Source organism: Streptomyces sp. NBC_00224 (assembly GCF_041435195.1).
GTDB lineage: Bacteria > Actinomycetota > Actinomycetes > Streptomycetales > Streptomycetaceae > Streptomyces.
The window spans coordinates 1,094,951-1,152,621 of the sequence record NZ_CP108106.1; the positions used below are offsets into that span (position 1 = coordinate 1,094,951).

The 57,671-nt window shown below is 70.9% G+C and carries 44 protein-coding genes and 2 pseudogenes (1 of these 46 cut by a window edge); 25 read left to right on the plus strand and 21 right to left on the minus strand.

Features of this window, described 5'->3' with window-relative positions:
* The 4 genes in view from OG965_RS04775 to OG965_RS04790 are tightly spaced (at most 40 nt apart) and all read right to left on the minus strand, a layout consistent with a single transcriptional unit that may run on beyond the window.
* On the minus strand, positions 1-992 hold the 5' portion of the coding sequence (locus tag OG965_RS04775) for a hypothetical protein (RefSeq protein ID WP_371649432.1). 232 nt of this gene lie to the left of the window's left edge; the window shows 992 of its 1,224 coding nt (coding positions 1-992); it begins with the start codon at positions 990-992; its stop codon lies beyond the left edge, outside the window.
* Positions 989-1,753 carry a dTMP kinase gene (locus OG965_RS04780; RefSeq protein ID WP_371649433.1) on the minus strand — a complete coding sequence of 255 codons (765 nt, stop codon included), beginning with the start codon at positions 1,751-1,753 and terminating at the stop codon, positions 989-991. Before OG965_RS04780 ends, OG965_RS04775 begins: the two co-directional genes overlap by 4 nt.
* A 40-nt stretch (positions 1,754-1,793) precedes the next feature.
* A complete protein-coding gene (locus tag OG965_RS04785; RefSeq protein ID WP_371649435.1) occupies positions 1,794-3,707 on the minus strand; it encodes a hypothetical protein in 1,914 nt (637 codons plus the stop codon).
* Positions 3,704-4,513 carry a glucose 1-dehydrogenase gene (locus tag OG965_RS04790; protein ID WP_371649437.1) on the minus strand — a complete coding sequence of 270 codons (810 nt, stop codon included), beginning with the start codon at positions 4,511-4,513 and terminating at the stop codon, positions 3,704-3,706. The genes OG965_RS04785 and OG965_RS04790 overlap by 4 nt, the downstream gene beginning before the upstream one ends.
* A 379-nt stretch (positions 4,514-4,892) precedes the next feature.
* On the opposite strand from OG965_RS04790, the gene OG965_RS04795 reads away from it, so the two are divergent.
* From OG965_RS04795 to OG965_RS04825, 7 genes are read left to right on the plus strand one after another with little or no spacing between them, the layout of a single operon-like run.
* Complete coding sequence (locus OG965_RS04795) at positions 4,893-6,104, plus strand: M16 family metallopeptidase (RefSeq protein WP_371649439.1); 1,212 nt, start codon at positions 4,893-4,895, stop codon at positions 6,102-6,104.
* Positions 6,101-6,928 carry a hypothetical protein gene (locus tag OG965_RS04800; RefSeq protein ID WP_371649441.1) on the plus strand — a complete coding sequence of 276 codons (828 nt, stop codon included), beginning with the start codon at positions 6,101-6,103 and terminating at the stop codon, positions 6,926-6,928. Before OG965_RS04795 ends, OG965_RS04800 begins: the two co-directional genes overlap by 4 nt.
* Positions 6,925-7,986 carry a hypothetical protein gene (locus tag OG965_RS04805; RefSeq protein ID WP_371649443.1) on the plus strand — a complete coding sequence of 354 codons (1,062 nt, stop codon included), beginning with the start codon at positions 6,925-6,927 and terminating at the stop codon, positions 7,984-7,986. Before OG965_RS04800 ends, OG965_RS04805 begins: the two co-directional genes overlap by 4 nt.
* Positions 7,983-8,936, plus strand: coding sequence for an ABC transporter ATP-binding protein (locus OG965_RS04810; protein ID WP_371649445.1), 954 nt, complete (start codon positions 7,983-7,985; stop codon positions 8,934-8,936). Before OG965_RS04805 ends, OG965_RS04810 begins: the two co-directional genes overlap by 4 nt.
* A complete protein-coding gene (locus OG965_RS04815; protein ID WP_371649447.1) occupies positions 8,936-9,703 on the plus strand; it encodes an ABC transporter permease in 768 nt (255 codons plus the stop codon). Before OG965_RS04810 ends, OG965_RS04815 begins: the two co-directional genes overlap by 1 nt.
* On the plus strand, positions 9,700-10,506 hold the full coding sequence (locus OG965_RS04820) for an ABC transporter permease (protein ID WP_371649449.1): 807 nt from the start codon (positions 9,700-9,702) through the stop codon (positions 10,504-10,506). Before OG965_RS04815 ends, OG965_RS04820 begins: the two co-directional genes overlap by 4 nt.
* A 1-nt stretch (position 10,507) precedes the next feature.
* Positions 10,508-11,197, plus strand: a complete 690-nt coding sequence (locus OG965_RS04825; protein WP_371649450.1) for an HAD family hydrolase — start codon at positions 10,508-10,510, stop codon at positions 11,195-11,197.
* On the opposite strand, the pseudogene OG965_RS04830 reads toward OG965_RS04825, so the two are convergent.
* Positions 11,190-11,453 (minus strand): annotated as a pseudogene (locus OG965_RS04830) (carboxymuconolactone decarboxylase family protein); the annotation flags it as partial. The gene OG965_RS04825 and the pseudogene OG965_RS04830 sit on opposite strands and share 8 nt — an antisense overlap.
* 82 nt (positions 11,454-11,535) lie before the next feature.
* Here OG965_RS04830 and OG965_RS04835 point away from each other — a divergent pair.
* Both OG965_RS04835 and gltX read left to right on the plus strand, forming a co-directional pair.
* On the plus strand, positions 11,536-14,208 hold the full coding sequence (locus OG965_RS04835; protein ID WP_371649452.1) for a hypothetical protein: 2,673 nt from the start codon (positions 11,536-11,538) through the stop codon (positions 14,206-14,208).
* A 125-nt stretch (positions 14,209-14,333) separates the two neighbouring features.
* Positions 14,334-15,698, plus strand: a complete 1,365-nt coding sequence (gene gltX / locus OG965_RS04840) for a glutamate--tRNA ligase (protein ID WP_371656843.1) — start codon at positions 14,334-14,336, stop codon at positions 15,696-15,698.
* A 5-nt stretch (positions 15,699-15,703) separates the two neighbouring features.
* Here gltX and OG965_RS04845 read toward each other — a convergent pair whose 3' ends face one another.
* Positions 15,704-17,902 carry an MMPL family transporter gene (locus OG965_RS04845; RefSeq protein WP_371649454.1) on the minus strand — a complete coding sequence of 733 codons (2,199 nt, stop codon included), beginning with the start codon at positions 17,900-17,902 and terminating at the stop codon, positions 15,704-15,706.
* A 164-nt stretch (positions 17,903-18,066) separates the two neighbouring features.
* Between OG965_RS04845 and OG965_RS04850 the strand changes: the two genes are divergently transcribed.
* A complete protein-coding gene (locus OG965_RS04850; protein WP_371649456.1) occupies positions 18,067-18,957 on the plus strand; it encodes an acyl-CoA thioesterase in 891 nt (296 codons plus the stop codon).
* Between the two features lie 17 nt (positions 18,958-18,974).
* On the opposite strand, the gene fabG is transcribed toward OG965_RS04850, so the two are convergent.
* From fabG to OG965_RS04870, 4 genes are all read right to left on the minus strand, one after another.
* Positions 18,975-19,736: a 3-oxoacyl-ACP reductase FabG gene (fabG, locus tag OG965_RS04855; protein WP_371649458.1), complete on the minus strand. Its 762-nt coding sequence runs from the start codon at positions 19,734-19,736 to the stop codon at positions 18,975-18,977.
* Positions 19,733-21,172, minus strand: coding sequence for a coproporphyrinogen-III oxidase family protein (locus OG965_RS04860; RefSeq protein ID WP_371649460.1), 1,440 nt, complete (start codon positions 21,170-21,172; stop codon positions 19,733-19,735). The genes fabG and OG965_RS04860 overlap by 4 nt, the downstream gene beginning before the upstream one ends.
* A 57-nt stretch (positions 21,173-21,229) precedes the next feature.
* The gene (locus tag OG965_RS04865; RefSeq protein ID WP_371649462.1) at positions 21,230-25,165 is read right to left on the minus strand and encodes a type I polyketide synthase; all 3,936 of its coding nucleotides are present in this window, start codon (positions 25,163-25,165) and stop codon (positions 21,230-21,232) included.
* Between the two features lie 407 nt (positions 25,166-25,572).
* Positions 25,573-27,897: a beta-galactosidase gene (locus tag OG965_RS04870; RefSeq protein WP_371649464.1), complete on the minus strand. Its 2,325-nt coding sequence runs from the start codon at positions 27,895-27,897 to the stop codon at positions 25,573-25,575.
* Between the two features lie 313 nt (positions 27,898-28,210).
* Here OG965_RS04870 and OG965_RS04875 point away from each other — a divergent pair, with 313 nt between their 5' ends.
* Entirely contained in the window at positions 28,211-29,917 is a 1,707-nt protein-coding gene (locus OG965_RS04875) for a ricin-type beta-trefoil lectin domain protein (protein WP_371649466.1), read from the plus strand.
* An 89-nt stretch (positions 29,918-30,006) separates the two neighbouring features.
* On the opposite strand, the gene OG965_RS04880 is transcribed toward OG965_RS04875, so the two are convergent.
* A complete protein-coding gene (locus tag OG965_RS04880; protein ID WP_371649468.1) occupies positions 30,007-30,318 on the minus strand; it encodes a hypothetical protein in 312 nt (103 codons plus the stop codon).
* Between the two features lie 236 nt (positions 30,319-30,554).
* Here OG965_RS04880 and OG965_RS04885 point away from each other — a divergent pair, with 236 nt between their 5' ends.
* Together OG965_RS04885 and OG965_RS04890 are read left to right on the plus strand one after the other, a co-directional pair.
* Positions 30,555-31,544, plus strand: a complete 990-nt coding sequence (locus tag OG965_RS04885) for an aldo/keto reductase (RefSeq protein ID WP_371649470.1) — start codon at positions 30,555-30,557, stop codon at positions 31,542-31,544.
* A gap of 52 nt (positions 31,545-31,596) precedes the next feature.
* Complete coding sequence (locus OG965_RS04890; protein ID WP_371649472.1) at positions 31,597-32,400, plus strand: maleylpyruvate isomerase family mycothiol-dependent enzyme; 804 nt, start codon at positions 31,597-31,599, stop codon at positions 32,398-32,400.
* A gap of 70 nt (positions 32,401-32,470) precedes the next feature.
* Here OG965_RS04890 and OG965_RS04895 read toward each other — a convergent pair whose 3' ends face one another.
* Positions 32,471-33,085, minus strand: coding sequence for a dihydrofolate reductase family protein (locus OG965_RS04895; RefSeq protein ID WP_371649474.1), 615 nt, complete (start codon positions 33,083-33,085; stop codon positions 32,471-32,473).
* Positions 33,086-33,304: 219 nt separating this feature from the next.
* Here OG965_RS04895 and OG965_RS04900 point away from each other — a divergent pair, with 219 nt between their 5' ends.
* A complete protein-coding gene (locus OG965_RS04900; RefSeq protein WP_371649476.1) occupies positions 33,305-34,144 on the plus strand; it encodes a cyclopropane-fatty-acyl-phospholipid synthase family protein in 840 nt (279 codons plus the stop codon).
* Positions 34,145-34,147: 3 nt separating this feature from the next.
* On the opposite strand, the gene OG965_RS04905 is transcribed toward OG965_RS04900, so the two are convergent.
* The gene (locus OG965_RS04905) at positions 34,148-35,083 is read right to left on the minus strand and encodes a LysR family transcriptional regulator (protein WP_371649478.1); all 936 of its coding nucleotides are present in this window, start codon (positions 35,081-35,083) and stop codon (positions 34,148-34,150) included.
* A gap of 88 nt (positions 35,084-35,171) precedes the next feature.
* Between OG965_RS04905 and OG965_RS04910 the strand changes: the two genes are divergently transcribed.
* Both OG965_RS04910 and OG965_RS04915 read left to right on the plus strand, forming a co-directional pair.
* Positions 35,172-36,092, plus strand: a complete 921-nt coding sequence (locus OG965_RS04910) for a zinc-binding dehydrogenase (RefSeq protein WP_371649480.1) — start codon at positions 35,172-35,174, stop codon at positions 36,090-36,092.
* Entirely contained in the window at positions 36,089-37,120 is a 1,032-nt protein-coding gene (locus OG965_RS04915; RefSeq protein ID WP_371649482.1) for an alpha/beta hydrolase family protein, read from the plus strand. The genes OG965_RS04910 and OG965_RS04915 overlap by 4 nt, the downstream gene beginning before the upstream one ends.
* 31 nt (positions 37,121-37,151) lie before the next feature.
* Here the strand turns inward: OG965_RS04915 and OG965_RS04920 are convergent, their stop codons facing one another.
* From OG965_RS04920 to OG965_RS04945, 6 genes are all read right to left on the minus strand, one after another.
* A complete protein-coding gene (locus OG965_RS04920; protein WP_371649484.1) occupies positions 37,152-39,458 on the minus strand; it encodes a hypothetical protein in 2,307 nt (768 codons plus the stop codon).
* A gap of 7 nt (positions 39,459-39,465) precedes the next feature.
* A complete protein-coding gene (locus OG965_RS04925) occupies positions 39,466-42,711 on the minus strand; it encodes a hypothetical protein (protein WP_371649487.1) in 3,246 nt (1,081 codons plus the stop codon).
* Between the two features lie 129 nt (positions 42,712-42,840).
* Positions 42,841-44,034, minus strand: coding sequence for an ABC transporter permease (locus tag OG965_RS04930; RefSeq protein WP_371649491.1), 1,194 nt, complete (start codon positions 44,032-44,034; stop codon positions 42,841-42,843).
* On the minus strand, positions 44,034-44,792 hold the full coding sequence (locus OG965_RS04935) for an ABC transporter ATP-binding protein (RefSeq protein ID WP_371649493.1): 759 nt from the start codon (positions 44,790-44,792) through the stop codon (positions 44,034-44,036). Before OG965_RS04935 ends, OG965_RS04930 begins: the two co-directional genes overlap by 1 nt.
* Positions 44,789-45,877 (minus strand): peptidoglycan-binding protein, encoded by a 1,089-nt coding sequence (locus tag OG965_RS04940; protein ID WP_371649495.1) that lies wholly within the window; start codon positions 45,875-45,877, stop codon positions 44,789-44,791. Before OG965_RS04940 ends, OG965_RS04935 begins: the two co-directional genes overlap by 4 nt.
* The gene (locus OG965_RS04945) at positions 45,874-46,482 is read right to left on the minus strand and encodes a hypothetical protein (RefSeq protein WP_371649497.1); all 609 of its coding nucleotides are present in this window, start codon (positions 46,480-46,482) and stop codon (positions 45,874-45,876) included. Before OG965_RS04945 ends, OG965_RS04940 begins: the two co-directional genes overlap by 4 nt.
* Positions 46,483-46,689: 207 nt before the next feature.
* On the opposite strand from OG965_RS04945, the gene OG965_RS04950 reads away from it, so the two are divergent.
* From OG965_RS04950 to OG965_RS04970, 5 genes are all read left to right on the plus strand, one after another.
* Positions 46,690-47,385, plus strand: a complete 696-nt coding sequence (locus tag OG965_RS04950) for a response regulator (protein WP_371649498.1) — start codon at positions 46,690-46,692, stop codon at positions 47,383-47,385.
* 26 nt (positions 47,386-47,411) lie between these two features.
* Positions 47,412-48,920, plus strand: a complete 1,509-nt coding sequence (locus OG965_RS04955) for an ATP-binding protein (RefSeq protein WP_371656844.1) — start codon at positions 47,412-47,414, stop codon at positions 48,918-48,920.
* The gene (locus OG965_RS04960) at positions 48,917-49,420 is read left to right on the plus strand and encodes a hypothetical protein (RefSeq protein WP_371649500.1); all 504 of its coding nucleotides are present in this window, start codon (positions 48,917-48,919) and stop codon (positions 49,418-49,420) included. The genes OG965_RS04955 and OG965_RS04960 overlap by 4 nt, the downstream gene beginning before the upstream one ends.
* Positions 49,421-49,555: 135 nt before the next feature.
* The gene (locus OG965_RS04965; RefSeq protein ID WP_371649502.1) at positions 49,556-50,803 is read left to right on the plus strand and encodes a serine hydrolase domain-containing protein; all 1,248 of its coding nucleotides are present in this window, start codon (positions 49,556-49,558) and stop codon (positions 50,801-50,803) included.
* Between the two features lie 107 nt (positions 50,804-50,910).
* Entirely contained in the window at positions 50,911-51,381 is a 471-nt protein-coding gene (locus OG965_RS04970) for a DUF3592 domain-containing protein (RefSeq protein WP_371649504.1), read from the plus strand.
* Between the two features lie 56 nt (positions 51,382-51,437).
* Here the strand turns inward: OG965_RS04970 and OG965_RS04975 are convergent.
* Positions 51,438-51,827, minus strand: a pseudogene (locus OG965_RS04975) (restriction endonuclease); the annotation flags it as partial.
* Between the two features lie 16 nt (positions 51,828-51,843).
* Entirely contained in the window at positions 51,844-52,437 is a 594-nt protein-coding gene (locus OG965_RS04980) for a TetR/AcrR family transcriptional regulator (protein ID WP_371649506.1), read from the minus strand.
* 219 nt (positions 52,438-52,656) lie between these two features.
* Here OG965_RS04980 and OG965_RS04985 point away from each other — a divergent pair, with 219 nt between their 5' ends.
* The 4 genes from OG965_RS04985 to OG965_RS05000 are packed head-to-tail and all read left to right on the plus strand — an operon-like array spanning position 52,657 to position 57,319.
* Positions 52,657-53,697 (plus strand): fumarylacetoacetate hydrolase family protein, encoded by a 1,041-nt coding sequence (locus tag OG965_RS04985; RefSeq protein ID WP_371649508.1) that lies wholly within the window; start codon positions 52,657-52,659, stop codon positions 53,695-53,697.
* Positions 53,694-54,938: a thiolase family protein gene (locus OG965_RS04990; protein ID WP_371649510.1), complete on the plus strand. Its 1,245-nt coding sequence runs from the start codon at positions 53,694-53,696 to the stop codon at positions 54,936-54,938. The genes OG965_RS04985 and OG965_RS04990 overlap by 4 nt, the downstream gene beginning before the upstream one ends.
* Positions 54,935-56,512: an AMP-binding protein gene (locus OG965_RS04995; protein ID WP_371649512.1), complete on the plus strand. Its 1,578-nt coding sequence runs from the start codon at positions 54,935-54,937 to the stop codon at positions 56,510-56,512. Before OG965_RS04990 ends, OG965_RS04995 begins: the two co-directional genes overlap by 4 nt.
* 6 nt (positions 56,513-56,518) lie before the next feature.
* Positions 56,519-57,319: a cyclase family protein gene (locus tag OG965_RS05000; RefSeq protein ID WP_371649513.1), complete on the plus strand. Its 801-nt coding sequence runs from the start codon at positions 56,519-56,521 to the stop codon at positions 57,317-57,319.
* Positions 57,320-57,671: the final 352 nt, after the last annotated feature.

Sequence of the window (57,671 nt, forward strand, 5' to 3'; positions counted from 1 at the left end):
GCCCGGGCGGGCGAGAGCCGGTGTGCGAGGTCGATGTGCAGCGTCGCGGTGCGGGAGTCCAGGCGCGCCCGGCAGAGCGGGGCCGCGTCGGCGTGGGGGGCCTCCCGCCACCGGTAGGCGGCCGGATGGTACTTGGGGAACAGGTATCCACCGCCGAGGAAGAGCGACCAGAAGGCGGTCGCCAACTCCCCGCGCACGTCGTTGTACCCGGCGTTGCTCAGGTCGACGAAGACCGCTCCCCTGCCCACGTTGGTCTCGCTGAAGTCCCCCTGGGACAGCATGCACTCGCGTGCGCCGAGGCCCTCGAAGAAGGCCGCGGTGCCTTCCATGGCGTCTCGCATCGTCACGGGCTGCGGCACCGAGTTGACCACCACGTGCTGGTCCAGCCACGGCCGGTGGCGCTCGAAGTACCACGGGACGAGCCGTTCGGTGACACGGCGGGCGAAGAAGACGTCGATGGGCGAGGCTGAACTCACCGTGCGCCGGGCACAGTTCGCGCGGATCCGGTCGAGCAGCGGCTCGACCTCCCCCGCCGGCAGCAGTGTGCCGCCCCGCTCGGCCCGGCACAGCAGGTCGAACAGGGTGCCCCGCCCCAGCCCCATCGAGGGGAGGTACTCGTACACCATGACTGTCCCGGCGTCCGTGCGCAGCAGGGACAGCAGGGCCGGCACCCGGTTGCCCGCGGCGCCGAAGTCCAGGTAGCCGGCGAGCTCGGCGACGGCGCTGCTGGCGCGTACGTATTTGAAGAAGTACGGCCGTCCGTCCCGCTGGGCGAAGCCGCAGGTCGAGTTCTTCAGCTCGCTCACGTCGGTGATCCGGTAGCCCCGGGACGCCAGCGCGTGCCGCCAGGCGGGGGCGCTCGGGCCGAGGGCCGACGGCACGGGACCGAGCACCTCGACGCCGCTGAGCGCCGCCACGCCGGCCCAGTCCTGCGCGTCGGCCCGGTCGGCCAGCAGCTGCCGCAGGGAGGGTGCGGCCGCGGGCGCGGTCACGGGGACCCGGCCAGGCCGGTGCGCACCCAGTCCGCCGCCCGGGCCGCCGTCGTCTCCCGCTCCGCTTCCGGCAGGCCCAGTGCGTCGGCGTCCTTCAGCAGGTCCTCGACGATGTCCTGGACGCGCTGCTGGTAGGCGATGAAGCTGTCGCGGTAGGCCTCCTTGGGACCGGCGAACCGCAGCGCGTCGTCGCCGTGCACGTCCACCCCGCACTCCCAGTACGAGAAGGTCGTCGAGAGGGCGGCCTTGCGGTCGAAGCACTGCGCGACGGGTGTGCGCAGATGCAGGGTGCGGTGCGGCAGGGCGGCCGGGGCGAGCAGCCCGGTCAGCCACTGCCGGTCGCAGCCACGGGCCTCCGAGCGGCCCATGACGGAGTAGAGGTAGCGGTCCATGATGACCACACCGCCCGAGGCGAGGTGCGGGAGCACCTCCCGGTTGACGAGGTCGACGAGCGAGGAGGCGTACATGAGCGCCATGGTGTACGGATCCCAGTTGTCGTACTTGCCGCGCGCCTTGGAGTGCCAGATGAGCGGGTTCCTGATGAAGGCGCAGACCCGCACGTCCCAGCCGTCGGCGGTCAGCGCCGCCTTCAGCAGCTCGATCTGTGTGGTCTTGCCCGCGCCGTCGGACCCCTCCACCGCGATGAGCCGGCCCGGCGGCACCGCCTCGGCGGCCGCGGCGCCGATGTTGCGTACCGGAGCCAGCCGGGGGTAGGGCCGGATCACCTCGCCCGGGTCGGGAACGTTGTCGTCGATCTTCACAGTGCGGTTCTCCTACGGATCATGCGGTACGCCTACGGATTCAGACTGCGGTCAGGGTGGCCACGTCGGCGGCCGTCGACGTGCGGGCGGTGGCCAGGTACTCCTCGAACCAGTGCAGGACGGACGACGCGACCGCCGCGATCTCGTCCTGTCCCAGCTCCCGGTACTCCGCCCGGTCCGGGATGCGGGCCCTGCCCCGAGCGGGGAACGTCCGCTCGAACTGGGCGGAGATGGCGGCCGGGTCGGTCTCCTCGACACCGGCGAGGCGCAACAGCATCTTGGCGGCGTTCAGCACCGACTTGTACAGGCGGTAGCGGCTCGTCTCGACGCCGAGCAGGGGACGCCGGATCTCGTGCAGGGTTCGGGCCAGGTACTGGATGGTCCGCTGATGGCGCTCCGACCCGGTGAAGTCCGGCAGTTCCAGGTCCGCACTGACGTACTGGCAGCCGATCCGGCCCTGCCCGAGCGAGTACAGGGCACTGAACGTGCGCGAGTCGCAGCGCTGCATCAGCAGTTCGTGGCGGGTCAGCACGGTGACGCCGAGCTTGACGTCCAACTCGCGCCGCAGTCTGACCAGTTCGGCCGCCAGGTCGGTGGTGCATCCGGTCTCGACGACCAGCAGGACGTCGAGGTCGCTGAGTTCGGGGTCGGCGGTGCCGAACCCGACGCTGCCGGCCACGGCGAACAGCAGCAGCCGCTCACCCAGCGCGGCCCGGATCCCGCGCAGCGCGGTGGCGGCGGCGTGTCGCAGCGCGGTCGGCGCCGCCAGCTCCAGGGGATCGGTCACCCGCAGGGACGCGGCGGCCGGGCGTGCGGTGGCGCCGTTCATCAGGCGGTCGAGGGCGCGCTCCAGATCGGGGCAGGGGCCGCTGTTGTCGATGAGCAGGTCGCAGGTCGCGGCGATCCGGTCGGCTCCCCGTGCCCGCTTCACCTCGTCGTTGTGGGCCAGGGTGGCCGGGTCGACGAGCGAGCGCCGGGCGCGCACCTGCGGGGCGGCGTCCAGATAGACGACGCTGAGACGCTCACCGAGGAGGCGCTTCAGCTCCCGGGTGATATCGGGGCGGTGCAGGCTCTCGATGGTGTAGTCGAGCAGGTAGTAGTGCGCGTGGGCGTAACGGTCCAGTTCGTCGACGACCAGCTCGGCCAGCAGTCGGGGCTCTTCGCCGTAGGGATCCGCGAGGCCGTGCCGGGCGGCCGCCAGCTCGATCAGGTAACCCTGCTTCAGCCGGGTGGTGTCGAACCGGCGGCGCAGATACTCTCCGGCACTGCTCTTGCCGCTCTCCGACAGACCACCGAGGCCGATGACCCGCCGGACGTCGCCCAGCAACGGACGTACGGGGAGGCCGACTTGGGACAGTTGGGACCGGAGCTGGTTCTGCACGGCGACGATGTCGGACCGGTTCGCGTCGATGACCGTGGCGTGCCGGCTCCGCCGGGTTTCGAGGGCGGCGTGCAACAGGTGCTGGTATCGGGCGTACCGCTCGTCCGCGCCCCGCTCCCGTCCGATGCTGAGTGCGGCCCCCTCGGCCGCCGGGCCCAGGTTCAGCAGAACGCTGTACGGCTCGGGGGCCGGGGCGCCAAGGACCTCGGCGCGCAACTCGGCGACCATGGCCTCGGCGTCCCGCGCCGAGAGATCGTCCTTGAGCATGACGGAGGCGACGCAGCTCGCCTCGACGGTGGCCAGGCCGCGGTCCAGGATCACCCGGCCGGGCTGGTCGCCGAGTGCGTCCAGGCGCCTGCGGTAGCCGTCGAGGAGCAGCGTGACGAGGTCCTCGCTGCGCGACTCGGTGAACCACCAGTGGGCCAGCTCGGCGCCGGAGAGCCGGGGCCACCGCGGCTGGTAGTGGTGGACGCTCTCGCCGATCCGTACCGCGTCTCCGGTCGCCCGCCGAAGCAGCCTCAGCTGGGTGGTCTTCCCCGAGTTGTCGGCCCCGTCGAGGGCGATGACGTTCACGCGGCCCACTCGTGCTGGAAGTCGGTGTGCAGGCTGAGGCCGCCGTCGATGAGCACCGACTGGCCGGTGATGTAGCGCGCGGCGTCGGAGAGCAGGAAGAGGGCGAGGCCGGCCACCTCGTCGGGCTGTCCGATCCGGCCCAGCGGTATGCGCGCTTCGGCCCGGGCCTTCTTGTCCTGGTCGGACACCCAGTCCTGGTTCATCTCCGTGTCGATGGCGCCCGGGGCGATGGCGTTGACCCGGATCCCGTACGTCGCGTACTCCAGGGCCAGGGTGGCGGTGAGCATCCGCAGCGCCGCCTTGCTCGCCGCGTAGCTGGCGAACCCGGGCTTGGGGACCGTCTCGTGGACGCTCGTGATGTTCAGGACCGCGCCACGGACGCCGGTGCGCACGAAGTGGTCGAGAGCCGTTCTGGCGCACAGGAACGCGCCGACCAGATTGGTGTCGAGGACACGGGAGAAATCCGCGAGGGAATGCAGATGAGCGGCGGCGGGGAGCTGTTCGCCGGCATTGTTCACCAGAAAGTCGAGGGAGTTCGTCCCGCTCAGCGCGAGCTGGTACATGTCCTTCACCGCGGCTTCCGAAGAGACATCCGCTTCGATGAGCTGGTAGTCGGCACCGAGACCGTCCAGATATTCCCGGGACTCCTTTTCCCGACGGCGGCCTTCCGTACTGCTCCAGTCGCGGTCGTTGAGCACCACACGGGCGCCGGACCGAGCCAGTCCCCAGGCTATCGATCGGCCGATTCCGGAACCCGCACCGGTTATCAGGGCGCTTTTTCCTGCCATCGGCAGCTGGTCGGTCATGGCTGGCCGAACCCCTCTCATCTGCTGGTGAGCCGCTCAGCCTGGCAAGCTCCCATATATCTCTGATCTACGTCGGAACGGTCACACATATACGGCTCATCAACGAATTATCTATACGCGAGAAAAACGAATGAGTCGTTCGATCCGGGCTTGACGCGGCGTTTCTGATGCTCATATGTTTCTGGGGCACCCCCGACCGACCGAGAGATGAAGGGAGGCAACCAAAATGCGAGCTCACAAGGTGTCGCTCCGTCCGCGTCTGGACAAGACGTCGACGAAGCAGCGGTAATTTCCGCTCATAAAAAGCAGGGCGGAGCACTTGCTCCGCCCTGCTTTGTCTCTCCGTACAGACCGTCCGAGAAACCCAGGAAAGGCCGAGATGCCGAGCTCGCCCACCGTCGTCGTACCTTCCACACTGCCGACGATCGCGCTGCTGGACGAGCGGCTGCGCACGACCAGCATCTGCCTCGCCGTGCGCTACGGCTCCCGCGACGATCCGGCGGAGCACGGCGGGCTCGCCCATCTGCTGGAGCACACGCTGATGTCGGCCCCGCTGGACGGGCGTCCCTCCTTCTGCGAGCAGGTGGAACGGCTCGGCGGCCACGCCAACGCCGAGACCGGTCTCGACATCATGCTCTTCTACGCCCAGGTGCACGCCGACGACGCCGACACGGTGGCACGACTGCTGCACCAGGCCGTACTCCGGCCCGAGTTGACCGAAGCGGTCCTCGACACCGAGCGCGACGCGGTCCTGCAGGAGCTCGCCGCGGCGCAGGCCGACCCGGGCGACGTCGTGCAGGACGCCTTCCTGGCCCGGCTGTTCCCCGGCCACCCGCTGGGCCGGCCGGTCGGCGGCGACGTCGAACAGATCCGCCGGACCACCCTCCTCGACGTACTGGTCGGACACCGCACCAGATTCCTCACCAGCGCCATGACGCTGGTCGTGACCGGGCCCCGGCTGCCGCGTCTCGACGGCCTCGGGCGCACCGTGCCGGCCGCCGCCGTCCCGCCGCCCGCCGAGGCCCTGGCCCCTCTCGCCGAGCCCGCCGACGCTGCCGTGACCTGGCCCGACGAGTACGGCTGGGTCTGCGTCGGAGCCCGCTCCACCGGGGCCGACGACCCGCGGCGCCGCCGCTTCGCGATCCTGGCCCAGTTGCTCGGCGACAGCCCCTCGTCCCCGCTCTACCGCAGACTGCGCAACGAGGCCGGACTGGCCTACACGTTCGCGTGCTGGGACCGCGGCTACCAGGAGGCGGGCGCATGGCGGGTCCTGGTCGGCATCGAACCGGGCAACGGTGAAACGGTCGTCGGCATCGTGCGCGAGATCCTGGCCGAACTGGCGTCCGCCGGACCGGACCCGGACGACCTGGCGGCCGCCCACCGACAGGCCAGGATGCGGCTGATCCTGGACAGCGAGTCGCCGCTGGACCATCTGCGCATGGTCGCCCAGCGCAGCCGCGCCGGCACCACCGCGTGGTCGTTGGCCACGGAGCTGGCGGCCCTGGACGCCGTCGACGCGGAGCAGGTCCGCGCGGCGGCGGCCGAGGTGCTGGGCGAACTGACCGTCGTCGTACGGCCGGAGGCGTCATGAGCACCCGCACCAGCGTCTCCCCCGCCTACCTCGCCTGGGCCCAGGAGCAGCGGATGCGGGCCGAGATCGACCACCACGTCTATGTGGCGGGAGCGCAGACCGACCCCATCACCCAGGAAGAGGCCTGTCTGGTGGAGTACGCCGCCCCGGAGCTGCTGGCCACTCCAGCCGCCCTGGCCGAGCTGGAACGGCAGCTCGCCGCCGCCCACCCCGAGGCCACGGAGCTGCTGCTGCGCGCGCCCGGCGACACCCGACTGCCCGCACCGTGGCGGCCGTCCCTCAGCTATGTGCGCCACACCGGCGCCGCGGCGCAGGCCCCCCGCCCACCGGCCGGCCTCGCCATCACCGCAGCCGGACCGGAGCACGACCCGCTCATCGCGGGCTGGCTGGCCCGCGCGATCGCCGACGGCTACGGATACGGGCCCGAGGACGTGCGGACCGGAGAGCTCATCGACGCCGCGGCCACCGACGTACTCGACGCCCCCGGCCGGGTCTCCTTCCTGCTGACCCGTGACGGCCGCCCGGTCGGTCACGCGACCGTACTGACCGACGCCCAGGACGAGGTCACCGGCGCCGAGTTCGTCGACCTGTTCGACCTGCTGGTCGAGGAGAGCGACGTCGTACGGCCCGGCACCACGGCACTGGTCGCCGCGTGCGCCGCCCTCGCCGCCGAACGGGAACGGCCGCTGTTCGGCAACGTCGTGCACGACAGCGCCGGCCCCGACAGCGGCGCCCGCGTCGTGGCGTCCCTGCTGGAGCGCGGATGGTGCCTCGACCACCGATTCTGGCGCCGCCCCCGCCCCGACGAGGAGACCTCCGTATGAGTACCCGCGCCCGCGCCGACTCGGTCGATCTGCCGCTGCTGTACCGGCTGTTCGACCTCTCCCCCGACGACGACCTGCGCTTCCTGGTCCGCCGGGCCAGGGCCACCCGGGAAGCCCTCGTCCAGCTGGTCTTCTCGGTCGCCGAGCGGGCCGGGCACCGGCTCGGCACCGGATCCGCCGACGAACTGCGCCGCGCCCGGACCCGGGCCGACGGCTACCACCGTCTGCACACCGCGGTCTCGGCCGCCCACCCCGTACGCGTACTCAAGGGACCGGCGATCGCCCAGCACTACCCCGAAGGCGTCCTGCGGCCGACGGGCGACCTCGATCTGGTCGTCTCCGGCGAGAGGGAACTCTGGAACGTCGTCCGGGTGGTGCTCGACCACCAGAGCGTCGACGCGATCGACTACTCGCTGATCGACGGCGAGCACCGGCACATGATGGCCACCCTCTCCTGGGCGCCGCTGGACCCCCTGCTCGACCGCGATGCCAAGATCGAGGTGGGCACCGCCGCCTACTTCGGGGACGGCGCGGTGCTGCCCGTACGCTCCCGGCCCCCGGCGGACGAGGTGCTCACCGGCCTCCTCGCGATCGCGGAGGAACGCTTCCAGCGCGCCTTCCACGCCGTCGACGCGATCGACGCGATCGTCCTCTCCCAGATCGGCCCGGACTCGGTCGCGGACGCCGAGGCGACGGTCCGCGAGTTCCGGCTGGCCCCGGAGGTGGCGGAACTGCTCGCCCACGCCGGACGGTGCGCGCCGCTCGGCCCCTTCGAGGAGCTCCGCCGAAGGCTGGAGCCGGCCGCCGAACAGGAGCGAGAGCTGCGCGGCGCGGCCACCGCCCGAGGCGCCGCGGCCCAGCGGATCCGCTACGGCATGGAGCTGCGCCGGGCCGACCGGTCCGACTGGCGGCGCGCGGTGGAGCACCACGCGGGCGGCGACACCCTGATGCTGACCCCGGTCGGCGACTACCTGCTGGTCGAGTCCGAACTGGTCGCGCCGGACCGCTACGAAGCGGCCCTCGCCGCCCTCCCCCACCTGCCCGAAGGACCACGATGAGTGCCATCGAGATACGCGCGCTGTGCCGCGACTACGGCGTGGGCCGGGCCGGCGACAAACGCACCCAGGCCCTCAGCGACGTCGACCTGACCGTCGAACTCGGCGAGGTACGCGGCCTGGTCGGCCCCAACGGCGCGGGCAAGACCACCCTGTGCAAGATCCTTTCGACCGTACTGGAGGCAACCTCCGGCAGCGCCAAGGTCCTGGGCCACGACGCCGCCACGGATGCGGCGGCCGTCCGCCGCCACATCGGGATCGTCTTCGGCGGCGACCGCGGTCTGTACGGACGGCTCAGCGCCCGGCAGAACCTGCGTTTCTGGGCCGCCATGTACGGACTGCACGGCGCCGCGCTGCGGCTGCGGGCCGACGAACTGCTGGAGCGCCTCGGCCTGGCCGACCGCGCGGGCGACCGCGTCGACACCTTCTCGCGCGGTATGAAACAGCGGCTGCACCTGGCCCGCGGGCTGGTCGGCGACCCGCGCGTGCTGCTCCTGGACGAGCCCACCGTGGGCATGGACCCGGTGGCCGCCCGCGACTTCCGCGGACTCGTCGGCGAGATGCGCGCGGAGCGCAGGACCGTGCTGATCACCACGCACGACATGGCCGAGGCCGAGGCGGTCTGCGATCTGGTGACCATGATCGACCGGGGCCGCGTGCTCCTCACCGACACCCCCTCCGCCATCGGCGAGGTGGTGCCCCGTCACGAACGCGTGGTCGCGGGCGCGGTACCGGCCCAGACACGGCAGGCGCTCACCGAGCTGCCGGGCGTCGTCTCCGTCGAGCGCGAGCCCTCCGGCCGGCTCCGGGTGGAGACCTCCGACGCCGCGGTGACCCGTACCGTACTGCGGCTGCTGGTGGAGGCAGGCGTGTCCGAACTGTCCACCCAGCGGCCGAACCTGGAGGACGCCTACCTCCACCTCATCGGCGACCGCGGGATGGCGGTCGGCTGATGCGGATCTTCCTCACCGGCTTCCGGTTCCAGCTCAGGGTCGCCTGGAGCTCCCCGGACACCTTGCAGATCTGGGTCACCGCCCCGCTGTTCACGCTGGTCTTCATGGCCATCGCGGAGCACGCGGAGCGGCCCGACCTCGCCCCGTTCGCCATCGTGTCCCCCACCCTCATGTCGCTGTGGACCCTGGCCCTGTTCATCGCCGGCGAGCTGATCGGCGACGAGCGCAGGTCGGGCACCCTGGAAGCGCTGATCGCCGTACCGGCGCGGCTCTCCACCCTGGTGATCGGGCGGATCTGCGCGGTGACCACCCTCGGTCTGCTCTCCTTCGCGGAGGCGTGGCTGGTCGCCGGGCTCGTCTTCGACCGGTGGCTGGCGGTGCGCCACCCGCTTCCGTTCGTGCTGTGCCTGGTGGTGACCGCGCTGGCGATGGCCGCCACCGCGACCATCTTCTCCCCGCTGTTCATCCTGATGCCCTCGGCCCGCACGGTCCAGAACACCCTCACCTACCCGTTCTACCTGCTCAGCGGTGTCCTCATACCCGTGGCGATGCTGCCGTTCTGGCTCCGGCCGGCGTCCCACCTGATCTTCCTCTCGTGGAGCGGCGACCTGCTGCGCGACAGCCTGGCCGCCCCGGCCCCGCACGACGTCGCCGCCCGCCTGACCGCCGTCCTGGCGCTGGGCGTCGCGAGCCATCTGATCGGAATGGCGCTGCTGCACCGCGTGCTGCGCCGAGTCCGCCGACTAGGAACGCTGTCCCATTCATGAGCCTCACGACATCGATCACCGCGCCCGCGCGCATCATCCGCTACAGCGCCGCCAACGCGCTGGCCGACATGCGCCACATGTACACCTGGAAGACCTGGACGTTCGGCTGGCTAGGCCGGATGCTGGCCCAGGTCACCTTCTTCGCCTTCTTCGGCCATGTCATCGGATCCGCCGACCAGACGCGCTATCTGCTCGTCGGCAACGCGGTCATGACCTGCGTCATCGAATCGATGATGGTCGTCGTCTCCACCACCTGGGAACGACGGGTCGGCACCCTCACCCTGCTGTCCGCGGCCCCGGCCCCGCTCTCCTGGGTGTTCATCGGCCGCAGCCTGCAGTGGCCGGTGAGCGGCACGGTCACCTCGCTGGTCGCGCTGTTCGGTCTCGGACCGGCGTTCGGGGTGAACTGGCGGGCCGGGCAGATCCTGCCCGTGGTGGCACTGGTCGTCCTCACCGCGGCGAGCACCTACTGCTTCGGCCTGTTCGTCGCCGCGGTGGCCTTCAACGCCGACGGCGCCCGCAACATCGTCTCCAACGCCACGTATCTGCTCATGATGGCGGTCTGCGGAGTCCAGGTGCCGACCTCGTACTGGCCCGACTGGGTACGGGCGGTGGCGCAGGCGATCCCCCTCACCCAGACCCTCAAGGCGATACGTTCCGTCAGCGGCGGCACCGGGCCCGCCCTGGTCCCCGCCTGCTGGGCCGTGCTGCTCGGCATCGGCTGGCTCGTCGCGGCCTCCTGGATGTTCCGCCTGATGGCCCGTCGGGGCCGCCGCTCCGGCTCGATGGGAACGGGTGCCTGACGTGACCCGGACACCCGCCACCCGCGTACCACCGACCGACGCCGTGGTCCTGGACTGCGACGGCACCCTCGTCGACACCCAGACGCACTGGGACCGGGCCTGCGCGGCCGTCTGCGCCCGGCACGGAGTGTCGCTGGGCGACGCGGACCGACTGGCCCTGATCGGACTGCACCTCACGGAGCTGGGCCGGGCACTGGGCCGACTGCTCGGCCGCCCGGCCGAGCACGAAGCGCTCGCCGGACAGGTCCGCGCACTCGTCGCCGCCAGCCTCGACGAAGGCGTCACCGCCATGCCGGGCGCGGCCGAGTTCGTCGCCCGGCTGTCCGCGACCCGCCCGCTCGCGGTGGTCTCCAACTCGCCGCGCCACGCCGTCGTCCACCACCTCGAACGCGTCGGCCTCGCCGCCGCGTTCGAGCTGATCCTCGGCAGCGACGACGTCGACCGCCCCAAACCGGCCCCCGACCTCTACCGCACCGCCTGCGAACAGCTCCAGGTCGCACCCGGCCGCGCGGTGGCGGTGGAGGACTCGGCGATCGGCATCCGCTCCGCCCGCGCCGCGGGCTTGTACGTGGTCGCCGTCCACTCCTCCCCCGGCGCGGCCCTGACCGGCGACGCCGTCTACCCCACCCTGGCCGACCCGGGGCTGCTGCGGAGCCTGGCCCCGGGCCGGATGCGGCTGCCGGTCAGCTGACCGCGGCCGCGAACATGCCGACCTCGTAGGAACCTCCCTTCTGGTGCACCATCACAGCGAGCCGGTTGGCCGCGTTGATCATGGCGATCAACGAGACCAGCGCGGCGATCCCGTCGCTCTCACCGGCGGCCGCGGCCTCCTTGATGTGCATATCGATGCACCAGCCGCAGCCGTTGATCTGGCCGGCCCGCAGCGACACCAGCTCCTGCGTCGAACCGCGAAACTCTCGCACATGCACCAGGAAACCACCCTGCGCCGCTAAGGAACGACGTAAGTCACCTCATACAAAAAGGAGTTGAGGCCTGTTCCCTCGCACCGAGCGTGGATAGCCTCGGCTCATGGCGCCTCCGGCCCCCGTATTCGTCAATGTCCGTGACTTCAACGCCATTCCCGGCCCCGCCGGCCGCTCGACGTGTTCGGACGCGTTCCAGAATGCCGTGGACGCGCTCGACGAGAACGTCGGCGGGGTCGTCTTCGTCCCCGCCGACCCCCAGCCCTATGAATTCCTGCGCTCCGTACTGGTGGACCGCAACCGGGTCCGCATCGTCGGCGAGGGCGGGCGGACGAGCGTGCTGCAGGCCGTCGGGGCCACGCCTGCGCTGACCTTCGGGCTCCGCCGGGTCACCCATGGACAGCCGCTCAGTGACGGCCATTGGGCGGACCTGAGGGGCATGCTCGACACCTCGGTCACCGACCAGCGGTGGGGCTGCCGCACCCGCGTCCCCTCCCCGGTCGCCGGAGGGCCGACGAGCGAGGCCACGGTGACCCTCCCCTGCTCGCCTTTCCAGTTCGGCCCGACGGACGGCGATTACTGGTCGGATGTCCGTCAGCTGACCGTGGATTTCGTCATCCGCAACGACGTCATGCCCTGGTCGGTACAGCCGCTGTTCGGCATGGTCGACGCGTTCCACCGGCCGTCCCCGTTCTACGCGTACGTCAACGCGAACGAGAACCCGCCCGCGGTCGTCTTCGCGCTCCTCACGAGCGACGGCCTGCACCGCGAGATCCGCATCCCCTTCGACCCCACCCAGCCCGTACTGCGCTGCTCCTTCCAACTCGACCTGGACGCCCGCACGGTGACCGCGTGGACGAACCGGCAGCAGGCGACGCGACGGGTACAGGTCCAGCCGGATCTCTCGCTGATCAACGACGGGTGGGCCCCGAAGGAGCCCGGCCGGGACCTGGCGTTCACACCCAACTGGTACGCCCCGTTCCGGCTCGCCGCCATCGGGCCGAACTCGTCCGGCCGGGCCGGAATCCCCGGCAACGAGAACGATCCGGTGGACCTCACCTTCGGCGCGCTGCGGTTCTCCGACGTCCTTCGCTACCGGGCCCTGGCGGAGGGGCAGGAACAGGAAGACGCGAACGGCAAGGTCGACGACCTGCGGTGCCTCACGGTCGAGAGCCATGTCTTCGGTGCCCTGACGATGAGGGAGCAGGTGCACAAGAACGCCGCGGGCGTGCCCGATCTGCAGATTCTGTGGGAAGGGGACCCCGGGGTGTTCGGGCGCGGATTCCTCGTCCCGAACGATCTGCGCGAATACGTCGAGGGCAACGGATGCGAGAAGCTGAACGTCAGGGGTTTCTCGTTCGCGCCGAAAGCGACACACTACGGGCAGGCCATCGGTCTCGGTCTCGTCTACAACTTCTCGATGGACAGCGTCGTGGTGGAATTCGGCGCTCAGGGGCTGAGTTCGCACCACTTCGGAGTCAACTATCCGGTGTCGCTGCGCTCCTGCCACTTCGCGCACCAGACCGACTGCGCCATCTACAGCTTCGGCCAGTACACCACCGCCACCGATCTGACACTCGGCTACTACGGACGCTCCGCGTTCAAAGCCCTCCGATCGCGCGTCGCCTACCGCGACGTCCCCTGCACCGACTCCGCCGTGTGCGAATCGGTGGTCAAGCTGTTCCAGACGGAAGCCGTGCTCGACAACTGGATGATCGACTTCGAGGGCTTCCATGCGGACCTGCCGCGTGACAGCTACATCTGGGCGAGCCTCGCGGACGACATCGGAGGGCCGACCCAGCTGGTCGTACGCGACTGCGTCGGAAGCGCCGGAGGCGAACACACCGTCGCGATCCGGCTCGTCGGCAGCGAGCGCGGGGCACTTCCGGACGTGCACAAGGGCGTCGGCTGGTGCAAGGTCGAGCGGTCGTTCAACCATCACGCGGATCCTCGTATGCCGGCTCTGATCGCGGTGGACGGCCCGCTGTGGCAAGGCCTCTACGAAGGCCTGCCACCGACGGGCAAGGCCCTGGTCATCAACACGGCCACCCCCGGCGCCTCCGCCAGGATCGGTATCGGGACGGTGCCGCCTGCGGTGTCGGCGCCGCCGCTCGCCTCCTGGCCGTACGACCCGCTGCCGAGCCTCCCCGGCTTGATCGGCTACTACCGCGCCGATGCCCTCCACGACGGTGACGGCAACCCTCTGAGGGACGGAGCTGCCGTCACCGAACTCCAGGACCTGAGTCCGGCCCACCACCACGGTGCTCCCACGGGCAGTCCGGCCGTCTTCGAGAGCGCTGCCGTCAACGGCCTCGCGGCACTGCGGTTCACCGGTGGCCAGTACGGCTTCCCCGCCATGCAGGGCACCAGCGGCGCCGCGACGTGGTTCTTCGTCGCGAAACGCCTGCCCACGTTCGACTCGGCACCCGGGCGGCCCGGCGCGCTGCGCAGCAACGGGCAGGGCTGGCAGCTCGACTACCTGCTCATGTCACGCACGGCGGAGTCGGACAACGACTGGGCGGTGTACGCCGTCCGTTGCACCGCGGGTGCGGCCCGCAGGCTCCAGACGTACACCAACGGGTACCCGTACGAGCTGCGCAGGGACGACCGCGTCCGTACCGTCGGCTGGTCCACGCCGGTCCTCGGCTACCGCGCCGACCACGGTCACGCGCTGCAGGGACTCGTGGCCACCGCGGTCGTCTGCGACGCGGCACTGAGCGACCAGCAGGTGGCCGACACCTGCCGCTACCTGGTCCATCGCTACCAGATCCCGGTGTGACGGGGCCGGACGGTCAACTCGCGCGTCAGGCCGGTATTGGCGAGCGGCGCCTCGCCGAAAATCTGTAATCTCCCCCCATGCCCACTACCCCGGTTCGTGTTCGCTTCGCTCCCTCCCCGACAGGAATGTTCCACGTCGGCGGGGCCCGGTCCGCTCTCTACAACTGGGCCGTCGCGCGACAGTCCGGCGGCACGTTCGTCCTCCGTATCGAAGACACCGACGCCGCGCGCAACAGGCCCGAGTGGACGGACGGGATCATCGGGGCGCTCGCGTCGATCGGCATCTCCCAGGCCGACCCCGCCTTCGAAGGGCCGTACTTCCAGTCGCAGAACGCCGACCGGCATCGCGAGGCCGCGCAGCGCTTGTACGCGTCCGGTCACGCCTACTACTGCGACTGCACCCGGGAACAGGTCCAGGAGCGGACCGGGTCGCAGCAGCTCGGGTACGACGGGTTCTGCCGGGAGCGCGGTCTGGAGTACGCGCAGGGGCGGGCGCTGCGGTTCCGTACGCCCGACGAGGGCGCGACCGTGGTCGTGGACCTGGTCCGGGGCGAGCCGGCCTTCCCGAACTCCGCCATCGAGGACTTCGTCATCGCGCGTGGTGACGGATCACCCGTCTTCTTGATCGCGAACGTGGTGGACGACCTGGCCGAGGGGATCACTCAGGTCATCCGGGGCGAGGAGCACCTGTCGAACACGCCGAAGCAGCAGCTGCTGTGGGAGGCGCTCGGTGCGACGCCGCCGGTGTGGGCGCATCTGCCCGTGATCGTCAACGACAAGCGGCAGAAGCTCTCCAAGCGGCGCGACAAGGTCGCGTTGGAGGACTACCTCGCCGAGGGCTATCTGCCGAAGGCCATGGTGAACTATCTGATGCTGCTGGGTTGGGGCCCCGGCGGCGACATGGAGATCCGGCCGCAGGAGGAGCTGGAACGCCTGTTCCGGGTGAAGGACGTCAACGGCTCCTCGGCGTTCTTCGACGTGAAGAAGTTGTCCGCCTTCAACGGCGCGTACGTACGCGATCTGTCGGTCGACGAGTTCATCGAGGCGTGCGGTCGGTGGCTGACCGAGCCGTACGCGACCTGGTCACCCGAGTCCTTCGACGCCGCCGCCTTCGCGACCGTGGCACCGCTGGCACAGACACGCATCACCGTGCTCAGCGAGATCACCAAGTACGTCGACTGGCTGTTCCTCGACGAGCCGGTGGACGACGAGGCGTCGTGGACGAAGGCGATGAAGCCGGGCGCCGAAGCGATCATCCAGGACACCCGGGAGCGCTACGCCGCGGCGCCGTGGGACACCGACTCCCTCAAGACAGCCCTGGAGGAGGTGGCCGAAGCCCACGGCCTCAAACTGGGCAAGGCCCAGGCCCCGGTACGCGTCGCGGTGACCGGCAGGACGGTTGGCCTGCCGCTCTTCGAGTCGCTGGAGGTCCTGGGGCGCGAGCGGACACTGGCGCGACTGGATGCCGCACTGACGAGGCTCGCCAAGTAGCTCGGTCAGGCCCCGTCGTCCACGTCCTCCCGCAGCCCCGCCCGGTCGTGGAGGCGGCGCAGCGGCCCAGGGGCCCACCAGTTGGCGCGGCCTGCCAGGCGCATGAACGAGGGGACCAGTACCGCGCGGACCAGTGTCGCGTCCAGGATCACCGCCAGGGCCAGGCCGACGCCGAGCAGCTTCAGCAGCGTCACCCCGGAGACCGCGAAGACGAACAGGACCACGGCCACCAGGACCGCCGCGGCCGTGATGATGCGGCCGGTGTGCTGGAGGCCGAAGGCCACCGACTCCGTGTTGTCGCCGGTGCGCATGTAGCGCTCGCGGATACGGGACAGCAGGAACACCTCGTAGTCCATGGAGAGGCCGAAAGCCACGCAGAAGGTCAGGATCGGAATGGTCGCGTCCAGGGTGCCGGTGTGCAGCGGGCTGCCCACCAGGAACGACAGGTGGCCCTCCTGGAAGACGAACACCATCGCCCCGAACGTGGCACTGAGGCTGAGGGTGTTGAGCACCAGCGCCTTCAGCGGCATCAGCACGCTCCCGGTGAACAGGAACAGCAGCACCAGGGAGAAGCCCACCACGATCCCGATCGCCGCCGGAGTGGCCCGGGTGATGGCCGCGGTGCTGTCCCTGACCTCGGCGGCCCGTCCGCCCACCCACACCCCCTCGGTGCCGTCGGGCGGCGCCACCTTCCGCAGACGGCCTACGAGTCGGGTGCCGGCGGACGAGTCCTGCTCCACCGAGGAGACCACGGAGAGCAGAGCCGTATCGCCGTCCACCAGCGCGGCGGCACCCGCGCCGGGCTCCTGGACCCGGCGGCCGGCCGCGTAAGAGCCGGTGGACGCGGTCACCTGGCGTACGCCCCGCACGGTGGACAGTGTGCGGGCGTAGGAATCCAGGCCGCGCCCCGCGCCCTCGACCACCACCGGGACCGTGCCCAGCACGCCCGCGTCGAAGCGGTCGCGCAGCAGCTGCGTGGCGCGGTGCACCTGGGAGTCGGCGGGCAGCGAGCGGTCGTCGAAGAGACCGGCGGAGACCCGGGTGAACGGGGAGGCCAGGACGAGCAGCAGTACGATCACGGCCCCGCCGTAGAGGGCCGGGCGGCGCATCACCGCCATCGCGAACCGGTACCAGCGCCCGTCCTGCGGAGCGGCGGGCGGCGCGGCACCGCGCCACCGGGCGAAGACGTCGTAGCGGTTGACCCGGTGGCCCACGACGGCCAGCAGCGCGGGCAGCACGAAGACCGCGCCCGCGGCGGCCGTGAGGACCACCGCGATCCCGCCGTACGCGAAGGACCGCAGGAAGAACTGGGGAAAGACCAGCAGGGCGACGAGGGACAGGGCCACGGTGAGCGCGGAGAACGCGACCGTCCGCCCGGCCCTGCGCACCGTGGGCACCAGGGCCTCGCGCACCGTGGCGCCCCCGCGCAGCTCCTCACGGAAACGGGCGAGGATGAACAGGCTGTAGTCGATGGCGAGCCCGAGGCCGAGCGCGGTGGTGGAGTTCATCGAGTACACCGAGATCGACACGGTGCCCGCCAGCGCGTTGAGCACGGCCCGGCTCACCAGGATCGACAGCAGCGCGATGACCAGCGGCAGAGCGGCGGCCACAGCGCTGCCGAAGATCAGCAGGAGGAGCACCAGGGTGATCGGCGTGGCTATCGCCTCGGCGAGCAGCAGATCGTGGGCGGTCTGCTTGCCGACCTCCGACTGCACCTGCGCGGACCCGGCCGCCATCACCGTCACCCCCCGCGCGTGCCGCCGCACGTCCGGCACCAGCCGCTCCGCGGTCTTCGCCCGGTCGTCCTCGTCGCCGCGCAGGGAGAGGGTGACGAGCCCGATGGAGCCGTCCCGGGAGCGCAGCGAGGGCGCGCGCCCGGCTGTCCAGTACGAGGTGGCCGCGCGCACGCCGGGGGTCCGTTCCGCGCGCCGGGTCAGCTCTGAGCCGAGGGAAGTCAGCTGCGCCGAGTCGACCGGACCGGCGCCGCGCAGCAGCAGAACGAGGTCGTCGTCCGCGGCGGGGAAGTGCTCGGCCACCAGGCGCTCGGCACGGGAGGACTGCGCCCCGGGATCCGCGAACCCGCCGTGGACCAGCCGGTTCTCCACCCCCAGGCCGCCGATTCCCGCCAGTACGACGACAACCGCGCTCACCCACAGCACAGCCACGCGCCGCCGGTACAGCGACGCGCTGACGCGGTCGAACATGGGGGGTCCTCCGATCGTCAACCGGGCGTTGCTCCGAGGTACCGCACGGACCGGTGTCCTGTCAGCGGCACAACTCGGCCACCTTTCCGGCCTGTTCGGTTGATGGGCCGGGCCGGCCTGGCGATACTGGCTGGCGCACGGCGACGCCGAGGTGAGTGGGGCCCATGGATCAGGAACGCGCACTCCTCGACCTGCTCGACCTGGACCCCGTGCCCGACCGGGGCGAGGGCGAGCACTTCCTCGGACCGGCTCCCCTGGAGCCCTCCTCCCCCGTGTACGGAGGACATCTGGCCGCCCAGGCGCTGGCCGCCGCCGGCCGTACGGTGTCCGACGGGCTGGACGTGCACTCGATGCACGCTCACTTCACCCGGCCCGCTGTGCCGAACACGCCCTTCGAGCACCGGGTCGAACGGGTCAAGGACAGCACTGCCTTCGCCGCCCGACGGGTGTGTACGAGCCAGCGTGGCCGGGAGGTGTTCTCCCTGACCGCCTCCTTCCACCGGCCCGAGACGGGCCTCGCCCACCAGGACCCCATGCCTCCGGTTCCGGCTCCGGAGGACCTGCCCACGTACGAGGAACGGCTGACCAAGGCGTTCGGCGCGCAGGTGTCGCCCCTGGGCAAGCCCTACGACCAGCGCTTCGTCGGGCCGTTGAGCTTCGACGTGGAGAAGGACCCGTCGCTGGCGTCCGCCCGGACCCAGGTGTGGGTGCGCACCAAGGGCAAGCTGTCCCCCGGGGCGGGCGGCGACCGCGAACGGCTGCTCCACGCCTGCCTCCTGGTCTACCTCTGCGACGTCACCATGCTGGAGACCGTGCTGGTGCGGCACGGCGTCTCGTGGTTCCACGCCAGTGGCCGCAGCATCGACTACACGGTGTGGATCCACCACCCCTTCCGTGCGGACGACTGGCTGCTCTGCGCCCACGAGACGCCAGTGGCCGCCGGAGGGCGTGGCCTCGTCCTCGGCCGGGTCTTCACCCGTGACGGGATCCTGGCCGCCACTCTCGCCCAGGAGGGACTCCTGCGCGTGAGCGGCGGCCATGGGCAGACCGTTTGAGCCACCCCGTACGGCACCTATACGACCAGGCCGCCGGAGACCTCGATGGCCTGCCCGGTGATGTAGCGGGCCCGGTCGGAGGCGAGGAAGCACACCAGGTGCGCCACGTCCTGCGGGGTGCCGAAGGCGTGGCCGGGGATGAGGGATTTGAGGAACTCGGTCTTGTCCGGCGGTATCGCGGCCGTCATATCGGTTTCGATGAGTCCCGGGGCGACCGCGTTTACGGTGACGCCCCGGGCACCGATCTCCTTGGCCAGTGCCTTGGTGAAGCCGATCACCCCGGCCTTGGCGGCGGAGTAGGCCGTCTGACTGGGGATGCCGTGCAGCCCGGAGGAGGAGGCGATGTTGATGATGGCACCGCCGCGCTGTTTCACCAGCGGCATCAGCAGCGGTTTGGTGACGGTGTACATGCTGTCGAGGTTGGTGCCGATGACCTCGCGCCACTGCTGCGGGGTCATCCGGGCGAACAGGGTGTCCCGGGTGACGCCCGCGTTGTTGACGAGGACGTCGAACCGGTCGAGGTGGCCGAGCGCCGCGACGGCGAAGCGCTCGGCCTCATCGGTGTCGGCCACCTGGGCATAGAGCGGGACGCAGCGCTGGTCGGGATACGCGGCGCCCAGCTCGTCCGCGAGGGTGCGGGCGCGGTCCTTGTCGCTGTGGTAGCCGAAGACGACATCGGCGCCCTGCGCCAGTGCGAGGCGCACCACCGCGGCGCCGATGCCCCGCGACCCGCCGGTGACGACGCAGCCGCGCCCCGCCAGGGGGAGGTCGTCCGTCACTGTCCGCTCCGGGACGCGGCCGCGGGCCTGCCGGACTCCTTCTTGCGCCGCGCCGCCTCCTCGCGCAGCTCGCGGTAGCGGTCCTCGGAGATCAGGGCGGAGATCATCGGTGCGTAGAACGGGCCGTCGCCGGTCAGAGTGATCCGCTCCGGCGTGATCCGCGCGTACCCGCGCTCGGCCAGGGCGTCCCAGACGGTGGCGAACTTGTCGTAGACGTCGAGGCCGAAGGCGGCCGCGTACTGGGTCCGGTCGATCTCCGTGCTGATGAGACTGCGGAAGAGCAGCATCATCAGCCAGTCCTCGGAGGTGTGCCGGTAGCCCCGTTCGACGGGGAACCGGCCGTTGTCGACGGCCGCCTTGTACTGGGCCAGGTTGCGTTGGTTGATGAACGACCAGGAGCGGCCCGAGGCGAGTGCGGGATTGCCGAAGAAGGTGATCGCCGCGTAGCCGAGCCCCAGGGTGTCCAGGTGGTCGAAGCGGGTGGTGTAGCCCTCGCGGAAGTCGTGGGCCGCGGGGTCGCCGGGACGGCGGAAGTTGTACGTGGACAGTTGCTCGTAGCCCCGGTCGAGCAGGAAGTCGCGCCCCGCCCGGTACAGCTCCAGGTTGGCCAGGGTGCTGGGCAGTTCGTGGAAGCGGTTGAGCGCGAAGTCGGTGGGACCGCCGACGTTCAGCTCGTAGTGGGTGATGTCGTAGACGTCCCACGAGACCAGGGTCTCCAGATCCTCCAGCATCGTGTCGACGGTCTGCTGCGGCCAGCCGAAGATCAGGTCGACGTTGGCGGACAGCCCGAGCTCGCGGGCCCACTCCAGGCTCTGGATGACGTGCTTGGTGGTCTGTTTGCGGCCGCTGAAGCTGTTGAGGCGTTCGTTGACCTGCTGCACGCCCATGCTGATGCGGTTCATCCCGGAGTCGCTGATGGCCTGCATCTTCTCCCGGGAGAACAGCTGGGGAATGCCTTCCAGGGTGAGGTCCGCCTGCTCCGAGATCTCCGGGAAGAGACGGCGCACCATGTCCATCAGCCGGTGGTAGACGGGGCCTTTGTAGAGGTTGGAGGTGCCCCCGCCGAAGTACGCTCCGGCGAGGACGGAGCCCTGCATCTGCTCCCGGTACATCTCCGCTTCCCGCTCCACGTACCCGTAGTAGGTCTCCAGGGCGGCGTTGCCCTGGAACTCCTCCACGGGGAAGAGGCAATACCCGCACTTTCCGGGGTCGGTCTGGATGCAGTACGGGACGCCGACGTACAGGAACACGGGTGATGTGCCGTGCGCTTCGCGCAGGTGGATCCGGTCCTCGGCGATCTCGTCGAGGGGCACGGACAGTTCGTTCCAGAAACGCGGCGACGGGAAGCCGTGCTGGATCTTGTTGACCTGGCGTTCACCGAGGTGGCTGTCGAGGTAGTTGTTGACGAAGTCGGGGCTCAACACGGTTGCTGGCACTTCCCCTCTGGTGGGATCTGCCGGATGTGGTCTGCCGATTGCGGCGGAGGGCCGGGCTCAGGAGTGCGCCGGAGCGCCGACGTCGGCCGGGTCCGCCAGGATCACCTGGTGGAGGAGGTACTCCGCCAGTTCGTCGATGCTCTGGTACTCCAGGGCCTCCATGGCCTTGAAACGGAAGTCGAGCTTCTCCTGGATGCGCCGCTGGAGTTCGGTGATGGTCAGCGAGTCGAGGCCGATCTCAAGGAGGGCCAGCGAGGGGTCGAGATCGCTCATGTCGATCTCCAGCTCCGTCGACATCCGGCCCAGGGTGTCGACGATCTCGACCATGAGCCAGTCGATGACCGCCTGCCGGCGCTCCCCGGCGGCGAGGGGCTCGACGCGTTCGCGCAGTTCGCGCCGCGACTGGCCGCTCTCGCGCGAACGGCTGCCGGCGGGCCCGGCCGGGGCCGCCTCCGGGTCGGTCAGTGAGGCCACCCGCCGGAACTCGATGGCGTCCAGGTCCGCGAGGAGGCGCCCGGTGTCGTCCAGGACGCGCAGGCGCGCCGTGAACGCGGTGTCGGTGGCATCGGTACGCAGCCGGACATGGCCCCAGATCTGGTCGGGCAGGGGGCCGTGCAGCACCATCCGGCCGATTCCCACCGGGAGATAGGTGCCCTTGGCGGCGCCGTCGCGTGCGGCGGCCGCGGCCAGGTGCAGACAGCCGTCGAGCATGGTCGCGAACCGGTGCGGATGCCCGGCCCGCGCCGCGCCGTCGGGAGCGGCGGTGATCCGGCCCAGCGCCTGGCCGCCCGCTTCGTCGGTCCACAGCTCGCGGACGGTGGAGAAGCTCGCGCCGTACTCCAGGCCGTCCTCGCGCAGCAGTCCGTAGAGGCGCCCGGGCGCGAGCGACGTGGACATCTGTGCGCGCAGATCCTCAAGGCGCTCGGCACAGTCGCCCGGTTGCTCGCCGACGGGGCCGACCGTCCCGTGGCAGTACCGGGGCGCGTCGGCGCCGTCGCCCCCCGCCACCGTGAACCGGAAACGGCCGTCCGCCGGAGCACCCTCGCGCGCCAGGTCCACCCGTACGCTGCTGGGCCTGGCGGGGGCCAGGACGAGCGGCCGCACGAAGCTGACGTCGGTGAGCTCGACCGGTGTGGAGCCGTAGCCGTCGGCCGAGGCGCGGGCGTCGACGGCCAGCTCCAGATAGCCGGTGGCCGGGAAGACGGTCGCACCGAGGATGCGGTGGTCCACCCACGGTGTGCCGGGCTGCACGTCCTGCCGGTGGACACTCTGCGCCGCCGGTCGCGGCTCGGGGGCTGCCTGCCGTGGTGGAGCCGCCGGTGCGGTCGCCGAGCGGTCGGCGTCCTCGGGTGTCACCCAGTACCGGTCCCTGCGGAAGGGGTACTGCGGGGCGGCGGAGGTACGGCGGTGGCGCGGGCCCCGGTACAGCGCGGGCAGGTCGACGCCGGCACCCGCCGTGAACAGGGCGCCCGCGGCGGCGAGGAGGTTGCGCACGTCCCGCCCGTCCTGCTGGAGGGTGGGGATCACCGTCACGTCGGCCGTGCCGAACGCCTCCGCCACATACGTCCGCAGCGCGGGGTGGGGGCCGATCTCGACGACCGCGGTGCAGCCACTGGCGGCCACCGCACGCAGGGCGTCGTGGAACCGGACCGGCCGACGGGCCTGCTGGCTCCAGTACTCGGGCCCCTCCTCACCGGTCAGTGCCTCGCCTGTGGCGCCGGAGAACACCGGGACGGCCGGGGCGACGGGGGCCAGCGTGGCGGCGGCCTTGCCCAGCTCGGGCAGGACCGGGTCCATCAGCGGTGAGTGGAAGGCGTGGGAGGTGCGCAGCCGGGTGGTGCGGATGCCCTGTGCCCCGGCGAGACGCGCCACTTCCTCCACGGCCTCCGCCCGGCCGGAGACGACCACGGCGCGCGGCCCGTTGACCGCGGCCAGGGAGACGTCGGCCTCCCGCCCGGACAGCCAGCCCCCGACGGTCCCGGGGTCGGCTGCGACGGCCAGCATCACCCCGTCGCGCGGCAGTTCGCCCATGAGACGGCCGCGTACCGCGCTGAAGCGGGCGGCGTCCTCCAAGGTGAGCATGCCGGCGACGCACGCGGCGACGACTTCGCCGATGCTGTGCCCCACCACCGCGTCCGGAACCACTCCCCAGGAACGCAGCAGGGATGCGAGCGCGTACTCGACGGCGAACAGCGCCGGCTGTGCGAGCCGCGTGTCGTCGAGCGCCTGCGGTGACCGCTCGTCGAAGAGGAGCTGCCGCAGGGGTACGGGCAGTTCGCCGTCCAGCACCTCGGCGCACCGGTCGATCGCGGCGGCGAACTCCGGCTCGTGGTCGTACAGTTCGCGGGCCATGCCCGGGTACTGGACGCCCTGGCCGGTGAACACGAAGGCCGTCCTGGCGGCCCTGACCGGGTGGCCGCCGGTGACCGACGGGGGTGTGCGGCGGGTCCGCCACAGCCGCAGGTCGTTGGCGATCTCGGTGCCGCCCCGTCCGGTCACCGCGAGACGGTGGCGGTGCGCGGCCCGCCCGGCGGCGGCGGTGTAGACGGCGGCCGGCAGACTGTCCCGGTCGGTGCGCGAGAGGTACTGCGCCCAGCGGTCGGCCAGCGCGTCCAGGCTCGCGGACGACTTGGCGGACAGCACAAGGAGTTCGGCGGGGCGTCGGCGCACCGCGTCGGTGTGCCGACGCGGGCGCGGGGCCTCGCGCAGCAGCACATGGGCGTTGGTGCCGCTGTAGCCGAAGGAGTTGACGGCGGCCAGGCGCGGCACGTCTCCCCGGGGCCAGGGCACCGGCTCGGTGGGGACCTCCACCGCGGCACCCCTGAGATCGATCTTGGGGTTCAGGCGGTCGAGGTGGACGCTGGGGTAGATGGTCTCGCGGTGCAGGGAGAGGGCGGCCTTGACGACGCCGAGGAGTCCCGCGGCGGCTTCGGTGTGTCCGAAGTTGCTCTTCGCCGAGCCGACGTACAGCGGCCGCCCGGCGGTGCGCGGCCGTCCGTAGGCGTTGGCGATGGCGCCCATCTCGATGGGGTCGCCGACCGGGGTCCCGGTGCCGTGTGCCTCGACGTAGTCGACCTGCGCCGGGTCGATGCCGCTGCGGGTGAGGACGGCGCGCATCACCTCCTCCTGGGTCCGCCCGTTGGGGGCGGTCAGCGCGGGGGTGCGTCCGTCGTGGTTGATGGCGGTGCCGACGATGTGGGCCAGGACGGGATCGCCCCGCTCCTCGGCGAGCGACTGGCGGCGCAGCAGCGCGGCCACACAGCCCTCGCTGCGGACGTACCCGTCCGCCTTCGCGTCGAAGGACCGGCACTGCCCGCTGGGCGAGAACAGGCCGAGTTTGCAGAACGCGATGTGGACCTGCGGGTTGAGGATCAGATTGGCCCCGGCCACGATGGCCGAATCACACTCGCCGGTGAGGATGGACTGCCTGGCCAGGTGCATGGCGACCAGCGAACCGGAACAGGCGGTGTCCACTGTGAGACACGGGCCCTTGAGGTCGAGGAAGTGGGCGACGCGGCCGGCACTGATGCTCATCGAGTCGCTCATCGAGTCGTAGGCCGTGATGCCGTTGAGGCCCAAGGCCTCGTGCTTGAGGATGAAGTAGCTGTTGCTGTTCATGAGAGCCAGGAAGACACCGGTGTTGCTGCCCCTGATCTCGTCGGCGTTCTGCCCGGCGTGCTCCAGGGCGTGCCACACGGTCTGCAGAAGCAGGCGCTGCTGCGGGTCCATGCGGGTCGCCTCGGCATCCGAGATGCCGAAGAACGTCGCGTCGAAGAGGTCGACGTCGTCGACGAATCCGCCGTGACGGGTATAGGTCTTGCCCAGGGCCAGGGGATCGGGATCGTAGAACTCGTCCACGTCCCAGCGGCTGGACGGTATTTCTTCGACGCAGTCGCGCCCTTCCCGCAGGACGGTGTGCATATCGTCCAGCCCGTGGACTTTACCGGGCAGTGTGCATCCGATCCCTACTAAGGCAATGGGCTCAGCGTCCATGCCGATCTCCTTCGGCTGGGGGTGACGGCGCTGTCGTCGTGGCGGGGCCCACACGGGGTGGCGGCCCAGGACGGCCACAAGGTGTGACGTGTCAAAGCGCGTTCACTTGCCGGCTTCCAGGGCTTCGGCGAGCCGCTGGTCCACGCACGAGTCAGCCGAAATGCCCTTTAGCGCACCTTTGCAAGGCTAGGTGCGGGGCAGCGACGGGGTCAAGCACACCTTCGGCGGGCAGGGCGGTGCGTCCGGGGGGTGTGCCACGGCGTGGCGGCGCGAAAGGGGGCGGGCGGGTACCTCACCGCGCGCTTGCGGGAGTTCAGCATGTGACGGCTGCGCCTTCGCGGGGCGGTGCGGGCCTCCACCTGCGGCAGGAAGCAGGGGGTCCGCACCGCCGTCATACCGCCAAACGGTCACAGTGAGGCGATGAGCCACTGTTGGCCGAAATCCCCTGTGTCGGTCTGTTCGACGATCTTGGCGCCGTCGGTGGTCGCGTTGCCGGACACCCCGAGCACCTTCCCGGTGCTTACGCTGACGAGTTTCACGTACCCGTCGCTGGTGGGCACCTGGCGCCACCGCTGATTGGTGCCTCCGTTGGCGGGCCACTGGATGACCGGTGTGCCGTCGGTGGACGCGTTGCCCTGGATGTCGACGAGTTGGCCCGAGTTGACGTTGGCCAACGTGCAGGTCCCGTCGGCGGCCGTGGTGCGGCGCCATCGCTGGTTGGCGCCGCCGTTGCCGCTCCACTGGTTCAGCTGCACACCATAAGCGGTTGACCAGTCCGGTACGTCGAGGAGTTTGCCGCTGCGCCGGTTGGTGAGCGTGCAGGGGGTTTCGACGAGGGTCGCCCGGAACGGGATGGGCTGCGGGCGCAGTTGGTGCAGGTCGAGGACGAGGATCTCGTTGCGTCCGACGGTGAGCCACGGGGCCGGGCAGTACAGGCGCTGCTGAGGTCCGATCGACCAGTATCGGCCGAGATTGTGTCCGTTCACCCAGACGACCCCCTTGGTCCAGCCGGACATGTCGAGGTAGGTGTCGCCGGTCTCGGTGAGCGTCACAGTGGCGCGGAAGAAGATGCCCGCGCGGCCGGGTTCGCTGATCTTCGGGCGCAGGGCCGCGACGAACGCCTCGTCGACCGGCAGGGCGTACGTCTGCCAGTCGCTGACCGTGCCGTTGAGCGGGCCCGCACCGGAGAGGGAGACCTGCTGGGTGATGCCCTTGCGGTCGACCAGGCCGTGGCCGAAATTCGTACGGCCCATGCCCTCGACGAGGATGTCCAGCGTGGGCCTCGGGCCCGCCGACCCCAGCGGCAGACGCGAGCCCGTGGTCACCCTCAGCGGCGTCGCGTACGCCGAGGGGACCGCCGGACGGGAGATACCGCCCTGGTAGACGCCGTCGAGGAAGACCGTGGCGTAGTCGTGGACGGAGGTGACGTCGAGCGCGCCTCCCGCGTACCCGGAGAGGACCTTGCGGTAGAGCATGAACCCGGAGTTCTGCCCGTAGTTCTCCATCGGTTGCGGTGCGACGGTCCGCGCGGGCGGCAGCGCGGCGGGCAGGTTGTCCCACAGCGAGGCGTAGGCGCTCGGGATCGGGGCGTCGCTTCCGGTGCGCGTGATCGTGGGGACCGGTTCCGGTACCGGCGGCAGCGAGACGCCCGGATAGCTTCCGATGAGCGAGCGGTACGCGGTGTACCTCGGCGCGGGCCGCCCCTGCTCGGTGATCGGCGCCCCGTAGTCGTAGGTGGTGATGTCGGCGGTGTAGCCGCTCCCGTCGTCGTTCGCGTTGGCACCGGCCCAGTAACCGAAGTTGGTGCCGCCGTGCACCACATAGACGTTGAACGACTGCCCGGCGTTCATCAGGTCCCGCAGCGCCCCGGAGAGGTCGGTGTCCTGCCCGGCGAAGCCGCCCTCGCCCCAGTGGGTGAGCCATCCCGGGTAGAGCTCCCCCGACATCGCCGGGACTCGCGGGTACGCCGTGCGGCAGGCTCTGATGTCCGAGGAGGTCCCGCCGCTGAGGCCGATCGCCCCGCCGGTGACGTTCGTGTGGTTCGCCACGACCTGGCCGAGCCCGTCCTGGGTGTAGAACGGCCCCTCCACACCTGCCCCGAGCCATAGTTGGCGCAGCTGCTCCAGATAGGTGCCGTCGCTGCCGTACGAGCCGTACTCGTTCTCGATCTGCACCATCAGGATCGGGCCACCGTTGGCGGCCATCAGCGGCCGCACGACCGGGGCGATCGCCTTCACGTACCGGGCCACGGCCGCCATGTAGTCCGGGTCCTGGCCCGAGTTCACCCGCAGCCGGACCGACGGCTTCTCCAGGAGGTACGACGGCAGTCCGCCCAGGTCCCATTCGCCGCAGACGTACGGGCCCGGGCGCAGCAGCACGTACATGCCCTCCTGCGCGCAGAGCCGGATGAAGGCGGCGAAGTCGCGCCGGTCGGTGGTGAGGTCGAAGACGCCGGGCCGCTCTTCGAGGTAGTTCCACATCACGTACAGCGCGATGGAGTTGAGGCCCATGGCTTTGGCCATGCGGATGCGGTGGCGCCAGTACTGCACGGGGATGCGGGCGGGGTGCATCTCACCGCTGCGGATCTGGAACGCGGCGCCGTCCAGGAGGAACTGGGACCCGTCGGGAGAGAAGCCGAAGGTGTGAGCGGCGGCGGAGGCGCGGCTGCCGGAGACGGCCAGCGCGGCCGCCGGACTCAGGGCGGCGGCGATCAGCAGGGTGCGTCGGTGCATACGTACTCCCCGGGAGCGACAGGCGGACTGCGGGCGGTCATGAGGCGTTCGGCGGCACGTGAGACGAGCGGAAGGACATGCGTCTCTCCGCTGCGCTGCGCCGCAACGTAATTAATCGATCAAGAAGCGTCAAGAGTGCACGTAATCAAACATGACGTATCAGGAAGCCGTGCCTCCGAACCTCCGCGAACACCCGGCCGTGATCAACTCAAGCTGACTGCACGGTGATTGAAGGTGCTTCAAACTCCGCGCTACGATGCACCATCAATCACGCCAGGCCGCACGTCCCCTTCTCACCACAGAGGAGCTCCCCGTGCCACGCCCCCCACGTTCACCACGCATACGCACCGCCCTGACCGCGTTCGCCGCAGCCCTGCTGTGCCTGCCGCTCGCGACGGCGACCGGCGCGCACGCGTCCCCCAGGCCCCTCCCCGCAGCCGACCAACTACCGGCCCCCACCCCGCCGATGGGCTGGAACGACTGGGCCCACTACCAGTGCGGCGTCACCGAGCAGACCGTCACCGCCAACGCCGACGCCCTCGTCTCCACCGGCCTGGCCGCCAAGGGGTACACCACGGTGACCGTGGACGACTGCTGGACGACCCGGTCCCGGGACGCCGGCGGGAACCTCGTCGCCGACCCCGTGAAATTCCCGCACGGCATGGCCTGGCTGGGCTCGTACCTCCACGCCCGAGGGCTCCGGTTCGGCATCTACGAGGACGCGGGCTCGTCGACCTGCGGCGGCTACCCCGGCAGCGGCCGACCCCAGGGCGGCGGCGCGGACCACTTCGCCCAAGATGCCGCCGCGTTCGCCTCCTGGGGCGTGGACTACCTCAAACTCGACGGCTGCAATGTGTACGTGGCCCCGGGCCAGACGCAGGAGCAGGCGTACCGGCAGGCGTACGACGCCCAGGCGGCGGCGCTGCGCGGCACCGGCCGCGAGATCGTGTTCTCCGAGTCGGCGCCTGCCTACTTCCAGAGCGGCGAATGGGGCAACCCCACCTGGTTCGACGTGCTGTCCTGGGTCGGCTCGGACGGCCAGCTCTGGCGCGAGGGCTGGGACATCGCCACCTACGATCCCGCGCGGCCCAACACGAGCCGCTGGTCCAGCGTCCTCGCCAACTACGGCTACAACCGCTGGATCGGCCGCTACGCCGCACCGGGCAACTGGAACGACCCGGACTTCCTGATCGCGGGCGCGGGCGGGCTCACCGACGACGAATCCCGCAGCCAGGTCGCCCTGTGGTCGATGATGGCCGCGCCGCTCATCCTCTCCTCGGACGTCGCCAAGCTCACCCCCGCGGTCCGGTCGGCGCTGGGCAACACCGAGCTGATCAAGGTGGACCAGGACAGCCTCGGCCGACAGGCGGGCGTGGTGTCCACTGACGGCAGCACCGACGTGCTCGCCCGGCCACTCTCCAATGGCGACCGCGCGGTCGCCGTACTCAACCGGAGTGCGACCGCCCGCACCCTCTCCACCGCGCTCGCCGACATCGGCCTGCCGGGCTGCACGGTGACCGCCAAGGATCTGTGGACCGGCGCCACCTCGACCGTCGGCGGCAGCCTGACCGCGACCGTCCCCGCCCACGGCACGGCGGTCTGGCGCCTCACCCCGCGCAGCGACTGCGGCGCCGCCGTCCCCACCGGCCAGCTCACCGGAAACGGCGCCAAGTGCGCGGACGTCACCGGCAGCGGCACCGCCGACGGCACCCAGGTGATCCTCTACACCTGCACCGGCAACCCCAACCAGCGCTGGACCACGGGCACCGACCGCACCCTGCGCTCCCTCGGCAAGTGCCTCACCGCGAGCGGCACCACCGCCGGCAGCCCCGTCACCCTCTCCACCTGCACCGGCGCCACCGCCCAGCAGTGGACCGCCCACCCCGACGGCACACTCCGCAGTGCCGCGAGCGCGCTGTGCCTGGACGTGTACGGCGGCGGCACGGCCGATGCGGCCAAGCTCGACACATGGACATGCGGCCACCTCCAGGCCAACCAGGTCTGGTCACTGCCCAACTGACGAGTTGTCAGGCCGACGACACGCCCCCGAGGCCGAAACCGCCGCAGCCCGCCGGACCGTACGCGGTCCGGCGGGCTGCGGTGCCGTTGCTATCGGCCGAACCGAACGCTGAAGAAGCGCAGCCCCTTCGCGGCCTTCTGGCCGGCGGCGATTTTCGTGGCCTTGCCCTTGCACTGCTTACCGGCGAAGACGGTGGCCGGCGAGCCCGTCCCGTTGTGGGGGCTGGACGACGCCTGGGACATCGTGAAGCACTTACCGTCCGGCAGGTCCTGCACGAAGTACGGCCGACCCGCACTCTGGAAAGTGAACGGGCCCTTCGCGGCGACCGCCGTCCCGGCGGAGACGGTCAGGGCGACGCTCAGCCCGACGAGAGAGACGACGAACGGACGGATAAGACGCATAATTGATCCCCTGTTGGGCAACGAACGACGAAGCGGAAGTGCTTCACCCACACAACGACACTCAGCCGTGGGCGACACGAGCGGCCCGCTTCATCGGATCGTCGGACGGCGGCCAGGGGCGGGGGGTTGTGGGGACCCTGTATATCGAGGTGCGGGGGCCGAAACTCGGTTGACTTGGAGTGCACTCCAGCACCTAGCGTCCTGAACAGATGGTTTCGAGTTCAGGAGGCAACAGTATGAACACTGTCCCCACCCGCTACCTGGGCAGCCTGGCGGTCTCCGCGCAGGGCCTCGGGTGCATGGGCATGAGCCATGGCTACGGCGCCACGGACGACACGCAGTCGATAGCGACACTGCGCCACGCCCTCGACCTCGGGGTGACCTTGCTGGACACCTCCGACTACTACGGTTCCGGTCACAACGAGGAGTTGATCGGGCGGGCCATTGCCGGGCGGCGCCGTGACGAAGTGGTGCTGGCCACCAAGTTCGGCTTCGCCAACAGCCTGGGCGAGCCCACCCGCATCCGCGGGGACGCCGCCTACGTACGGCAGGCGTGCGAGGCGTCGCTGCGTCGGCTCGGGGTCGACCACATCGACCTCTACTACCAGCACCGGGTCGATCCGACGGTGCCGATCGAGGAGACCGTCGGCGCCATGGCCGAGCTGGTACGGGAAGGGAAGGTACGCCACCTCGGGCTTTCCGAGGCCGGGGCCCAGACGATCCGGCGGGCGCACGCGGTGCACCCGATCGCGGCGCTCCAGAGCGAGTGGTCGCTGTGGACCCGCGACCTGGAGGCGGAGATCGCCCCGGTCTGCCGCGAACTCGGCATCGGCCTCGTCCCGTTCTCCCCGCTCGGCCGTGGCTTCCTGACCGGCCAGTACAGCTCGGTCGAAGGGCTGGACGCCGACGACATCCGACGCAGCCAGCCGCGCTTCGCCGACGGCAACCTCGACCGGAACCTGGCGATCGTGGCGAAGCTCAACGAGCTGGCCGCGGCGAAGGGCATCACCGCCGGGCAGCTCGCCCTGGCCTGGGTGCAGCACCGGGGCGAGGACGTGGTGCCGATCCCCGGCACCCGGCGTCAGCGTTACCTGGAGGAGAACCTCGCGGCCCTGACCGTCGAGCTGTCCCCGCAGGACCTCGCCGCCATCGAGGCCGCCGCCCCGCGTGAGCAGATCGCCGGCACCCGCTACGACGCCACCAGCCTCACCTTCGTCGACAACTGAACCGCCCGACGAAGTGGTTGTGCCCGTGGGGACGGGTGCAAGAGGATGAGTCATGGACTACGTCGCGCAGTTCCGCCGCGAGATCCACGCCTTCGACACCGCGATCCGCACAGCGTCACTGGATGCGGGGAGCGGCGGGGTGGCGTTGGTGCCGTCGTGCCCTGGGTGGTCGGTGGCCGACCTGGTGTTTCATCTGGGCTCGGTGCACCGCTACGTGGCCGACGTCATCAGCGAGAAGCGGCAACAGCAGCCGGAGGCAGCCGACCTCTCCTACCTGAACCTTCCCCCCGTACCGGCGAATTGGCCTCTCCCCGAAAACGCCCCGCACCGCGGGCCCGTTCCGCCGGGGCTCATCGACTGGTTCGGCGAAGGGGCTGCCGCGCTGGGGGAACTGCTGGCCACACGCGATGCGGCCGAGCCGGTGTGGACCTGGTCGCGGGAGCAGTCCGTGGGGTTCTGGCAGCGGATGCAGACCATCGAGGCGGCCGTGCATCGGTGGGACGCCGAGAACGCGATCGGCGTACCCGGGCCGGTGGAGCGGCAACTGGCCATGGACGCCGTCACCCACACGTTCGAGGTGATGGCCCCCGCCCGCCGGGCCAGGCGCCAGGCGCCGCCCGGAGCGGGCGAGCGGCTCCGCTTCAGGCAGTCGGACGGATCCCGCATCTGGATCGTGCAGACCGACCCCGACGAGGTGCTTCTCAACGCGGGCAGCGGGTGCTGCGACGTCGAGCTGACCGCCACGGCGTCGGACCTGATGCTGTTCCTGTGGCACCGCATCCCCCTGGACGGCCTGGAAGTCCGCGGCGACGCCTCGCTCCTCGACCGCTACTTCAAACTCGTCCCGCCCCTGTAGAGCCCTGCGGTCACGCGGCCGGGGTGCGTCGGCAACCCGCCCCGGCCAGCCGCGCGGGCCAAGCGTGCCGCTACTCGTCGGTCTGGGGCAGGTTCCCCTTGGCGTCGTCGTACGTGCCGTCGCCCGTCGGCCCCGCCGGGGCGTACACCAAGTGCAGCACTCCGGTCCGGAACGCCTCGGAAGAGATCAGCCTCAGCGGGACCGCGGTCTCGCCCTCGTCGAACAGCCGCATGCCCTTGCGTACGGCGAGCGGGTGCACCAGCAGATGCAGCTCGTCCAGGAGTCCGGCCGCCAGGAGCTGGCGGACGACCGAGATCGAACCGCTCAGGGCGATGTCCCCGCCCGGCTCGTTCTTCAAAGCGGTGACGGCGTCAACGAGGTCGCCCTCCAGCTGCTCGGAATTCCGCCAAATGAACTCCAGCTTCCGGCTCGACGCGACGATCTTGCGTGCGTCGCCGAGCGTCTTCGCGAAGCCCGCGTCCTCGCCGCCGGCAGCCTCGCGCTCCGGCCACGCCCCGGCGAAGCTGTCGTAGGTCTTGCGGCCGAACAGGACGGTGTCGGCCGTGCCGAGCATCGCGCCGACGGCCGCACCCATCTCGTCGTTGAAGTACGGGAAGTGCCACTGGTCGGGCGCCTCCACGACCCCGTCGAGCGAGATGAAAAGGCCAGCCGTGATCTTCCTCATGATGTTCCTTCCAGAAGGTTCGCCGTTGCGGTCTGCTCCAGTAAGACGGCGCGGGGCGCGGGAACTCATCGGTGGAGACGAGGTCACTTTCTCGGCGGCATCACGACGTCGCCGGTTGGCTTGTTCGCGCTCTGGGACCGCGGCGGCGAATACGTTGAGGTGGTGTCCGAACAGCACCGGCAGAACAGCACCGGCACCATGGCGCAAGGAGCCCCACTCATGCCGTACGACCGCGCATCGAGTTCCGAGCAGACAACCCGCAGCTATTACGAATCCGCCGACGTCGACGCCTTCTACGACGTCGTGTGGGGCGGCGAGGACATCCACACCGGGATCTACACCCATGACCAGGAGTCGATCGCGACAGCCTCGCGCCGCACCGTCGAGCAGGTCGCGGACAAGGTGAGCGGCCTGCTCACCGCGGACAGCACGGTGCTGGACCTCGGGTCGGGCTACGGGGGTGCCACCCGCTATCTGGCCGAACGCTTCGGGTGCCACGTCGTCGCCCTCAACCTCAGCGAACTCCAGAACGAGCGCCACCGCGCCACGAACGCCGAGCGCGGCCTCGGCGCTCTGATCGAGGTCGTCACGGGGTCCTTCCACGACATCCCCTTCCCGGACCGCCGCTTCGACGTCGTCTGGTCCCAGGAAGCCTTCTGCCACAGCGGCGACCGCACCCGCCTGCTCAGCGAAGCCGTACGCGTCCTCAAGCCGGAGGGGGCTCTCGTCTTCACCGACCTGATGGCCGCCGAGGACGTCCCCGCCCGCACCCTGCACCCCGCCATTTCGCGGCTGGGCGTGGACGCCCTGGCCACCCCGGACCTCTACCGCCGCACCCTCGCCGGACTCGGCCTGTCCCGCACCGACTTCGACGACCACAGCGGCCAGGTCCTCACCCACTACGAACGCCTCACCGCGGAGACCCACCGCCGAGAGCACGAGCTGCGCCAGATCATCAGCCCCGCGTACGTCGACGGTGTGCTCGCCAACCTGCCGCTGTGGCTGGACGCGGCCCACCGCGGGCACCTGCGCTGGGGCATCTTCCACTGCCGCGCCTGAACCTCAGTTCCGCTCGCCCCGCGCGGGCGGTTCGGGCAGCCAGTCGTGCGCCGGGTCGTACTCCAGCCATCGGCTCCGCGCCGCCTCCGCCGCGCAGGCGGCGGTGAGGCTCTCCAGTCCCGGGTGTCCGTTGCCGGTGCGCCACAGCAGTGACCAGGCGTACAGCGGTGTGGGCTCGACCAGGGGGACAGAGCACAGCCCGGGGACATGCGGCAGGGGCACGTCGGCGGGCAGGAGCGAGAAGCGCCGCGGGTCGTCGGCCACCTCCGTGAGGAAGTGGCCGAGCCCCAGGTTGACGCTCGCGGCCCTGTCCCGGACGTCGAACCGCTCGGCGAACTGGTGGAGGAAGTCGAGGCGGTCCAGCGCACCGGGTGCCCACAGCACGCTGCCGCGCAGCTGGTCCGGCCGTAGCGCCGGTTCGGCTGCGAGCGGATGGTCCGCGCTCAGCACGGCGTCCACCGGTTCGAGGCGGACGAGACGGTGCGCGAGGCCCGCGTGCAGCGGAGGGTGGACCCGGCCGAAGGCGGCGTCGATGTCGCCGTGCAGCAGCGCCGCCGTCACCGACGGCAGATCGCGTCCGTGCCCGAGCACCAACTCCCCTGCCTCTCCGGCTACTTGGGCCAGCGTCCGCATCGGCGCGTAGAGGTGGCCCCAGACGTCGACGCGCAGCGGGCGGTCCCTGCCGACCGCCGCCGCCACCGCGGCGTCGGCGGCGGCCAGGGTCTGCCGGGCCGGTGCGAGGAAACGCTGTCCGGCCTCGGTGAGGCGCACACCGTTGCCGCCGCGCCGGAACAACTCGGTGGCGAGCAGGGATTCCAGCCGCGCGATCCTCTTGGAGAGCGCCTGCTGGGAGATGGCGAGCATCGCGGCCGCGCGGCCGAAGTGCAGTTCCTCGGCGGCGTGTACGAAGGCACGTACCTGCGCCATGTCGAGATCCATGGCCCCACCATAGGTGACAACCAAAAGTTGTCGGCGGTGCTCGTTCGTTGTTGGATCGCGGGGCGGGGCGCGGGGTTGCATCGTGCTCATGCAAAGACTGATTCCCACCGGAGAAGCGGCACGTCCGGTCGCCTTCGCCGAAGTCCCCCAGCCCGTGCCGGAACCCGGCGAGGTCCTGATCAAGGTCGAGGCGTTCGCGCCGAACCGGGGCGAGACGTTCCTCCTCGAACACCCCCGGCCGGGGCTGCTGCCCGGCAAGGACATCGCGGGGCTCGTCGTGCAGGCCGCGGCCGACGGTTCCGGCCCCGGCATCGGCGCCCGCGTGGTCGGGCATCCGGCGCTGGGCGGCTGGGCCGAGTACGCCGCCGTGCCCACGCACTCCCTCGCGGTGCTTCCGGACGGCATCGACAGCGTACGGGCGGCGGCCCTGCCCCTGGCCGGGATCACCGCCCTGCGGCTGCTGCGCACGGCCGGTTCCCTGGCCGGGCGACGGGTGCTGCTGACCGGCGCCTCGGGCGGTGTCGGCCACTACGTCACCGAACTGGCCGTGGGTGCCGGGGCCGAGCTGACCGCCGTGACGGCCACGCCGGTGCGCGGCGAGCGGCTCGCACAGTTGGGCGCGCAGGTGGTGCACGACGTCGCGGCGGCTCAGGGGCCGTTCGACGTCGTGCTGGAGTCCACGGGCGGGCCGGATCTGCCGATCGCCCTCTCGAAGGTGCGCCCGGGGGGCCTGCTCGTCTGGTTCGGGCAGGCGAGCCGGATCCCGGTGACTCTCGACTTCTTCGAGCTCTTCAAGGGGCCCGAGCGTGTCACCATCCAGCACTTCCACTACGCGGGCGCCCCTTACGGGTCCGACCTCGCGGCCCTGGTGCGCTTGGTGGAACGGGGCCTGCTGCACCCGGAGATCGGCCGGATCGCCGACTGGACGGAGACCGCCGAGGCCCTGGTCGACCTGCGCGAGCGCCGGATACGCGGCAAGGCAGTCCTGCTGACGGGAGGAGCACGATGAGCCCCACGGAATCCCCCACCACGGAACCCGCCGCCGCGGAGACCGCCGTCTTCGCCGCCGCCCAGTGGACGCGCGCCACAGGCGCGGGCGTCGACCCCCACGAGTACCGCCGCGTCACCGACGCGCTCACTTCGGTCGCCGACTGGGGACCGTCCTTCGTGCGCACCGGACAGGCTTACCTGAACCTCGCGGAAGGCGCGGGATCGTCCGTATCGGCGGGCGAGTACCTGCTGATGGCGGCCCGGTGGTTCCACCTCGCCACACTGGCACCGTACGCGGAGGCCGGTCGTGCCGCCGCCGAGGCGGACCGCGCCTTGAGCCGGGCACTGACGGTGCTGGAGCCCGGCGCCCGGCGCGTGAGCGGCGAGGGGTTCACGGGCTGGCTGCGCGGCCCCTCCGACGCGGCCGGCACCGTGGTCGTCGTCCCCGGCCTGGACTCGGCCAAGGAGGAGTTCCTCGACCTGGTGTCCGCGCTGCTGGCCCGGGGGCTGGCCGTGTTCGCGATGGACGGCCCGGGGCAGGGCGCGCTCGCGGCCACGACGAGCCTCAGGGCGGAGTACGAGCAGGTCGTCGGTCAGGTCATCGACGCCCTCGGCGTCGCCCGCATCGGACTCGTCGGCATGAGCCTGGGCGGCTACTTCGCGGCCCGGACCGCGGCGCTCGAACCGCGCGTGGCAGTAGCCGCGACCGTCAGCGGCCCCTTCCGCCTCGACTGGGAGGAACTGCCTGCGCCCGTACGGGACATCATGGCCCGCCGCACTGGCGGCCTCGACGCGGCCCGCGCGTTCGCCCGCCAGGTGGATCTCGCCTCCTTGGCGCCCCGCATCGCGGCCCCGCTCCTGGTCGTGGACGGCGGCCAGGACGTCATCCCCGGCGTGACGAACGGCGAGCCCCTGGCCCGGCTGGCGCCGCACGGCACCTGTCTGTCCGTCCCCCACGGTGACCACCTCCTCGGCAACGCACGGCCCGACTGGCTGTCCCCGCTGGGCGACCACATCACCGACGCACTGACGGGAACGCGGGCATGACCGGCGCCACCGGGTAGCTCACAGCACCGCGTCACGGCGTGGAATCGCGCCCCAGCACCCTCGTCACCAGGGTGCCCTCCACGAACAGGTCGACCCGCCGCCAGCGCGGCCACTCCTTGGCGGTGGGGCCGTCGGCCGACCGGTAGAAGTCGTCCCTGGTCGGATACTTCTCCGGATCGGGCAGGCCTCCCCCGGTCACCGGGATGCCGTGGATCGTGAGGTCGCCCTGGGCCCTGGCGGGGTACTCGCCGTGGGCGGACACCACGAATCCGTCGCGGGCGATGTGCGGGCCGAGCGCGTCGACGATGGCTTGGCCGACGGCGACGGCCCGGTTCTCGGAGAGTACGTCGTTGTGCGGCTCCGTTCCCTCCGGAGAGGTGAACGCCAGCAGCACGGGGGCCGGTCCGTACGCCTCGACCACGGCCCGGACCTCGGCCAGGTCGCGCTCGAACCGCATCCTGCCGTTGGTCTCGGAGCCCGGCTCCTCGGCGTCGAGGTTCCACGAGTCGTACGGGAACATGGCGGAGGCCTGGCCCGCGAGCGGGGTGTGCACCGTATCCGGGTCACTCCGGCGGTCCGGCGGAGGCTTCTTGTCGGACAGTGCGGCGGGGCTGAAGAGCACCCCGACGCACAGGGACACCCGCAGCACCGTGACCTCCGCCGAGGTGGGCAGCCAGGCCTTCCACCACCCTGGGGTCAGCAACGCTCCCCAGTTGAACGCGAACTTGGGGCCGGAGAAGTGATCCGCCTCGGTGATGGCATGCATCCAGCCGTGTCCGGGCAGGTAGAGCTGCCACAGCGCGCTGTCGGAGAGGTTTCCCTGTGCCAGGTTTCCGAGCTTTGCCTTGGCCACGGTGGTCGAGGCGATGACGATCCGGGCGCCGGCGAAGTCCGCGGAATCGGACAGGTCCAGTTCCGACCGGAAGTCGAGTTTCCCGAGATCCGCAACGCCGAGACCGGGTTTTCCCGCAACACTCTTGAAGGTGAGGCTCTTGAGGCCCACATCGGCGGCAAGCCCTCCGGCCACCCGTGCGAACACCGCGAACACCGGGTGGTTGCCCGCCCACGGGACGGGGACCGGATCCTCGGTGACGGGCTGCCCGTTCTTGTCGTACACGCGGCCGCCGTCCTTGTTCCGTTTGAACACCAGCCGGAACTTGTCGATCTTCACCACGGCCGCATAGGCACCGGCCTGGATGCCCACGAGCGGTGCTGAGGCACCGATGTCCTGGAAGGTCAGCCGATAGAGGAACGCCGCCTCGCCCCCCACCCCCAGGCCGCGAATCGCCTCCTGGACACGCCCCGTTCCCCACCCCGTGGGATAGCCGCCGGCGCTGCTGTTCCTCACCTCGTCGTCGAGGACGTCGTTCAGCCACTGGTAGTACGTCTTGAGTTCGCCGTCGATGTCGAGGGTGGCGAAGTTCCCGTACAGAGCCATCAGACCGTACATACGCGTGCGCCACGGTTCGCCGAGGGAGAATTCCAGCATGCGGGCCAGGGCGACGCGGATCCTCGTCCGCTCGATCTTGTCGTCCTTCTTGTGCACCCACGTCTTGATCAGCCTGGCGAATCCCGTCTGCGCAGACGCGAACAGGGCGATCAACCGCGTGCGCAGCGACTCGGGTACGGGCCGGGTCTGGTCGATCAGCACCTGGGTGCGCAGCGGCTCGGGCAGACGGCTGATCACCCGCCTGGGCCAGCGCACCACGGGGCTGGTCCGCCGCAGCCTCAGCGTGGGCCTGCCGTCCTCGGCGAAGCTCAGCAGAAGAACCTCGGGGGTCCTCTTCGGGTAGCTGAGGAACCCCTTGCCCTTGAAACCCCGGACGAGCGGTGGCGTCCCCTCGCTGAGCCACGGGTCGAGGGGGTTGAACAGATCGGTGGCCGCCGGGCGCAGCGGGTCGGGCGGGACGTTGCCGCCCTCGGCGACGAACCAGGTCAGTGGGATCGGGGCGCCCTTGTCCGCCCTGTTCCCGTTCATCTTGTCGACGAGGAAGCCACGGGCGACGCCGTGGACCCAGTCGTGGTCGGCGGTGCGTTCGCCGCCGGTGTCATCTTTGATCTTGAGGCCGTCGACACCGTCCAGGTCCTTCGGCGGGCGGCTGAACCAGATCGCCAGGGCGGCCCCGGCCTGGTTGATCTGCACCATCAGCGGACTGTTCGTGTTCTCGCCGGACCCGTCCGCCTCCCACATGCCGCTCAGATCGGGCTGGAAGCGGCGGTTCTGCGGGACGGGTGCGGCCTTCGGCGGGACGATCGCGGTGGCGCGGCCGACCAGGTGCGGCCGGGGTTTGGCGGGTGAAGCCGGTGGTTCGATCAGCGGGCGTTCCGGGGTGGGCACGACGGCCTCAACCCTGCTGACCGGTCTGCGGGTTGTACGTGACCTGCACGGCGGCCACCTGGTCCGTCGGCAGCACCTCCACCCACTGGTCGAACACCTCGTACGGCTGCTGCGACTGGGCCTTGAAGCCGTCCGCCAGAGGGTAGAAGCCGTGCTCGTACACCTTGTCCGGCGGCAGGTAGTTGAGGGTGACGCCGTCCTCCAGGCGTTCGGTGACCACCTCCTGGCCGTTCTGGTGCTTCTCGACCACGCTGATGGCCACGTACCGCAGGACGTCGCGCACGGTGAGCGCGGCCGGGTCGAGGTTGCGGTACCGCAGGACGAGGTCCGGGTCCGACCACGGGTAGGCGCGCAGTCTCCCGAGGATCTTGCCGCTCTCGCCCGCCGAGGCCGGCTGGTACAGGTCGTCGAGCCCTTCCGATCCCTCGATGCTGGTGTCGCTCAGCCAGTTGAGCGCGGCCAGCTCCTTGCCGGGCCGGATGGGCATCACGGCCTTGACCCAGGGGGCGTTCAGGAACGCGTTGCGCTGGTGGTCGGCGTCGAGCTGCATGAGCCACCCCAGTGAACTGCCCATCCGGGCCGGGGCGGAGGAGCCGGTGATGTAGTAGTTGTCCTCGCGGAGCATGTCCTGCTTGTCGGACCAGCCCACGACGTGATCGTCCAGACCTGCGGGCTTGCGCCGGAACGACTCGACGACGGGGGCGGGCAACCGTCGGCGCACCTTGACGGGGTCGGCGGCGGGGTCGGCGAGCGTGTCGAGCTCGGGGGCGAACACCGGGTGGCTGTGGTGCAACCTGGGCCGCCACCACTCGGGGGCGACGAAGTACAGCATCGCGTCGACGTCGAAGATCGAGTTGATCAGTTCGGAGAGCTTGTGCAGCACGTTGGGGTCGGTCGGCACCGTCTCCCCGACCTGGAGCAGGTGCTGCAGCAGCCTGCGGTAGACGACGACCCGCTCCTCCTCGCGCAGGACGTCATAGCCGCGGGTCTCCACGCGGCTGGCGGCGTCGATGCGTTCGATGGCGGCCTTCATATAGGCCTCGCGCTGCAACCGGTCCAGTTCCAGGGTGCGTTCCTTGACCAGCAACGCGTTGCGGTCCTCGATCTCCTTCCTCTTGTCCGGGGTCGGTGTGTACTTCACCGGGATCGAGAACTGGAGCTGTTCGCCGCCCTTGCCGTGGCCCTGGGTGACGTACACGGACAGGCTGGGTGCCTTCGGCAGGGGTGTGCCGTCCGGGACGCCTCCGGCGTTGTCCGTACGGTTCACCACGATGTTGACGCTGAGCGAACCGCCGCTGACCCACTTCAGGGCGCCGTGCTCCAGGTAGGTGTAACCGTTCTTCGGGTGCAGCGGTACGTCGCACAGCCAGAAGCCGCCGGCGTGGCCGGTGGAGCTGATGTACCCGTCCACCGGAAGCGCGAACGTGCCGGTGGCCTCTTCCGTGTAGTCCTCGGGGAGCGGCAGCTCATTGGCCGGGGTGACACCGGACACGTCCGGCGGCGCGGCGAGATGGACCAGCTTGGCCAGGCCGAGCTCACGGCCGGGATCGTCCACGTAACTCTGCCAGCACAGCTGGGTGCCCAGGTCCTGCACCTGGACGCCGACGCGGCGCATCTTGCGGCGCAGCTCGTAGTTGACGAGCTTGTCGGTGGTGTTCTGCAGGACGTACCGGCGGCTCGCGGTGTCGGTGGTCTCCGTGACGGTGCGGAAGGTGGTCTTGAAGCTCCGCTTGATCTCGGTGCTGAGCCGTTCGCTCTGCTGGCGCATCTGCTTGTGGGTCTGCTCCCGCGCCTGGCGCTGGGTGTCGGTCATGTCCATGGTGGCGGTCTCGTTGGCGTCGCCCCACACCCACCGCTGGTTGGACGACACCGAGAACCCCAGCTTGGTGCTGCTCTCGTTCTCCTGCTTGACCGCCTCGGACACGTCGTCCTGCTGTGAGGTGTCCTTCTCCACCTTGTCCGTGGTCTCCAGGCTGGTCTCCACGGTGCGCTCCACCAGGGTCTTGCGGGTGTGCGCCTCGACCAGTTCCACGGTCCCGCCCGGGCTCAGCCACACATGCTGCACGGGTGGGCCGAGGAAGGTGTCGAACTCGAAGAAGTACTGGCGGAAGAGGTGCACGATGCCGACCGGGGAGAGGCTGACGCGCTGGACCGCCTCCTGACGGCTGAGCGTCTCCAGCGGGTCGAGCATGCGCTTGACGCCCCGGTAGCGCTCGGCGTCCACGTCGGGCGCGGGGGCGGTGAACAGGTCCGCCAGGGTGGGGATCAGGCCCTGCTCCGACAGGTAGTTGAGCAGCCCCGCGACCATCGACTCCTTACGGGCGAGGGTCTGCAGCAGTGCCTTGCGGCGTACGGGGTCGGTGGTCGCGGCGGTGCGCCGGAACAGCTCGGGGGTGACCTCGCCCGCGAGCATCGTGTCCAGCGCCGTGCGCTTCAGCAGCGGCAGCCAGACGGCGGGGTCGCGCAGGTCCTTGCCCTTGACCCGCTGCTGGAGCAGATCGGCGAGCACCGAGTCGATCAGCGGACTGTAGGGCTTGGCGGCGAGTGCCGTACCGGTGCGCACGGTGAGCGTCAGATCGTCCGCCGCCGCCTCGGCCGCTCCGAGGTGGATGATCCCGCCGTCGGAGACCACCGCGTCCGCCGTGACCTGCTGGGACACCAGGGCGAGCAGGTCCTCGTCGGCGCGCGCGATCCCGTCGAGGAAGCGGGCGACCGTACGCTGGGAGCGCCAGCCGAGCAGTGGCTGGTACAGGCCGAACGACTCGCTGGCGTACGGGAGCGTGCCCGTGAAGTCGGGCAGCGGCCGCCCCGTCACCACGCGCGAGCCCCCCATCGGCGCCGGCATGACCTGGACGTTGTCCACATCGCCCGACGCGGTCTTCGCGAACGGTACGACGGCCCAGGTGCGCCCGCCCGCGCCCTTGCCGACCAGGAACAACTCGCGGTCGCCCTGGGCCGGTGGCGCCACGAACGAGATCGTCTGCGCGCCCAGACCGCTCAGCACCTTGCCCACGTACTGACGGCTGATGTTGGTGTCGTGTTCCAGGAACGCACCGTTGAGCGCGGGCACATCGGGGAACAGTTTCGGGTCCTGGACGTCGACACCGGCCGGAATCGCCAAGGCGATCCGCTGCATACCCGCCAGATCCGACGGCAGTCCCGGCTGCACGGTGTAGCTCCAGACCTCGTACCTCGTCCGCGGCCCGGACGTGGCCAGCGGTGTCCGACCGGTGAACGTGACGACCAGCGTCATCGTTGTGCCCCCCTTGTTCCCCTTGTTTGTCCGAGCCCTGGCGGCCCCCGTGCGGCGAGAGTGACAGGGGCGGGGGCGCGCGACCAAGCTCCGTTCCGCTGAGCGGACCGGCGCCCCGCGAGCCGCCCCTCACGCCGCGTGCAGAGCCACCGTCGGATGCAGACGCGAGGCGCGGATCGCCGGGTAGAGGCCCGCGACCACGCCGATCAGGAGGGTGGCGGCCAGGCCGCCCGCCAGGGACCAGGGTGGGACCACCGCCGTCCACCCCTGGGCCCGGGCGAAGCCGTACGTCGCCGTCGTGCCCAGCAGTGCGCCCGCCACCCCGCCAAGCCCCGACAACAGCAGTGACTCGGTGAGGAACTGGAGGCGGATGGCGTTACGGGTCGCGCCCAGGGAGCGGCGCAGGCCGATCTCCTGGCGGCGTTCCAGGACGGAGATGACCATGGTGTTGGCGACGCCCACCCCGCCGACCAGCAGGGCCACCGCGCCCAGGCCGAGCATCAGGGTCGTCAGGCCCTCGTCGGTGGCGGCCTTGGCGGCCAGCGCGTCCGAGGGGCGGGAGATCTTGATGCCCGCCTGGCTGCCGGGGTTGATGCTGCGGGCGAGGACCGCCCGTACGTCCTCCACCGAGTCGTCGGTGGACCGCTCGAAGATGGTCGTGGGGTGGCCGTCGAAGTTGAAGTAGCGTTCGGCGGCGGGGAATCCGACCATGGCCACCCGGTCCAGGGTGGGGGCCAGTTCGAGCGGTTTGAGGATGCCGACGACGACCACACGTGTGTCGTTCATCATGATCGTCTCGCCGGTGCGGGTGATGCCGAGGCGGTCCGCCGCCACCGCGCCGAGGACCGTCGTCGGGAGGCGTTCGCCGGCCGCGGTCAGCCAGCCGCCCCTGTCGACCTCGCCGCCGAGCGCGGACAGCAGGTCGAGGCGGGCCGCCTGGGTGGTGACGCCCGCGGTGCGCTCCTGGGGGACCACGTCGCTGCGGCGGATGCGCGCGTCGACGTTGGCGGTGGCCGTGGCGTGCCGCACCGGGCCGATGCGCTCGACCATCGCGACCGCGTTCTTGGGGAGCCTGACCGGCCGGCCCGTACCGTCGTCGTCCGCCTCGGCGGTGAGGAGGTTGGTGCCCAGGCGGTCGAGCCGGGCCATCAGGTCCGCGCGACTCGACTCGGACAGGCCGACGACGGCGACCATGGTCGCGATGCCGATGGCGATGCCGAGCGCCGAGAGCACCACGCGAGCCCGCCGCGCGAGCAGGCCGACCGCGCCGACGCGGAGGATGTCGCCGGGCGTGAGACGGGAGGGCTTGAGGTCGTTCTTCATCAACGGACTTCCCCCGTAAGGCCCGTAAGGCCCGTAAGGCCCGTAAGGCCCGTAAGGCCCGTAAGGCCCGTAAGAAGCGTGGATCGGGAGTCCGAGACGATCTCGCCGTCCTTGAAGCGGACCCGGCGCGGCAGCGAATCCGCGATCGCGTGGTCGTGGGTGATCACGCAGATGGTGGTGCCGGACGCGTTCAGCTCGTGCAGCAGCTCCATGACGATCGCACCGGACGCGGTGTCCAACGCGCCGGTCGGTTCGTCCGCCAGCAGCAGCCGGGGCTCGCCCACCAGGGCGCGGGCGATGGCGACGCGCTGCTTCTCGCCGCCGGACAGTTCGTTGGGCGTGTGCGAGAAGCGGTGGTCCAGGCGCACCTTGGCGAGCGCTTCCCGTGCCCGGCCGCGCCGTTCCCTCAGCGGTACGCCCGCGTACAGCAGTCCGTCGGCGACGTTGTCCACCGCGTCGCGCCCCGCCGCCAGATGGAAGTGCTGGAAGACGAAGCCGATGTGGCGGGCGCGCAGCGTGGAGAGCCGGGAGTCGGAGAGCTCGGACACGTCGTACCCGGCGACCTTGACGGTTCCCGTGGTGGGTCGGTCGAGGGTGCCGATGACGTTGAGCATCGTGGACTTTCCGGAGCCGGACGGGCCGACGACGGCGACCAGTTCGCCCTCTTCGACGGTGAGGTTCACTCCGCGCAGGGCGTGGACGCCGCCGGGGTACGACTTGGTGGCGTCCCGCAGTTCGATCACGGGGGACGGCGTCATGACGTCGCCACTCCGACCTGCACGCCCTCGCGCACGTCCGGGCCGGAGACCTCGATCCGCCCGTCGGCGGTCATGCCCGTCTCCACCCGCACCATCTTCGAGGTGGCGCCCTGGACGATCTGGAGGCCGTAGCCGCCGTTCTCGCCGCGCAGCGCGACGACCGCCTCGACGGGGACCGCGAGGACTCCCTTGTGTGCCTCGCTGACGAACTTCACGCTCGCCGACGCCTTGGCGTCCTCGCCGGACATGGCGCTCGCACCGCCGTCCAGGACGATCTCGACGGTGATGCCCTTCTGGGCGCTCGCACCGGCCGCACCGCTCCCGGAGCCGGGTTCCTCGGGGCGCACCGTCCCGGCGACCCGCCCGGCCACGGTTCTTCCGCTCGGCAGGGCGACCTCGACCTTGGTGTTCTTGGAGGTGAGCGCGCCGTCGGTCTGCTCCAGTTGGGCCCGTACGACGGGCCGGGTGGCGGCGATCGTCAGCACCGTCGCGCCCGGGGCGATCTGGTCGGCGAGCGCCGCGTCGGCGGCGACCACCTTGACCTGGCCGGGCTGGAAGACGACATCGCCCTTGCCCACCCTGCCGGTGCTCTCCCGGTTCAGGGACTTCTGCCACCGCTTCACGGCAGCCTCGGTGTACCTGTCGTACTCCGTGTCGACGTAGAGCCCGGCCCCGTACCCCAAGTCGCGCAGACTGCGCTCCAGTTGGAGGACGTCGCTGCCCCGGTCGCCCGCCTTCATCTCGCGGAACATCGGGACGGGTCCGTAGAGGAGGGTGACGGGCTTGTCGTTCAGCTCGTAGAGCGCCTGCCCCGTCTTCACCGTCCTGCCCTCGGCGGCGGCCACCGTGACCGTGCCCTCGACGGCGGATTTGACGGCGCGGCGCTGCGCGAAGTCGAGCTTGCCGTCGACCGTCTTGGACAGTACGAGGTCGGTGCGTACGACCTTCGCCGTGGCGGGCGGCAGGTCGCCGCTCCTGGCGGAGGCGCCCGCGTCGCCGTCGCCGCCGAAGAGCAGGGCTCCCCCGGTGACCGACGCGGCGACGGCCGCCGCGCCGAGCGCGAGGAAGGCGGTGCGGCGCGTCACTGCATGCCGTCCAGACCGTCGAGCAGCTTCGGCTCGCACGCCTTGCGGGCCTGCTTGTACGAGGGCGACTCGGTGTCGATGGAGCGGGACACCGGGTCCGGGTCGCCGCCCGGCTGGGCGTTGCCGCCGCTCATGGTGGGGTTGGCGAACTTGGAGACGCCGTGGTCCCGCATGCACTGGGCGTGCGCGAGCATCGACTCGTACGCCTTCTGCTGGTCGCGCTTGGGCTCGGCGTTCATGGCGTCCTGGAGCTCGGCGACGCAGGTGCCGTTCTTGCCGCCCTTGATGCCGTCGTTGCGGCCGGGCTGGGAGCCGATCGCGTTGACCTTCGCCCAGTCCAGGTAGCCGCTGAGCTTGGGGTCGGGGAAGTCCTTGTAGCCGCCCTTGACGCGCATGCACTGGACGTACTTCATCTGGGCGTCGTAGAAGGCGCTCTTGCCCGCGGGCCGGGTGCTCGGCGCGCTCTCCCCCTTGGCGGCGCTCGCGGCCGGCGCGTCGGGTACGTCGGCGATCGCGCCGTCCTTCTTCCCCGCGCCCGCGCTGTCGTCACCGCTGCCGCAGGCGCCGCAGAGCGCGAGGACGGGCACGGCCACGAGGGCGGTCATGCGCGATGCGGCGGAGACGCGAGCGTTGGGACGGTTCGTCCTGTTCGTCCTGTTCATCCTGAGAAAGCTCATGTGCTTCACGTTCGCGCTCGCAGATGATGACCTGTCCATGGCCATGTGATGGGAACGTAACAATGCCTCCGACCTGCACCTCCGCCCTCGTACGGAGTAGGCGGAAGCGGGCTCGGCGTGGTCATAATCGGCCCCATGCCGCATGTGCTGCTCATCGAGGACGACGCGTCCGTACGGGACGGAATGGAGCTCGTGCTGCGCCGGCACGGGTACGGCGTGGCCACCGCCGCCACCGGCGAGCAGGCCCTCGCCCTGCTCGCCGAGGAGCGCGGCGCGCGGATCGAGCTGGCCGTACTGGACCTGATGCTGCCCGGCATGGACGGCTTCGAGGTGTGCCGCCGCATCCGCGCCCGCTCGGCGACCCTGCCGGTCATCATGCTGACCGCGCGCGGCGACGACTCGGACATCGTGACGGGCCTGGAGGCGGGCGCCGACGACTACGTGGTCAAGCCGGTCACCGCACCCGTCCTGGAGGCCCGCATCCGCGCCGCGCTGCGGCGCGCGGAACCGTCCGGGCAGGCACGGGAGGCGGACTCCGGCCTCGCCGGGCTGGTGATCGACCGCGCCGGACTGACCGTCACCAAAAACGGCGTCGCGGTCGCGCTGCCACCCACCGAGCTGCGGCTGCTGCTCGAACTGTCGGCCTCCCCCGGCCGGGTCTTCAGCCGCGAACAGCTCCTCGAATCCATCTGGGACCACACCTTCCTGGGCGACTCCCGGCTGGTGGACGCGGCGGTCGCACGACTGCGGGCCAAGCTGGAGGACACACCGGCGAAGCCCCGGTACGTCCAGACCGTGCGGGGCTTCGGCTACCGCTTCGGGCCGCTGTGAACCGTACGGACAAGGGCAAGCACACGGTGAACCGCGCGGAGGGGAGCGAGCGTACGACCGCCAAGTGGCGCTCCCGGCGGCTCATAGGCGGGCTGCGCACCCGGCTCGTCGTCACCTTCGTCGTCGTCGCCCTCATCAGTGCGGTGACCGCGACCGCCCTCGCCTACCGGGACGCCCGCACCGCCGTCCTCCAGCGCACCCAGAACACCGCGGTGAACGACCTCCGCAAGCGGGTCACCGCGGTCGCCGCCGACTTCGACCTGCCGCCCGACCAGCACTCGCTGTCCCGCTTCGCGGCGACGGTCTCGGACGGCATCGGCGCCCGCATCGTGGTCGCCCGCTACCAGGACCTCGTCGCCACCTCCGACTCGCTCGCCGACACGCAGGGCCGGATCGGCACCGAGCTGCGCGCCGCCGTGCACACCGGCAAGGCGACCCGGTTCCAGCGGGTGATGTGGCGGGGCGAGCCCTATCTGACCGTCGGCATGCCCGTGACGTACGCCGACGGGGACCACCGCACCTCCGGCCTGGAGGTGTACGCGATCACCGATCTGCGGGCCGAGCGCGACGACACGGCCGCCCTGCTCGACTCCGTACGGGCGGGCACCGCACCGGTGGTGCTGCTGGCCGCCGTCCTCGCGCTGCTGGCCGCGGGAACGGTCCTACGTCCGGTACGCAAGCTGAGCCGGGCCACCCGTGAGCTCGCGACCGGAGACCTCGGCAGCCGGGTCGCGGTCACCGGGCACGACGAACTCGCCGACCTGGCCCGGACGTTCAACGACACCGCCGACGCACTCCAGGCCTCCGACGCGGAACTGCGCGAGCAGGAGGCGAAGGCACGCCGCTTCGTCGCGGACGTGTCGCACGAGCTGCGCACGCCCCTCGCGGCGATGACCATGGTGGCGACCGTCCTGGAGGAGGACGCCGACCAACTGCCCCCGGACGCGGCGCGGGCGGCCCGTACCGTCGGCGCGGAGACGGCACGGCTTTCCCGGCTGGTCGAGGATCTGATGGAGATCTCCCGCTTCGACGCCAAGGCGGCCCGGCTGAACGCCGCCGAGACCGACGTCGCCGAGACCGTACGGGCGTCCCTGGCGCTGCGCGGCTGGACGCACCGGGTGCACACGCACCTGCCCGAGGGCGTACGGGCGGTCGTCGACCGGCGCCGCATCGACGTGATCGTCGCGAACCTGGTGGGCAACGCGCTGCGGCACGGGGCTCCGCCGGTCACCGTGACCCTGGGGACAGTGAGCGCCGCGGACGGGAAGTGGCTGACGCTGGAGGTCGCCGACCACGGCCCCGGGCTGCCACCGGGGGCCCGGGAACGGGTCTTCGACCGGTTCTACAAGGCGGACGCGGCCCGTACCCGCGGCCCGGCCGACGACAGCGGACAGGGCAGCGGCCTCGGCACGGCGATCGCGCTGGAGAACGCCCGACTGCACGGCGGCACGATCGAGGTGGCCGACGGGCCGGGGGGCGGCGCGGTGTTCACCCTGCGGCTGCCCGCACGACGCACCGAAGGGGGCACCGGGTGAAGAGCCGCCGAGGGGCCGTGGCCGCGGCACTGGGGATCGCGGGGATCGTCCTCGTGGGCTGCGGCGTCCAGCCGAGCGGAGTGGTGGGCGCGGGCGAGCCGGCGTCCGGGCTGACGCGTGGAATGCGGCTGTACTTCGCCTCCGACAGCGGACTGCGCGGGGTGCCGCTGCTCGACCGGGAGGTCAAGGACCTCAACGCGGTGGTGAAACTGCTGGCCGTGGGGCCGCCGCCGGCCGAGCAGCGCGACGGGCTCACCTCGCTCGTCCAGCTCGGCGGCTACACGGTGACCGGAACGGGCACCCGTGTCACGATGCGCCTCGAAGGCCCCTATGCGATGTCGGGGCGCGACCAGGGCACGGGCCAGCTGGTGTGCACACTGGCCCGCGCCCAGTCCGTACTCGACCCGAAGACCAGAGCCGACGACGTCCAGGTGACCATGCGACCGAAGGAGGGCGCCGCCCTGGGCCCCTACCGGTGCGCGGAGTTCCTCAACCGGTGAGGCGGGCGTGCTCACGGCGTTCCCAGGAGCACCTTCGCCCGGGCGGCACCACCCGCCTGCACCACATGGGCATGTTTGTCACGTCATGCGGAGTGTTCGGCAAGACTTCCCCCACGTCCTCGCCATAGTGCGGGCATGACACGAACCCGCTTGTCTGCGCGTCTGCGCACCCGTGCCCGCGCCCGCACGGCCCTGCTGTGTGCCGCGCTCCTCGCCGCCACGGTCCAGACCACCGCCGTCTCCCCCGCGTTCGCGGGCGGGCCCGGCCCTGACGACCGCGACTGCGTGAGGACCCGGGGCCCCCTCGACGACCAGGCCCGCGAGATCCTGGGCATCGCCCGTAGGACCAAGGACGAACTCCACCTCAAGGCCGTACAACTGCGGGTCACCATCGACGGACGCGAGGTCCTCACGGACGCGCTCGGCGAGTCCATGACCAACGTTCCCGCCGAGCCGGACATGCACTTCCGCGCCGGTTCCGTGGCCTTCGCCCACATCGGCACGGCGCTGCTTCAGCTGGTCGAGGAGGGGCGGGTCCGCCTCGACGACACCGTGGAGGCCTGGCTGCCCCGTCTGCCCAACGCCCGCAAGATCACCCTGCGGATGCTGGCGACCAACACCACCGGCCTGCACGACTACGTCACCGACCCGGCCTTCCTCGCCGAGCTCTCAGCGCACCCGTTCCGCCAGTGGACCCCCAAGGAGCTGGTCGGATACCCGCTGCGCCACCCGTTCTGGTACGCGCCGGGCACCAGCTGGAGCTACTCGCACGCCAACTACGTGCTCCTGGTCGCCGCGCTGGAGAAGATCACCGGCATGCGGATCGACGAATTCGTGGAGCGGCGGATCACGGGCCCCCTCGGCCTGCGCGAGACGCAGAACAACTTCACCTCCGACATCCCGCGTCCCGTCCTGCACGCCTTCACCTCCGAGCGCGGTCTGTACGAGGAGTCGACCTTCTGGAACCCGTCGTGGACCACCGCACCCGGCGCGGTCATCACCACCGACATCTGCGATCTGGCCCGGTCGGCGCAGGCCATCGGCAGCGGTGAACTCCTCTCGCACCGCGCCTACCGCACCCTCCTCGACCCCGGCACGGTCGGCCTCGGCGGCGCGACCGCGACGTGTCCCGCCACGGTCTGTCTGAAGCAGACCCCGGCCAAGCACTTCGGTCTCGGTGTCATCGTCATCAACGGATGGGTGCTCCAGAACCCGTCGTTCTCGGGCTACGCGGCCATCCAGGCGTACCTCCCGTCCGACCGTCTCGCCATCGCGGTGTCCGCCACCAAGACCGCGACCACGCCCGACGGCAACATGGCCCAACAGGTCGCCGAGCGCATCGCGGCGGCGCTGGCCCCGGACACCCCCCTGGCGATCGGCTGACCAGCACCAAACGGGAACCACCCGCCCCGGCAGCACATCTTCATGGGCATCGGCGCCAAGGTGTGCTGCCGGTTTCGGGTGGGGTCGGGTCAGCAAGGGGATGAAGCATGTTCGCTGTCGGCGGGGCGTTCGGGGTGGTGTTCGGCTCGATCGGACTCCTCTTCGCCGCCTTCGGGATCGGAATGCTCGTCCTGGGCGCCCGTAAGAGCTCCGAGTACAAGCGGGTCTTCCACGAGGGGCAGGTGGCGGAGGCGCGCTGCCTGGAGGCGTACGTGGTGCACCACCACTCCCCCAACGGACCGAGCTCCAGTCAGCGGCGCCTGATCGTGGCGTTCCGGACCGGCGACGGCCGGGACGTACGGGCCGAAGTCGTCGCCCGGCAGCCGTATGTGGCGGGGGACGCCGTGCCGGTGCGGTACCTGCCGGAGCGTCCCGAGCGGGCGGTGGCGGCGGAGGCCACGCCCGGCGTGGGAGTCGTCACCTGCCTCTTCAGCGGGGTGATGGTGATCCTGACCTGCATGGGGCTGTTCTTCGCCGCCATCGGCTTCGGCGTGGCGGCGTTCATGGGCACGAACTGACGCGGCGGCTCCCGCGGTGTCCGGTACGCGGCCCCACGCGAAGCGGTCTCGCGCCAGCGCGGGGTCCGGCGGCGCCCGGGGCCTGCGCCCGCCCCGCTGAGGGGCAGGAGCGAGTTGAGGGGCGCACCGCTGTTCCAGGAGCCGAACAGGTCGCGGTTGAGGGCCGTGATGTTGTGCTTGAGGGCGAGCTGGCCGGCGTCCCTGCTGTATTCGCAGGTGGCCACGAACAAGGCAACGTCTGCCTTGTGTTCGGCGAAGGCCATGCCGACGAACTTCTGCATGTCGCCGCTGGGGACTTTTCGGTGCGGGGCATAGTGCTTGACCTGCACGGCCAGGCGGCGGCCGTCGGGCAGGCAGCCGAGGATGTCGGCGGCCAGGTCCCCGGCGCCGCCGACGACCCTCACCTTGGTGCAGCCGTCGCGCCTGCACAGTTCGGCGACGTACTGCGGGACTGTTTCCGCGTCATCCCCGCCCAGCCCCCGCAGCCAACCCGAACAGCTGCTTCAGCGCCGCGAACGCCGCCTCGCGGTCCACCAGGCCGTCGAGGTTGTGCAGCGTGTGCAGGCCTATGCCGGTGCCGAAGACGATCGAGGCCAGGCTCTTCGCGTCGGGGAGCCCGGGGGTGTCCTGGATGATGCGCTCCAGGTAGCCGATCCACACCTGCCGCGTGCGTTCGTACCCCTCGACGTAGGCGTCCCGCAGGGGGCCCTCGTCCCGTAGGACCTCCGGCAGGACCGTCGCGAACACGCGGCCGCACGGGGCGTCGACCACAGCTAGATGCGCGTCCACGAGGGCGTCGAACGACAGCGGGCCGGAGTGCGGCAGCCGTCGGCCGTACTCCTCCTCGGCCGTACGGAAGGCGAGTTCGATCACTTCGACGATCAGGCCGTCCTTCGAGCCGAAGTGCCAGGCGACCGAGCCCCGGCTGATGCCCGCCCGGTCGGCGACCGCCTGTACGGACGCGGCCCTCGGGCCGGCCTCGGCCACCAGTTCCGTCGCCGCCCGAAGCAGACGGCGGCGGCTCTCCCGCGCGGACTCCTCACGACGACCGGTCATGCGGCGGATTGTTCCACAAGGGGCGCGGCCTCCCCAGACCCTCGGCCCGGGCACTCCACCCAACACCCCCGCCGGACACCGATCATGTGCGAAGTCTTGACGGCCTGTGTCAGCCGTCCAACGATTGGACCGCTGTCCAGTATTCGCGGGTGACTCGCCCCGCCGATCGCGTTCTCGCCGTACACGTTCCGAACCACCGACCGCACGATGGGAGACGTCATGCGCCTGGTCACGTTCGTGAGGAAGAACCAGACGGAACAGAAGGAGCAGAAGCAACAACTGAGCAAGGAGCAACTGAGCCTGGAGTCCGTCGGGGTGCTGCTCGACGGGGACTCGACCGTCCTCAGCCTCGCCGCCGCCGCTCCCGGAGAAGCGGCCTTCGGCTCCATGCTCGCCCTGATCGAGTCCGGTGACGAGGGGCTGCGCCGGGCCCAGGATCTGTGTGAACTCCGGCCCGGTCAGGCCCTGTTGGCCGCGGAGGACATCGCTCTGCGGGCGCCCCTGCCGCGCCCGGCCCGGCTGCGCGACTGCGGGCTGTTCATCGCCCATCTGGAGTCGGGGCTGCGCGAGCTGGCCCGGCGCTCCTCGGCCGGGGCCGAGGATCCCGACGCCGAGTTCCAACGGCTCATGGCCAGTGGCCGGTTCGACCTGAACCCGCTCTTCCGCGAGCGGGTCATGTACTACACGGCCGACCACCTCTCGGTGAGCGGGCCCGAGGACGTGATCACCGCACCCACCGGGGCGAAGGAGCTCGACTTCGAGCTGGAGTTCGCCGCCGTGGTGGGCCGGACCGGCCGCGAGGTGAAGCCCGGCGCGGCGCGCGAGCACATCTTCGGCTACACCGTGTTCAACGACTGGAGCGCCCGCGACCTCCAGATGCTGCTGATGCCGGCGGGCGTGGGCCCCTGCGAGGGCAAGGACTTCGCCGGTTCCAACACGCTCGGGCCGTGCATCGTCACCCGCGACGAGCTCACCGACCCGTACGCGCTGACGATGACCGCCCGGGTCAACGGCCAGGAGTGGTCGCGCGGCGGCACCAACGGCATGCACCACAGCTTCGAGGACGCGATCGTGCACCTCAGCCGGGACCGGGCGGTGCACCCGGGCGACGTCATCGGCTCCGGAACGGTCCCCTCCGGCACCGGGTTCGACCTGGCACGGTCGCTCAAGGACGGGGACGTGGTCGAGCTGGAGGTCGAGGGGATCGGCGTCCTGCGCAACACCGTCCGCGTGCCCGCGCTCCCCTCGAACGACTCATGACCGACGCGTACGTCCTCGCCGTGGGCCGCACCCCGTACGGCAGGTTCCCCGAGCTCGGTGTCGGCGCGCTGGCCCGCGAGGCTCTCGCGCTGTGTCTGGCCGACGCCGCGGCCGGATCCTCGGTGGTCGACGGGGTGTTCTTCGCCAACGCCACCCAAGGGGCGCTGGAGGCACAGCATTTGATACGGGGTCAGGTCGCCTTGCGCGGCACCGCCCTCGAAGGGGTGCCGGTCTTCAACGTCGAGAACGCCTGCGCCAGTGGTGCCACGGCCTTCCACCTGGCCGCCACCGCCGTACGGGCCGGGGAGATGGACGTCGCCCTCGCGCTCGGCGCCGAGAAGATGTACGGCGCCGACGAGACGCGCACCACCGAGGCCTTCCACGGCGGACTGGACGTCGCCCGCTGGGAGGCCGAGCTCAAGGCGCTGCGGGACGCCGCGGGGGCCGAGACCGCACCGCCCGGACGGCGTTCGGTGTTCATGGACGTCTACGCGGCGCTCGCCGCCCACTACCGGCGCCGCTTCCCCGAGTGCACCGCCCGTCGGCTCGCCGCCGTCACCGCCAAGAACCGGCGGCACGGCTCCCTCAACCGCGATGCCGCCCTCCGCACCCCGCTCACGGTCGACGACGTGCTGGCCGCACGCGAGATCGCGGCGCCGCTGACGCTCCCCATGTGCGCGCCGATCGGCGACGGCGCGGCAGCGGCCCTGGTCTGCTCGGCGGCGGCGGCGCGCCGGATCGGCGTTCTGCGCGCCGTGGGGATCCGGGCGAGCGTGGTCACCTCCGGCTCGGGCCGGGCCCTGGACGACGAGGAACGGCAGATCACCCGCCGCGCCTCGGCCACCGCCTATGAGCGCGCGGGGCTCGGGCCCGCCGACGTCTCGCTCGCCGAGGTCCACGACGCGACGGCGATCGGTGAAGTGCTCCAGTTGGAAGCCCTCCGGCTGGTCGGTCCCGGTGAGGGCGCGCTCGCGGCCGAGCGCGGCGAGACGGCACTCGGCGGCCGCCTCCCGGTCAACACCTCGGGCGGTCTGGAGTGCAACGGCCATCCCGTCGGGGCCACCGGGATCGGGCAGATCGCGGAGCTCACCACGCAGTTGCGCGGCGAGGCCGGTGCGCGCCAGGTGCCCGGCGCCCGGATCGGTCTCGCCGAGAACGGCGGCGGATTCCTGGGCTTCGAGGAGGCGGCCGCCGCGGTCGTCGTCCTGGAGGCCCCGTCAGGGGTGGGGAGGCTGCCGTGAACCAGACCGTGGAACCGACGTCCAATGGCCCGGCGAACATCGCGGACCTGCTGCACCGGGCGGCCGCCGCGACCCCGGACGCCCCCGCGGTGTGCGAGGGTGCGACCGTACTGCGCAACTATCGCCGGCTCGCCGAGCGTGCACGGGCGATCGGGGCCGCGCTGGTGCGCGAGTACGGTCTGCGTCCCGGCGACCGGGTCGCACTGGCGATGCGCAACACTCCGTACTATCCGGAGATCCTGTTCGGCGTCTGGTGGGCCGGGCTGGTGGCGACGCCCATGAACGCGCGCCTGCACCCCAAGGAGTTCGCCCAGCAGATCGAGGACTGCGCGGCCCGGCTGTGCGTCGCCACGGACGAGCTGGCCGGTTCACTGCGCGAACAGGGCCTGGGGAGCGCGGCGTTGACCGAGGCCGCCGAGCTGGCGCGTACGGCGCCGGATGAGGCGTCCGGGCCTCCGGCGTCCGTGCGCCCCGACGATCCGGCGTGGCTGTTCTACACGAGCGGTACCACCGGCCAGCCCAAGGGCGCGACGCTCACCCACCGCAATGTCATGGCGGCGACCGGGAGCGCGCTCGCCGACATCGGCCCGGGCCTGGACGCGGCTCTGCTTCACCTCGCGCCGCTGTCCCACGCGGGCGGCCTCTTCGGCCTGGCGGCCGTCGCCCGCTCCCGTCCCCAGGTGTTCCCGCGGGGCGGTCCGGTGGACGCGCGGAGCCTGGGCGAGTCGCTGCGCGCCTTCGGTCCCGCGGTGTTCTTCGCGGTGCCGACCATGCTGCGCCGACTGCTCGACCCCGCGTTGCTGCCGGACGAACTGGTCGGTCAGGTCCACCACATCCTCTACGGTGGCGCTCCGATGTACGCCGAGGACCTGCGGCAGGTCATCGCCCGCTTCGGGCCCCAGCGGCTGTGGCAAGGGTACGGCCAGGGCGAGTCCCCCGCCACGATCACCCATCTGCGGCCCGGGGACCACCGGGGAGACGACGCCGAGGCGCTCGGGCGCCGGCTGGCGAGCGTCGGCCGCGCGCGCACCGGCGTCGAGGTACGGGTGGTGGACGCGGCGGGGCGGGAGCTGCCGCCCGGGACCAACGGCGAGGTGATCGTCCGGGGCGCGACCGTGATGGCGGGCTACTGGAACAACCCGGAGGCCACCGCCCGTACGCTGCGCGACGGTTGGCTGCACACCGGCGACCTCGGACGGTTCGACGCGGACGGTTTCCTCACCCTCGTCGACCGCGCCAAGGACCTGATCATCGCCGGGGGCTCCAACATCTATCCGCGCGAGGTGGAGGAAGCCCTCCTGCGCCATCCCGCGGTCGCCGAAACCGCCGTGGTGGGGGCTCCCGACCCCGAATGGGGTGAACTGCCCGCCGCCTTCGTGGTCCTCGCCCCCGGACGTACGGCGACGGCCGACGAGCTCGACCGCCACTGTCTCGCGCACATCGCACGATTCAAGCGGCCGCGCGACTTCCGCTTCATGGCCGCGCTGCCCAAGAACTCCTACGGAAAGGTGCTCAAGACCGAACTCAGGGCACTGATCGCCGGATCCCCGGACACCGAACACGGAAGAGGCTGAGCTGAGATGAGCCGCATCGTCGACCTGACCTCCCCCCTCGACCCCCACGACCTCGACCTCGTACCACCCGACATGCCCGATCTGGCGCTGGTGATCGCGCCCAAGATCGACTATCACACCCATGACGCCTGGGGCCGCGAGTTCATGGTCGCGTCCTTCGGCTGCGACCCCGACGACCTCCCGGCCCGTGAGGGACCGGCGGGCGAGGTCATGCACGAGATCAGCACGCACTGCGGTACGCACGTGGACGCGCCGCTGCACAGCGGGCGCCTGTGCGAGGGCCGCCCCTCCCGCACCATCAGCGACATCACACTCGACGAGCTGTACCGCCCGGGCATGGTGCTCGACGTGCGCCCCTGGGTCAGACCGGGCGAGGCCATCCCCGTCGAGGCGCTGGAGCAGGCTGTGAAGGCCAACGGCCGGGACATCCAGGACGGCGACGCGATCCTGATCCGTACCGGGCAGGAGCGCTACCGCCTGGGCGAGCCGCAGTACTTCGACTACCCCGGTATGTCGGGCGCCGGCACCCGCTATCTCACCGGCAGGGGAGCGACGATCCTGGGCACGGACGCGATCGGCTGGGACCGTCCGATCCCGAGGATGCGCCAGGCGTTCCAGGAGACAGGTGACGCCGGGCACATCTGGGACGGCCACTACGCGATCCAGGACAAGGAAGCGCTGATCGTCCAGCAGCTGGTGAACCTGGGCGCGCTCCCCCCGACCGGTTTCATGGTCGGCTTCTTCCCGCTCAAGCTCACCGGTACGAGTGCCTCACCCACCCGGGCCGTCGCCTTCCTCCCCGAGTAGGGCGACCGCGGCCGTGCGGACCGCACTCCGCACGGCCGCTTTTCCGTACCGGCTGACCCGCTGGATTTCCGGACCACGCAAAAAGCGTCACATTCGAACCGTCTCGCACGACGCCATGGGAGCCCGCCACTCACCGGCAGCCGGGAATTACCGGGCCCGCGGGGCCGAATGTGGTGCCGGTCACCTGGCCGGATGTCAACTCTCCGGTACCGGTGACGCGTTGACGATGTTCCGCTACGAACTGTAGCGTTACTCATCGTTAGGGTAGTGAATGCAGAAAGGCGTGAGTTTCAAGGGCACGAAATAGTGGGCTCCGCGCATCACTGCCCGGCTTTTCTGTCACACCCTCGAC

Coding starts and splice junctions, on each gene's coding strand:
- OG965_RS04950 (WP_371649498.1), top strand. CDS start 46,690: ATGCCGCATGTGCTGCTCATCGAGGACGACGCGTCCGTACGGGACGGA.
- OG965_RS04795 (WP_371649439.1), top strand. CDS start 4,893: ATGCCGAGCTCGCCCACCGTCGTCGTACCTTCCACACTGCCGACGATC.
- OG965_RS04900 (WP_371649476.1), top strand. CDS start 33,305: ATGCCGTACGACCGCGCATCGAGTTCCGAGCAGACAACCCGCAGCTAT.
- OG965_RS04800 (WP_371649441.1), top strand. CDS start 6,101: ATGAGCACCCGCACCAGCGTCTCCCCCGCCTACCTCGCCTGGGCCCAG.
- OG965_RS04915 (WP_371649482.1), top strand. CDS start 36,089: ATGAGCCCCACGGAATCCCCCACCACGGAACCCGCCGCCGCGGAGACC.
- OG965_RS04895 (WP_371649474.1), bottom strand. CDS start 33,085: ATGAGGAAGATCACGGCTGGCCTTTTCATCTCGCTCGACGGGGTCGTG.
- OG965_RS04850 (WP_371649456.1), top strand. CDS start 18,067: ATGGATCAGGAACGCGCACTCCTCGACCTGCTCGACCTGGACCCCGTG.
- OG965_RS04990 (WP_371649510.1), top strand. CDS start 53,694: ATGACCGACGCGTACGTCCTCGCCGTGGGCCGCACCCCGTACGGCAGG.
- OG965_RS04945 (WP_371649497.1), bottom strand. CDS start 46,482: ATGACCGCCCTCGTGGCCGTGCCCGTCCTCGCGCTCTGCGGCGCCTGC.
- gltX (WP_371656843.1), top strand. CDS start 14,334: ATGTTCCACGTCGGCGGGGCCCGGTCCGCTCTCTACAACTGGGCCGTC.
- OG965_RS04965 (WP_371649502.1), top strand. CDS start 49,556: ATGACACGAACCCGCTTGTCTGCGCGTCTGCGCACCCGTGCCCGCGCC.
- OG965_RS04980 (WP_371649506.1), bottom strand. CDS start 52,437: ATGACCGGTCGTCGTGAGGAGTCCGCGCGGGAGAGCCGCCGCCGTCTG.
- OG965_RS04885 (WP_371649470.1), top strand. CDS start 30,555: ATGAACACTGTCCCCACCCGCTACCTGGGCAGCCTGGCGGTCTCCGCG.
- OG965_RS04790 (WP_371649437.1), bottom strand. CDS start 4,513: ATGACCGACCAGCTGCCGATGGCAGGAAAAAGCGCCCTGATAACCGGT.
- OG965_RS04815 (WP_371649447.1), top strand. CDS start 8,936: ATGCGGATCTTCCTCACCGGCTTCCGGTTCCAGCTCAGGGTCGCCTGG.
- OG965_RS04880 (WP_371649468.1), bottom strand. CDS start 30,318: ATGCGTCTTATCCGTCCGTTCGTCGTCTCTCTCGTCGGGCTGAGCGTC.
- OG965_RS04930 (WP_371649491.1), bottom strand. CDS start 44,034: ATGAAGAACGACCTCAAGCCCTCCCGTCTCACGCCCGGCGACATCCTC.
- OG965_RS04910 (WP_371649480.1), top strand. CDS start 35,172: ATGCAAAGACTGATTCCCACCGGAGAAGCGGCACGTCCGGTCGCCTTC.
- OG965_RS04985 (WP_371649508.1), top strand. CDS start 52,657: ATGCGCCTGGTCACGTTCGTGAGGAAGAACCAGACGGAACAGAAGGAG.
- OG965_RS04935 (WP_371649493.1), bottom strand. CDS start 44,792: ATGACGCCGTCCCCCGTGATCGAACTGCGGGACGCCACCAAGTCGTAC.
- OG965_RS04805 (WP_371649443.1), top strand. CDS start 6,925: ATGAGTACCCGCGCCCGCGCCGACTCGGTCGATCTGCCGCTGCTGTAC.
- OG965_RS04925 (WP_371649487.1), bottom strand. CDS start 42,711: ATGACGCTGGTCGTCACGTTCACCGGTCGGACACCGCTGGCCACGTCC.
- OG965_RS04865 (WP_371649462.1), bottom strand. CDS start 25,165: ATGGACGCTGAGCCCATTGCCTTAGTAGGGATCGGATGCACACTGCCC.
- OG965_RS04820 (WP_371649449.1), top strand. CDS start 9,700: ATGAGCCTCACGACATCGATCACCGCGCCCGCGCGCATCATCCGCTAC.
- OG965_RS04905 (WP_371649478.1), bottom strand. CDS start 35,083: ATGGATCTCGACATGGCGCAGGTACGTGCCTTCGTACACGCCGCCGAG.
- OG965_RS04890 (WP_371649472.1), top strand. CDS start 31,597: ATGGACTACGTCGCGCAGTTCCGCCGCGAGATCCACGCCTTCGACACC.
- OG965_RS04970 (WP_371649504.1), top strand. CDS start 50,911: ATGTTCGCTGTCGGCGGGGCGTTCGGGGTGGTGTTCGGCTCGATCGGA.
- OG965_RS04845 (WP_371649454.1), bottom strand. CDS start 17,902: ATGTTCGACCGCGTCAGCGCGTCGCTGTACCGGCGGCGCGTGGCTGTG.
- OG965_RS04810 (WP_371649445.1), top strand. CDS start 7,983: ATGAGTGCCATCGAGATACGCGCGCTGTGCCGCGACTACGGCGTGGGC.
- OG965_RS04870 (WP_371649464.1), bottom strand. CDS start 27,897: ATGCACCGACGCACCCTGCTGATCGCCGCCGCCCTGAGTCCGGCGGCC.
- OG965_RS05000 (WP_371649513.1), top strand. CDS start 56,519: ATGAGCCGCATCGTCGACCTGACCTCCCCCCTCGACCCCCACGACCTC.
- OG965_RS04835 (WP_371649452.1), top strand. CDS start 11,536: ATGGCGCCTCCGGCCCCCGTATTCGTCAATGTCCGTGACTTCAACGCC.